Genomic DNA, 56834 nt, shown 5'->3' on the forward strand with positions numbered 1-56834 from the left:
CGTGGTCACCCTGAATGCCTCCGAACACCCATGCAATCCGAACGCTTTCGTCCTCTTCTCACCTCTCATGGACCGTATGGATCGGTCTACTTCGAAGACTCGCATGACACCGTGGACGCGGCGGCGCAGATCGAGCTTAAGTGGCGCGCCCTGCGAGAACAGCTCGCGCGGCAGGGCGCCGAACCGGCCCTCACCAAACAGCTGGAACATGCGGTCGTAGATGCGGGCCCGGCAGTCGGACGCAGCCGCGCGTCGAAGAAGCCGGGCCGAAAAGCGTGCGTGCCGTGGCCGATCGGCTCACGGCCGTGGTCGACGATTCATCACCCGAAGTGGTTTTCGTGGTCGGCGAAGTCCGGTCGCGTTCCGACCTGATCGCCGAACTTCCGGAGCGCGTCGCCGACCGGGTGGTGCAGTTGCATGTCGGGGCCCGCCACAGCGTCGACGAGGACCAGCTGCGGCACACGATCGATCAGGAGTTCGCCATGCGTCGCGTGGCCGCGATCGACGAAGCGGCGCAACGCTTCCGCGCCGAGATCTCCCGCGGTTCCGGGCTGGCCACCGAAGGCCTGCCCGGAGTGTGCGCGGCGCTACGGGCCGGTGCGGTGGAAACGCTGATCATCGGTGACATCGGTGATGCGACGGTGGTCGCCGGTGACGATCTGTCCTCCGTTGCGCCCAATGCCGACGTGCTGTCGGAGCTTGGCACGGCCCCGACGCAGGTGCTGCGGGCAGACGAAGCGCTGCCGATGGCTGCGGTCGCGATCGATGCGGCGTTGGTGCGGACCGACGAACGTATCTCCCCGGCTGACGGTGTCGCCGCGATCCTGCGCTACTCGCTGAGGTAGCCGGCGGGCTACTTGACGATCAGCGTGCCCTTCATATTCGGGTGGTAGATGCAGTGGTACGCGTACTCGCCCGGCTGCGTCGGCGCCGTCAGCGTCCCCTCTTCATTTCCGTCGACGTGGACGTCGAACTGCCCCTCGGTCTGCGACGTCACGGAATGCTCGGCCGAATCGTCGTTGACGATTTTGATCTGGGCGCCGGGGTCGACCGTGATCGGTTCACCGAAGCTCATATTCGCGATGGTGATGGTTGGACCCGAAGCCTGCGGTGTGTCCTCGGCCTCGGTGGTCTCGGTCGGACTGGCCGTCAACGTGGCCGTGCCCGTCTCGCGTTCTTCCGTGGTGGTGCTCGACTCTCCGCACGACGTGACAACGGCCGCGACCAGGCACAGTCCCGCTAGCGACAAGCAGATTCTCTTCATGGGTGACCCCTTCTTCGCGAGAACCCGATTATCGATCCGACGCGGTGCGGGTTTGTCGAACTTCGCAGGATCACTACAGGGATGCCGCGGTGGGGCCTTGCGTGTCGCAGAGCGATCGCGGCGGATTGCCGGTGTTGGCGCAGCCCTTGCCGGTCGCGACATAGGTGGCGCCAGGTCGGTATGGCACGTACACCTGCGCGGTGCTGGGCCCCTGGGTGCTCTCGCAGTTTGGCGCGGTCTGGCTGCCCTCGATTTGTAGACACGCGACGCTGAGGTGCGGGGTCGCCGCAACGTGACAGGCCGCCGGCCTGACGGTCGCGGTGACCATGTTGGTGCCCGACACCTGAACCACTTGCGGTGCCGACAGCGTGAAATCGCACGGCGGCGGGGCCGGCTGTGCGTGGGCCGTGGCAGCTGCGCCAGCGAGCGCCACCGCAATGCTCGCGGGGATTGCCAGGGCGTGCAGCTTCATCGCCTGATCGTAGATCACCGGTGACCCATCGCGTTGAGCATTCCGGCCGCGGCCCGCGGCCAGGTGAACTGCTCGGCGCGACGGCGGGCGCTGTTGCGCCGCAAAGATTCCGGTCTGCTGATGACCGACGTGACGGCCTCGGCGATGGCGTCGGGATCGTTGTCGGCGGTCGCGCCGCTGTCGGTGGTGAGAATTTCGGCCAGCGCCGACGTGCGCGATACCACCGCGGGGGTGCCGCACGCCAGCGCCTCGAGGGCGGCCAGCCCGAATGTCTCATGGGGACCGGGTGCAAGTGCCACATCCGCGGAGGCGAGGATGGCGGCGACGGTGTCGCGGCAGCCGATGAAGCCGGTGAAATCGACGGGCAGGCGGGCAGCTTGGCGCTCCAGCCGCGCTCGCAGGGGCCCCTCCCCGACCACCACCAGCCGGGCGTCGACACCCGAGTTACGCAGTGACGCAACGGTGTCGATGCTCCGGTGGGCATGTTTTTCGATCGAGAGCCGGCCGCAGTGAACGAGCAGGGTCTGCTCTGGACGCGCCCACCGTCGACGCAAGATTTCGGAGCGCCGGCTGGGGTGGAACTGGTTCAGATCGACTCCCAGCGGCACGGTCACCACATTCGGCGCATGGATCCGGTCGAACTCTTCGCGCGCAAATCCAGTCGTGCACACCACGGTGTCGTAGTTGGCCGCGGTTCGCCGGTTGGCGGCGTCGGCGATGCTGCGTGCGATGGGCGTCGGAAGTATCTGCCCGACAAGGCGATCGAGGCGTTCGTGAGAGATCATCACGGTAGCCACCTCGCGCTTGCGGCCCCAGCTGCCGAGACTTCGCAGTGTCAGACGATCCGAGACCTCCAGCGCGTCCGGCGCGAGCTTCTCGAGCAATGATGTGACCGGCCCCGGCAGCACTGCGCGATAACCCCCGGTGAAGGGAATCAGCCTGGCCGGCAGGGAGATTCGCACGACACCCGACGGCAGGCGGCGTTGTTCGGCGTAGCGACCCGGCACGACGAGGTACACCTCATGCCCTTCGGCGCAGTACTCCGCACCGAGGCGATCCACCGCGGTGCGCAGGCCCCCCGAGCGCGGGCCGTAGAAGTTCGCCACCTGGACAACCCGCATGTGGTGAATCAGAACGGCCATGCGTGTGCGGTCAACTACGTCCGATGAACCGGCGCCTTAACCGGCCGTGAACACGCTCACTCAAATCCCTTGTGTCACTGTGGCATCTGGCGTCACATTTCTGGCCGATTTGTCGGTGCTTCGAACTAGTGTTCGAAGCATGATGTCGCCGGAGCTGGTCGCCCACCTCGACATGCTGGCTGGCGCGTCGGCTCGGGTGGCCGCGCAGTCCTTCGACGAGCTCACGTCCGTGGACGTGTCGGAGGTGATGGATCGCCTGGAGCGGATCTATGGCACCCGGCCCGCGGTTTCTCACCACCTCACCCAGCAGCTGCCGCCGCGGCCAAACGCCGACTCCACGACGCCCAGCACCTCGGGCCGCGCACCGCCCTGACCGGCGAAACCTTGCCGCCGCGCTGGCCGCATCTGGCCGGCACCCCGACCGCCGAGCAAATTGCCAACGCCACCCGCACCCACCCGCCCTCGACAACGGCCAAACACGCATCAGCGACGAGGAAGGCGAGGGCGGTCAGCCGACGTGACGGGCCAACCAGTCCTGCACACGCGCCCAGGCGTCGGTAGCCGCGGTCGGGTTGTAGCGCGGGCCCGTGTCGTTGAAGAACGCGTGCTCGGCATCGGGCTCGGTAACCAATTCGTGGACCAGCCCGGCGCGCTCGAGCGCCGCCCGCGCAACTGCTTCCGTGGCGTTGACCCGGTCATCGCGAGCGGCGTAGATGCCGAGCACCGCGACGTTCTTCGAGCCGGAGAAGTCGGGATTCTCCGGAGTCGGTCCGTAGAACGGAACTGCCGCCGCAAGCTCGGGCGCACCGGCGTCCAGCAGGCGCCACACCATACCCCCGCCCATGCAGAATCCGACCGCGGCGAGCTTCTTGTCCGGCGCGCGTCGCTGCACTTCGCCGATGCCGGACTTCAGGTCGGCCAGCGATTCCTCCGGCGGAATCTTGCTCAGGGCCGCGGTGGCCTCGGCGGGGTCGGCGAAAGTGGCCGTCCCGCCGTGCCCGGACAACAGATCGATTGCCAAGGCGGAGTATCCGGTTCCGGCGAAGCGCCCGGCAACCGAGCGGATGTGATCGTTGAGACCCTTGTTCTCGTGGATGACCAGCACGCCGCCGCGGGGATTGGGTGCCTCCGCCCATGCGCCCTGCAGTTCGCCGCGCGGACCCGCCCATGTGACGGGCGTGGTGGGCTTCGCGTTCTCCGAACCCGGCGGCGGCGCACTGGCCGTCGCGGGTTCTCTCGACGTGACCGGTGAATCGGCGGCCGGCGTCCGGTCTTGCGCGCATGCTGTGATCAATGCTGAGGCGGCGGTGGTGCTTACCCCGATCAATGCCAGCCGACGCAGCGCCTCACGTCTGGAAAGCAGCCCGTCGACATGGTCGGTGGCGATCTCTTCGGCAATGTAGCGCTGTAGCGGAGTCACGTTGGCGAGTATGCGCCTTAAGCGTGAATTCGATTGGAAGATCGGCGATCGCGCGCATACTCAACTGATGGGGTGGACGCCGGACGGCGCGGCTTTGCGGGGCCGCGTCGCCGTCGTGGCCGGAGCCACTCGCGGCGCCGGACGCGGTATCGCGGCGGCGCTCGGCGAGGCGGGGGCAACGGTCGTGTGCACCGGCCGCAGCAGCGAGGCCGGCAACGAGCACTCCGATTACGACCGGCCCGAGACCATCGAAGAGACCGCCCGACTGGTCACCGAACTCGGTGGCGTCGGTAGCGCGGTTCAGGTCGACCACCTCGACATCGCCCAGGTCACCGCGCTGGCGCAGCGGCTGCGCCGTGACTACGGCGTCATCGACATCCTGGTCAACGACCTCTGGGGCGCCGAGACCCTCAAGGGGCCACCGTCGAGCTGGCACCGGCCGATGTGGGAACACAACCTGCGCGACGGACTGCGGATACTGCGGCTCGGCATCGAAACCCACCTGATCACCTCCCATTGTCTGCTGCCCCTGCTGGTCACCCGGCCCGGCGGTCTACTTGTCGAAATCACGGACGGCACAGCCGAATTCAATGCCATCCACTATCGCCTGTCGGTGTTCTACGACCTGGCCAAGACCGCGGTGAACCGGCTCGCGTTCAGTCAGGGCTACGAACTCGCCGACTTCGGCGGGACGGCGGTTGCCGTGACTCCGGGTTGGCTGCGTTCGGAGATGATGCTCGACAATTACGGCGTCACCGAGGCGAATTGGCATGACGCACTCAATCCCGCGCGCGTCGACGGTTACCCCATGGCACCGCCGGGGTTCGCCGTGTCGGAAACACCGCGTTTCGTCGGCCGAGGTGTCGCCGCGATTGCCGCGGACCCCGCCCGCGCCCGCTGGAATCAGCGGTCGGTCAGCTCCGTCCAGCTGGCCCGTGAGTATGGCTTCACCGACATCGACGGGAGTCAACCCGACGCGTGGGAGCCGGTATAACCCCAGCTCAAACGCGCGGCGTTGAACGCTGTAGACATTTTTCGAAATCTGTTCACGATTTTCGTTGACACTCCCGTCACGCGGGCTGTTCTATGACTTGGTGACCTATGACACGATCATTCGCAACGGCCGCTGGTTCGACGGCACCGGCGCCGCATCCGCGGTGCGCAACATCGGCATCCGCGACGGCCACGTCGTCGCGATCACGCCGGACGGTCTCGACGACACCGACTGCCCGCAGGTCATCGACGCGACCGGTCGGTGGGTGTTGCCCGGCATGGTGGACATCCACACCCACTACGACGTCGAAGTGCTCAACGGACCCGCGCTCGCGGAGTCGCTGCGCCACGGCGTGACAACGGTGATGCTCGGGTCGTGCTCGCTGTCGACCATCTATGTCGACGGGGTCGACGCCGGCGACTTGTTCGGGCGCGTCGAAGCGATCCCCCGCGAATATGTCATCGCCGCCGTGGACCAACACAAGACCTGGACCAACAGCGAGGAGTACGTCGCAGCGCTGGAATCGCTGCCGCTCGGTCCCAATATTGCCGCGTTCATCGGGCATTCCGATATGCGAACCGCCGTCATGGGTTTGGACCGCGCCACCCAGAAGCGCCAGCGGCCCACCAAGAGTGAACAGGCGCAGATGGAGCGGATGCTCTCCGAGGCGCTCGACGCCGGCTTCGTCGGAATGTCCTCTCAGCAGCTGCTTTTCGACAAGCTGGACGGTCAGACCTGCCGCTCGCGCACACTGCCGTCGACATACGCCAAGCCGCGCGAATTGCGCCGACTCAAGTCGCTGTTGCGGCGCACGGGTCGAATCCTGCAGTCGGGGCCCGACATTCAGAACCCGTTCAATCTCGGCTCGCAGGTGGTGCAGTCACTGGGCATCTTCCGCAATCCGCTCAAGACCAGCCTGCTGTCGGCCGCCGACGTCAAGTCCAATCCGTATGCCATTCGGATGATGGGTCCGGTCGCCCGGTTCATCAACAAGCTGGGCGGCAACTTCCGCTGGCAGCATCTCCCGGTGCCGTTCGAGGTCTACGCCGACGGAATCGACCTGGTCGTGTTCGAGGAGTTCGGCGCCGGCGCGGCCGCCCTGCACCTGCGCGACGAGGTGGAACGGAACAACCTGATGCGTGACCAGGCCTACCGCCGCCAGTTCCGCAAGGATTACGAGAGCAAGTTCGGCATGCGGGTATGGCATCGTGACTTCTTCGACGCCGAAATCGTTGACTGCCCAGACGCATCCGTCATCGGCAAGTCGTTCGGCCAGGTCGGTGTCGATCGCGGGCTACATCCGGTCGATGCGTTCCTCGACCTTGTCCTCGAACACGGCCGCGCGTTGCGGTGGCGCACCACGATCTCCAACCACCGACCCGGGGTTCTCAAGAAGCTGGCCCGCGAACCCGGTATCCAGATGGGCTTTTCAGATGCCGGCGCGCACCTGCGCAATATGGCGTTCTACAACATGGGCCTGCGGCTGCTGCGCCATGTCCACGACGCGGAGAAGGCCGGTCAGCCGTTCATGACCATCGAGCAGGCCGTGCACCGGCTGACCGGTGAACTCGCCGACTGGTACCGCCTCGATGCCGGTCATCTGCGCATCGGGGACCGTGCGGACGTGGTGATCGTCGACCCCGAGCGCTTGGATGAATCGCTGGACGCGTACGCCGAGGAGCCCGTCGACCAGTACGGCGGGCTGTCGCGGATGGTCAACCGCAACGACGACACCGTGAAGGCGGTGTTCGTGGGCGGCCGCGCGGTATTCCTGGACGGCCGGCCCACCGGGCTCGTCGGCACCCACCGCACCGGGCGGTTCCTGCGGGCCGCACACAAGGTGCCGGCGCTGGCCACGACGGAAGGCGAGTTGACAAATGTCAGTTGAGGATACGGTTCACGGCATGTGGAAGGCCCTGTCGGCTCGCGATTGGGATGCCGTCAAGCCCTTTCTGTCCGATGACTGCATCTACCTCGACATGCCGGTCGGTCCCACCGCGGCGGCCCGCGGCCCGGAGGACATCGTCAAGCGGCTCAAGATCGGCCTGGAGCCGTTGGCGTCCTACGAGAACTTCCCGGGGCTGATGCTCGACAACGGTTCCGACGTCATGTACGAGCATCACGAGGAATGGCACTGGCCCACAGGGGAATCAGCTGTTCTCAAGTTCGTCTCCGTGCATCGCGTCGAGAACGGCAAGATCACCCTGTGGAAGGATTACTGGGACATGGGCGCGCTCGCGAACAACGCGCCGCCCACGTGGATGGAGGACTTCGCCAACGCCGATATGTCGTGGGTGTTCGACGCCACGGGTCTGGTCTGAGTCACAGCCGGTAGACGCGGCGCGCGTTGCCGTGCGCGATCAGGTCCACTACTCGGATCGCATCGCCCTCGGCCCAGTGGCCGGCGTCGACAAACTCCTGGAGCACCCTGTGAATCCCGCTGCGCCACAGGTGTGCTCCGAGAAAATGTAGCTCCGGCGGGCCGAAGCCGTCCGAGGAATAGAGGATCTTGCGAAACGGCGCCATCTCCAGCAGCCGGCCGATGAACGAGGCGGATCGCGCACCTAGGTAGTTGATCGCCAGCCCGCCGTCGAGGTACACGTTGTTGAAGGCCTGCGCCAGATAACCGGCCTCGCGCTCGTACGGATAACAATGCAGCAGCATGATCGGGGTATCACCGGCGGCACGAAAAAAATCCAGCAGATACAGCGGATTGGCCAGACGTAAGTCGCAGTCGCGGTCACCGAAGCCAACGTGAAACTGCAGTGGCTTGTCCAGCCGCAACGCCTGATGCAGGCCGAACCTCAACAGCACCCGGTCGGTCAAGCGGGGTTCACCGCTGTCCCACCAGCGGGTGGCCGCCTCGGCGACCTCGCGCGCCGTCGGCTCGGAGAGGTCACCCGCGAAGCCGCCGCGGTAGGCCATTATCGACTTGGTAGCCACCGCATTCGCCGTTCGCTCGACGAGAATCCGCGAGAACGCCGCCGCGTAATCCCCGGCGGCGGGCATCGCCTCTTCCGCTACCGACTCCAGCCGCACCACCTCATGGGCCCGGCCACCCGTCACCGCTGCCATCTCGCCGAGATCCGCTACCCCGCTTGCAAATCCGGTGTCGATCAGCCAGTCCGACACATTGGCCGCGGTCAGGAACAGTCGGGCGAGCTCGGGTTCGGGGTATTGACAGCGGCGGCGCCAGTATTCGTCCGCATCGGCGTGGGCAGGCAGGCCCAGCAGCGGCGCACAGTGGGTGCGCACGGCGACTCCAAGTTGGGTGTCGAACGCCGTATCGAAGTCGGCGAGCGGCTCGGTGTTGGCTTCGTTGAGTCCGTTCTCGAACCGACGGCGATCACCGCTCTGCAGCCAGCAGCCGTGCACGTGGTGGTCGATCAGTGTCACCGCGGCAATGTGCTCGGCCAGCGCGGACACTGTCACACACTCCAGGCCATCCGGAACTTCTCCGCCAGTTCGCCGGGCTTCATCTCGGCGTAGTTCTCGAGTTCGTAACGCCGCACGGCCACCACGGCGTTCACGGGCTCATTCCCGAGAATCCCCCGCATCAACTCCGATTGGTCCAACGCGTCGATGGCCGCGGCCTGATCAGCGGGCAACAGAACGGTGCCGTCGGCGTCGCGCTGCTCGGAACTCAACGTGGCGGGGTCGACAGTGGTCTCCGGGGGGAGCGGTAACGAGTGTTCGATGCCGTGCAGGGCCAAGCCCAGGATCGCCGCCGATGCGAGATATGGATTGGCCGAGGGGTCGACGACCTTCACCTCGACATTGCCGCCGAATGGATTGCTCGGTCCGCCGATGAGGAATCGCACTGCGGCTTCCCGGTTTTCGGTGCCCCAACAAAGATATGCGCCCGACCAGTGCCCGGGCAGGGTGCGCAGCCCGGACAGAATCGATCCGCACAGCACACCCTGCGCTTCGGCCAGACCGGCCAGCAGTCCTGCCACCGCCGATTCACCCTCCGGCGTCATCCCGCGTGTGCCCTCGCCGTCGGAGAACAAGGGCGCCTCCGACCGCGTCAGCGAAAAGTGTTGATGCGCGCCGGATCCGACGCTGCCTGCGAACGGTACCGGCGAGAGGCTGACCCGCAGTCCGTACCGGCGGGCAACCCGGCCGACGATGATCCGCATCAACACGAGCTGATCGGCCGCGGCGACGGGAGACTGTGGAGTCAGCGAGATTTCGAACTGGTTGCGCCCGTATTCGGGGTGGAACTGCTCAATCGCAACATTTGAACTGGTCGCCGCATCGGTGACATCCCGCACGAAGCCTTCGAATTCCAGCACCCCGGCCAGGCCGTACTGCGCCCACAGCTTCGATGGCAGTTCGCTCCCGTCAGGCGCGACGAGGACGAACTCCACTTCGTGACCGACCACCGCTTCGATGCCGGCGTCGGCCAGCCGGTCCTCGATGCGCTGCAGTGCGCCGCGGCTGCAATACGGGTCCGGTGAGCCATCCTGGTTGAAGAAACCGCCGGGCGCCCAAGCGAATCCGTCGCCGAGGATGCGCAGCGCCCCGAGATCGATGCGGATGCGTTGGTCCCCCACCACCCCGATGGCATCGCCGAAGACGATGCCGGTCTGGTCAATGGCGAACGCGTGCCAGACTGGGCTGGCACCGAGCCCGGGATCGGCGAATGTGCCCATCCGGCGCAGCGGCACCGTTTTCGCGTGAATCAGCCCCGCCGGATTGACGACTGTGCCGATCAACGAGGCCACCCCGTCGGCCTCGAGTTGAGCGATCGCCGCTGCGGCGAGTGGTTTGGCTGCCCGAGTCACAGCAGCCATTCTGCAATGCGGCGCGGCGCGTTACAGGGTGATCTTGCAGGTCTGACCGATGTCGAGGGTGCGCAGTAGGCGGCCCATGCCGAGCCACATCGCGCATGACAGCGCAAGATCCGTCATCAGGTCGTGGTCGAAGTGCTCGCCTGCGCGGGCCCAGAAATCGTCGTCGTCGCGCAGCGCGGTGTGGTCGGTGGCGAACCGGAACGCGAACTCCGCCGCGATGCGCTCCGCGGGGCTGTAGCCCTCCCACGTGCGCCACTCGGCGGCGTGGTCGTAGAACTCCTCGTCGATGCCGGCGGCCGCACCTTCGGAGTCGCGGGTGTTCTGGCACACCATGCATTCGTTGGCGTCGGCGATGACGATGCGCGCCAGCTCCCGCACCCGCAGCGGCAACCGCCCTTTCGTGTAGACGGCGTGGCTGAAGTTCGCGAGTGCGGTGCCGAGGTCGGGCGATCTCACCGCGAACGCGGTGACGTCGTCGTCGGCGAAGGCTCCAATTCGGCTCATGGCGGCATCGTACGCCGCAACGACGGCGATCTGTAACACGTTCTAATTCTTCGCGGCCACCAGTTCACTGCGGTCGGCGGGACTCGTCATACCTGCCTTCCGGTGGGGCCCTGGAAAACTCTACAAGGGCATATCGTTTGGCAGGCTAGGAAAAGTTACACCGTCGAGATTTTTTGTCGACCTGGTAAATTCAGGGCAAGGGGAAGCGGTTGAGAGGCCTCGTTGCCTTCCTTTCGGGATGCCTACCTGGCAGTAAGCACCTGGGGCCGCTTCCCCGTCAGCGCTCGCAGCGCTGATCTATGACGGCGGGCGCGAGACACACTGGGCGGCGTAGAGCTCCTCACCCAGCTTGTCCATCAGCTCAAGCTGGGTCTCGAGGTAGTCGATGTGGAGCTCTTCGTCCGCCAGGATCTTCTCGAAAAGGTTGGCCGTGGTGGCGTCTTCCTTTTCCCGGCACATGATGATTCCCGGCTTCAGCCGCGCCATTACTTCGTATTCGAGTGCCAGGTCGGCTTCGAACTGTTCACGCAGAGTCTGACCGACGCGCAAGGAGAATAGCCGTTGGTAATTCGGCAGACCGTCCAGAATGAGAATCCGGTCGGTGATCTCCTCCGCGTGGTTCATTTCTTCGAAGGATTCTTTGCGGGTGTGTTCGGCCAGTTCGGTAAAGCCCCAATTGTCCTGCATTTTCGAATGCAGGAAGTACTGGTTGATGGCCGTGAGCTCGCTGGTCAATTGCTCATTCAGCAGTTTGAGAACGTCGGGATCGCCTTGCATGCTCGCTCCTAACACCTTGAGGGCTGGTCACGTGTTGCTGGTTGCCGCGCGCCTTCCAATCTAGTCCACCGCTGGCCCGTCGGCGACGCCTTATCGCTTGACAGCGGCGTGTTTTCGGCCTCATTCGGGATCGTCGGCCAGTCGCGGCGGCTTAACCGGGCGGGGACTCTGGACTGCCTGTCCTAACTAAGGTTAGACTGCGCTAACCATGTCGACCCCCGCACCCGAGAGGCGCAAAGAGATGAGTGAGTACAATTTACACTCGCTCATTTTGGCATGCGATTTTCGGGTCGACGACGTCGAGCGGATGTGGAAGTGGCTGGGCCGCCATAAGCCCGGGCTCGCCGCTATCGGTGCGCATCATGTCGTGCTCTACACATCGATCTGGGAGCCCGGTCGCGTTCTGGTGACAATTGGTATCAAGCAGCCGAAGTCGTTACGGGAATTGCTGCGGTCGCCGACCATTTTCGAATGGTTCGATATTTCTGGCGTGGAAGATATTCCACCGATATTCGGCGGGGAGGTCGTCGAAAAGATCGATCTGTATGAGCCGACGCCGGAAACGCACGTGGCCGGCGTGATCGTCGGAGCGATGACATCGGTCGACGACGTCGCTGCGCTGATGGTCAAGGTGCACGACGGGCTGGAGCGGTTTCGGGGGGCCGGGGTCCGCAAGATCTGGGTGTACCGCGCTCTGGACGACGGGCGGGAAGTGATGATCCTGCAGGAGATCGACAGCGAGGTGAGCGCCCGGCAGTGGATCGACCACCCCGACGCGGCCGCCGAATGGATGTCGAAGTCGGGCTTGGGCGCCTATCCGACGCTGTTCGTCGGCAAGTTGGCCCACATCATGAGCATCGACGAGCAGGACTAGCGGGGGCCTGAAGTGTTCGTCTGCCTATGCACCGGAGCAACCAGCCAGCTCGTCAACGAAGTAGTTGCCGCGGGTGCATGTACGTCGAAGGAAATCGCAGAGGCGTGTGGTGCGGGGGCCGACTGCGGGCGCTGCCGGCGCACCCTGCGCGCCATCATCGCCGCCCACCAGGTCAACGGCTGTCCCACCGCGGCGAAGAGCAGCTAATCCTTGTTGGCGAAGGCCGCAAGCGCTTCGGCATTGGCGGCGGCTCCGACCAGTTGCGCGAACTGCGACTTCTCGCGTTGCGTTGCAGCGTGGATTCCGTCGCGGATCGGTTCGACCATCGTGCGCTTCACCGCCATCAGGCTCGAAATCGGCCGTGAGGCAAGGACTTCAGCGTGCCGCGTGGCTTCGGGCAGCAGCTCGTCGGGCTCACAGACCTTCCACACCAAGCCCATTCGCAGCGCCTCATCGGCGCTGACCCACTCCGACGACATCAAGAGCCAGGCGGCGTTCTGACGGCCGACCAGCCGCGGCAACAGATATGACGACGCCGCCTCCGGTGCGACGCCCAGGCTGGTGAACGGACACTTCAGTCGCGCCGTCGACGCCATGAATGCAAGGTCTGCGTAGCCGAGAATCGTTGTGCCGATACCGACTCCGACGCCGTTGACCGCGCAGATCAACGGCTTCGGGAAGTCGGTCAGTGCGTCGATCATGCCGTAGAAGCCGTGCTCCCCCTCACCCTGGCCAGGGTTCGCGATGCGCTCCGCCATCTCTTTGAGGTCGTTGCCCGCGCTGAACGCGCGGCCCGCGCCGGTCATCAGCACCACCGCGACGTCGGGGTTCTCGGCAGCATCGCGCAGCGCGACGGTGGTCGCGTCGTAGAGCGCCTCGTTGAATGCGTTGAGCGCCTCGGGCCTGTCGAGGGTGAGCGTGCGTACCTTGTTGTGGTCGCTGATCTGCAGGGTCACCGCTGCAGCGTACTCAATGTGCCACAAAGGGAGTGCGCCAGGCGTAGCGGCTGGTGGGGACCGTGTCGATGTTCTGGTTGGCCCCGAACGCGGCAGTGCTGGCCACCATTCGCGTCATCCGGTCGTTGAGGTCGTCGTCGTCGGCGGCGCCGAAGAACGCGTGCAGATCCGAGACCGCCTCGATTGGGAACAGCTCCTCCACGATCCCCGCAATCGGCGGTGCATCCGGCGTGAGGGCCCGCACCACGGTGTTCTGGGTATACCCGAACGTCGCCTGGGTGTCGATGGCCACCGGCGTGTGGTCGATGTGCCAGCGCGCCAACCAGGTTGCCTCGTCGAGCCCCTCGGGACGCCGCAGCAGCGCGATGTTGGCCAGCCCGGCGGTGCGCTCGCCCGGCGACGTGTCGGGCGGCGGCAGCGGCGTGGACTCGGTGACCAGATACGCCGCGACGCGGTCGCATACCTTGTCCAGCAGCGCCATTGCGGCACGCACCTGTTCGCCGTAGTACTGCTGGGTCCACAGGCTTACCACCCCGACCACCGGCGGGTCCAACGTCGTCAACGTCATCACCGAGTCGCGCACGGCCTCGTCGCGCACATTGACCGTCAGCCCCGGCACCCCCGTCGCGAGCAGATCCGCCGCAACCTCCGATCGCAACCGGGCACACCAAGCGTCGTCGGCGGTGACCGCACGCAGCGTCAGGATGACCTTTTCCACGCCGTCGAATCTAAAGCGGCGCCACGCCGAAGACGAACTGGGCCAGACGCAACGGTTGAATCGACCCCAAGGCGCGACAATAGCCACGTGGACACCGGCGCGCGGATACTCGCTCCACTACGGATGACGACGCCGGACATCGGCGCCGTGATGCGCAGCCTGCTCGGGGTCCTCGCGGTGACGGCGCTCGCGCTGGTGTGGGGTTCGGATGTGTCGGCGATGTGGGCACTCGGCGCCGGTGCCGTGGCGGGCGCGATCGCGTTGCAGGACAGTCCGGGTGGCCGAGTCCCGATCGTGGTGACCGCGTCGCTGCAGATGGGCGCGGCCGTACTTCTGGGCGTGCTGACCGCCGCGTACAGCGGGTTGTTCATCGCGGTGGTGGCGCTGTGGTGTTTCGGCGCGGGCATGCAATGGTCGCTGGGCGCCAACGCGGGACGGGTTGCGGCCGCCGCCAGTGCTCTGCTCGTCGTCGCGCCGCCGGTGTCGCCGACGCCGTCGAGCGTGTTGACCGCGACCGCGTTCACGTTGGCTGCAGGCTTCGTACAGGCGGCGCTGATCGCGGTGTGGCCGCCGCGGCGGTGGCGGGTGCAACGTGACGCGTTGACCCGCGCGTACCGGTCGCTGGCCGCCGATGCGCGAAAAGTGGCGACCGACCGCGACGCACGCGTCGACGCGGCGCCGCTGACCTGGCTGCGAGAGGCGTTCGTCGACAGCCAGGCCACCCAGCGGCCGAGGGCCTACCACGGCGGGTATCGGCTGCCGGAGCGGATCACCGCGACGTTGAGCGCATTACGGTCCACCTCCGGGGCCGAGCGCGACGACGGCACCTCGCAGATGCTGACGGCCGCTGCGGTGTTTCTCGACGCCATGGCGGATCACAGCCACACCGCGCGCCGCGACGCCGGACACGCCCTGGTCCGCGTGGACGCCGCGGTGGCGGCGATTACCGGGCCGGAAGCCGCTACCGCACAGCGGTTTTCCCAACAATTGCACGAGGCCTCGGTGTTGCGGTTCGGACAGCTCCGCCGACCGGACCTCATCGGCTCGCTGCTGTCGGCGCCCGGGGTCGTTCGCAATCAGCTCACCAGGACGTCACCGATCCTGCGGCACGCGGCCCGGTTGGCAACGGCCGTCGCCGTCGCGATGGTGCTGGCCCGCTTCGGCGGGGTGGCACACGGCTACTGGGTCGCCCTCACCGTGCTGGTGGTGCTACGGCCGGAGACGGCGCACACCTACACCCGGTGCTTCGGGCGGGTCGGCGGAATCGGGGTTGGTATCGCGTTGACGTCCGGGGTGATGCTGCTGTGGCACCCCGGCGGTCTCGCGGCGGCCGTGTTGGCGGTCGTGTGCCTGGGTCTGACGTACATGGTGATCGGCTGGGGATACGTCGCGGTGAGCGTGACGGTGGCCGCCGCGCTGGTGTTCATCCTCGACGTCGGCGGGGTGGGCACCTCGGCCACCATGGAGAATCGCCTGTTCGCGGCTGTCGTCGGCGGAGCGCTGGCGGTGTTGGCCCACGTGTTGCTCCCCGACCACGCGCTGGTCCGGTTGCGGCAGCGGGCCGGTGAACTGCTGAAGACGGAAACCGACTATGCCGCAACGGTTGTCAAGGCGTTCGTCCATGAGCTGGACAGGCCGGCTGAGCTGTTGTCGGCGGCCTGGCAGCGGGCGTCGAGGGCGCGATCGGCATTCGAGGCCGCGTCCGGGGCCACCCGGGTGGATTCGCGAGAGCTGCGCCGGTGGCTGCGGTCCTATCGGGCGTCGCTGAACGCCATCACCAGCGCCTGCGCGTCGCTGGAGAACAATCTGTCGTCCGGGCCGTCGACCGCGTTGAGTCAGGAATTCGTTGCCGCCGTTGATGATTACGTCGAAGTGTTGCGCGGCGCCCCGGCGAGTCCGGCCGCGCCCTGGACGGTCGACATCACCCAGTTGACCGCGGCGAATCAGCAGCTGCGTGACGCCGCCGCGCTGTCCGAACATGACGACGCCGCGCCGCGGGTGCTGGTCGCGGAGATCAACACCATCACTCGCCAGCTGACACAGATCTCCGCGGCCGATCCGGTGTCGGCGACCGGCTAACCGCGTGCCCACTTCGGTGTGATGAACACGCCCTCGGCCTTTACCGTGACACCCTCTTCATCGGCGAGGTGACCGACGGCGAACGTCTTGACGCCTTCCGTCCGGTCGATGCGCGCCTGCGCGTGCAGCCGGCCGAGCCGGGTGGTGCGCAGGTAGCGCAGCGTGATGGTTCCGGTGAAGCGGGGATTTTCGGCGCCGCTGGCCGCCTCGCCGAGCACGTGGTCGAGCACCAGCGCCGCGACTCCCCCATGGACGTGACCGGGTGGGCCTTCGTATGCGGCGCCCAGGTGAAAGTCGGTGTAGACACCGCCTGCGGCGTCATGCTGGATCACCAGCGGTGGTGCGATCGGGTTACGAATGCCGATGACCGGGTTTCCCCACGGCATCCGGTCGCCCTCGGAGGTGTACCGCACGCCGAAGGCGCCGTCGATCTGCTTGGACCGCAGCCTGGCTGTTGCCGCGTCGATCTCGGCCTTGACCGCGGCCACCACATCGGCGTCGACCTCGGTGCGGATGGTGGCGTCGACCAACTCGCGGACGGACTCGGCGAGCGGCGCATAGACCTCGCGCATCCGCTGCACCTCGGCCGAGGTGACGTTCTCGATGTGGGTGAACTCCAGCACCACTGAACTAGAACACGTTCCTACTCTGGTTGTCGAGTTGCCGCAGAGGCGAACCCGAGCCAGGTGTGCCGGTTGCCGGCCCAGCACCAGCCGACCTTGGGGGCGTTGCGGTTGGCCGTGCCGTCACGTCCGGTGCCGTTGCTGATCCACAGCGCAGGCGTGCGCGCGTCCAGCGACCCGTCGGCTTTGCGGCGGCGCGAGCCGATCGTCATGAAGCAACGGCCCCGCTCCAGCGTCGCCGGCGCCTGCAGCACCCAGTGCATGCCCTCGGTCAGCGTCAGCGGCGTGCGGCCGGCCTCGGTGATGGCGGGCAGCGCCTCGTCGGGGCTCCAGTTGGCCATCTCGTCGCCGCGGTCGAGGTCGTGCACGACGTACACGGGTGGGTCGGGCAGCGGTGAGATCGGCGTGAACTCGTCGACGTCGGCCATGTCGGCGACCACGAAGCCGTGTTTGCCGTTGACCGTGAGCAGCGTTGCCAACCTCGATGCCGGGAGCAGATCGGGATGCACCACGAGCAGTCCGTCGGCCGACTGCGCGTGGCAGCGCAGTGAGTCAGGGGTCAGTCCCGCGATCTGGTGGATCCCGAGTTCGATGAGGCGCTCGGCCTGCTCACGTGGGGTGGGAAGAGTGGGCACTGGCGGACAACGAATCTCGCGCGTCGCAGAGTTCCGCATCAGTTCCCTATCAAATCCCTCGGCCCGGTGGGTAGTCGCCAATGGAAGGCCAGCGCCGCCAGGCGCAGGAGCGTGGCCAGTGCGCTTCCGGCCGCGACGGCTATCCATTGCGGCCCGTCGATCAGGACGTATGTCGCCGCACCCATCATGGCCGGGATCGCATAGAGGTCATCGGGGCCCATCACATAGGGCACCTCGCGGGCGATGACGTCGCGCAGTATCCCGCCGGCGATCGCGGTGAGCATCCCGATGAGCCCTGCCGCGAACCAGCTGGCGCCCGCGTCGACCGCGATCGCTGCGCCGGAGGTGGCGAAGAATCCCATGCCGATGGCATCGAGGAGCAGCACCGCTCGATTCATCCTGATGACGAGCCGGGCGAACGGGACGGTGACGGCGACCGCGACCAGCGCCACCGTGATGTTCGGCCAGTGCTGGATCGAATGCGGAGGTGTGATGTCGAGCAGCACATCGCGCAGCACGCCACCCCCCACCCCCGTGAGGACGCCGAGCGTCGCGATACCGAACAGGTCGAAGCCTTTGCGGATTCCGACGGTCGCGCCCGACGAGGCGAACACCGCGATGCCGGCGTAGTTGAGGATGATCTGCAACACGCCGCAACGGTAGGTGACCGGCGTCGCAGCGGTCGCGATTACGTGCCTTAGATAACCTATCTTTTCGTAGGCATCTGTCTACGAAGTGGCTTACGCTGATCGTCGTGGCAGCACGGACCCATAGCGTCGATCCCCGAGCCGAGCGGGTGCGCACCCGGCTGCGGGACGCCGCGTTCGCGCTGGCGCATGAACGGCCGGTGGACCAGTTGACCGTCGGTGACCTCGTCGCCCGCGCCGGTGTCAGCCGGCAGGTCTTCTATCAACACTTCCGCGATCGCGACGACGCCGTCGCGACGGCCTTCTCGGTAGCCTTCGCCGCCGCGACGGCCGAGAACCAGAGCGATCCGAGTGCCCGCATCCTGCGACTGTTCGATTTCGCCGCCGAGCACCGGGCGATGTACCGCAACATCGTGCCGAGTGCGGTGACGCAGCGTGTCGTCGAAGCGTTCCGGACCGAACTGGCACCGGCCTGCGAGGAGATCGCCGCCCAGGCCATGCCGGTGGTGAGCCCCATCGCGGCCCTGTCCCCCGAATCCGTCAGCCGTTTTTTGGTCGGCGGATTCATGGAGGTACTGCGGTCCTGGATGGAAGATCCGGCAGCGACCGACCTGGCCGGTCGGGTGCGCGGCGCGCTCGACACCGTCAATGCCCTGCTGGGGCTGACAGCCACATCCTGATTGCACTACACCCGAAAGGTTTTCGACGTGGGCAAGCACAATGTCCGCCAAACCGGCCTGCTGTCTGAAGGTCGGGGAACGCGCGCCGAGGTGCGCAACATGGCACTGGCGATGGTGGCGCTGACGATCTTTGTCGTCGCGATGATCGCCAGCTACTCCGGTGCGTTCGCCAAACCGACGCTGCACCATCTGACCGTCGCGGTCGCCGCTCCTGAGCGGATGGCCGGTGCCATCCGCGGTCAGGATGCGTTGGCGGTCACCGAGGTTGGTGACGACGCCGCCGCCCGCCGGCAGGTGTACGAGCGCAAGGCCGACGCCGCATTCGTCGTTGGGCCCGGCGGGGAGGTGACGATCTACGTAGCCGGCGGCGGCGGCCGCAGCGTGGCCAACGCCGCCGAAACGGTAGGCCGCGGCATCGCCGCCACCGCGGGTCTCACCCCGACCGTCGAAGACATCGCACCGACGTCGGCGGCCGACCCGTCGGGCACCGTCGAGTTCTACGCCGTCATCTTCCTCTCCATCGGGGCGTCGGTGGGGGCCACGGTGTTCGGCCGCATCATGGGCACCGTGCGCAGCCCGCGCAAGCTGCTGCTGCGCACACTCACCCTGACCGGCTACTCGGCGCTGCTCGCCGCTGCCGTCGCCTACTACGTCGACGGTGTGCTCGGCGCGCTCACCGGACATCCCTGGCAGCTGTTCGGGGTGCTGTGGCTGTACGCGATGGCGGTGGGCGGTGCGGTCACCGGTGTGGCCGCCGCGTTGGGCACGGTCGCCTCGCTGGTCCTCACGCTGTTTTTGGTCATCGTCGGCAATGCGGCGGCGGCCGGTCCGGTGGGACGGCCCCTGCTGTCGGGCTTCTACTCGACGTTCAACACGATCGTGCCGCAGGGATCCGGCGTCGCGCTGCTGCGCAGCGTGCAGTACTTCGGCGGCAACGGCGCGCAAGGCCCGCTAGTGACACTGGGGATTTGGGCCGCCGCCGGGTGCCTGCTGGCGGCGGTGGCGACGGTGGTGCGAATGAACTTCGGCCATCGCGCGCCGTGGCGACCGCGGCTGAATTATCGTGCGGGTCATGAGCGTTACCTCCCCGGTGTTGCCGGGCGAGACGGAACCGTACTACGACCTGGGGTCCTATCACCGGCCGATTGACACGCCGTCGCCGCAGGCGCAGGTGTGGTTCGACCGCGGGTTGGTCTGGTCGTACGCCTTCAACCACGAAGAGGCCATCCGGTGCTTCGAGCGGGCGCTAGATCTGGACCCCGACCTCGCGATCGCGCGGTGGGGCATCGCCTATGCGATCGGACCCAACTACAACAAGGCGTGGGACGCGTTCGACCCGGCGGATCTGGCGGCCTCGTTGGCGCGGGCCCGCATGGAACTCGGCCTGGCCGAGCGCGGCCGGGCGTCCGCAGTCGAGCGCGGGCTGATCGAGGCGTTGGCGGCCCGCTTCCCCACCGACGACCCGCAGGACACGTCGGCGCTGCGCGCCGGGCACACCGGCTACGCCGATGCCATGGCGCGGTTGGCCCCGGTCTATCCCGACGACGTCGACGTGCAGGCGCTGGCGGCCGACGCGTTGCTCAACGTCACCGCGTGGGCGCTGTGGGACACCAGCACCGGTGAACCTGCGCCGGGGTCGCGCGTGATCGAGGCCAAACGCATCCTCGACGATGCGCTGGCCACCCCGGCCGGACGCGAGCACCCCGGCATCCTGCATCTGTACCTGCACACCATGGAGATGTCGGCCACGCCCCAGGATGCCCTGCCCGCCGCGGACCTGTTGCGCGGCTTGGTGCCCGACGCCGGACACCTGGAGCACATGCCCAGTCACATCGACGTGCTCTGTGGCCACTACCGCAACTCGGTGGTGGCGAATCTGTCTGCGGTGCAAGCAGATCGGCGTTTCGTCGAACGGGAAGGCCCGCTGAACTTCTACTCGCTGTACCGCGCGCACGATCTGCACTTCGTGGTGTATTCCGCGATGTTCGAAGGCAATTCACAGATCGCGCTGCAAGCCGCCGACGAACTCGCCGGACAGCTCACCCCGGAGCTTTTGGCCATCGAGTCGCCGCCGATGGCCGACTGGCTGGAAGCGTTCGTGCCGTTGCGGATCCACGTGCTGGTCCGGTTCGGACGGTGGGACGACCTGATCGCCGAACAGCCGCCGGCCGATACCGAGCTGTACTGCGCGACGGCGGCGACGATCCATTACGGCCGCGGGGTGGCCCACGCGTCGAAAGGTCAACTGGCCCAGGCGCGTGCCGAACGTGACGCGTTCGCCGCGGCTTACGAGCGCATCCCGGACACCAGGTATCTGTTCAACAACACCTGCCGCGACATCCTGGCCATCGCAGCACAGATGCTCGACGGTGAAATCGCTTATCGGGAGGGCCGATTCGACGAGGCGTTCGGCCATCTACGCCGGGCGATCGAACTCGACGACGCCCTGCCCTACGACGAGCCGTGGGGCTGGATGCAGCCGACCCGGCACGCCTACGGCGCTCTGCTGCTCGAACAGGGCCACGTCGAGGACGCCGCCGCGGTGTATGCGGCCGACCTTGGTTTGGATCCGACGCTGAGCCGATGCTGTCAGCATCCGGGCAATGTGTGGAGCCTGCACGGCTACCACGAATGCCTGCAGCGGCTGGGCCGCACGGCCGAGGCGGCGATCATCGGTCAGCAGCTCGAATTGGCGCTGGCGCGTGCCGACGTTCCGGTTCTCGCGTCGTGCGCGTGCCGGCTGGAAGTCACCGATCCCTGCTGCTGACGCTGCGTAGACTCCGGGCCATGCCCGTCAGCGACGACGACATCGAGCGGCTGCAGAGGTGTGTCGAATTGGCCCGTTCGGCGCTGGACGCCGGTGACGAGCCGTTCGGCTCGATACTGGTCGACGCCAGCGGCACCACCCGCTACGAGGACCGCAACCGGGTCGCCGGCGGCGATGCCACCCAGCATCCGGAATTCGCCATCGCCCGGTGGGCCGCCGCGCATCTGGATCCAGACGAGCGGGCGCGCGCCACGGTCTACACCTCCGGTGAACACTGCCCGATGTGTGCGGCGGCGCACGCGTGGGTCGGGTTGGGCCGCATCGTCTACGCGACGTCGTCCGAGCAGTTCAGCCGGTGGCGCGCCGAGTGGGGTGTCCCGCCGCCGCCGGTGGCCACGCTGCCGATCAACACCGTCGCGCCGAACGTGGTGGTCGACGGTCCGGTGCCGGCCCTCGCGGAGCAGGTGAAGGCACTTTACGAGGCCAAGTTCGGGTCATGACGGAACCCGGTTGGGTCGAGCATGCGATCTGGTGGCAGATCTATCCGCTGGGCTTCGTCGGCGCGTATCCCGCAGACCCGCCGCCGACCCCCGACCAACATCGGCTGCGCCGGATCGTCGAGTGGTTCGATCACGCCATCGATCTCGGCGCATCCGGGCTGGCGCTCGGCCCCGTATTCGCCTCCCGCAGCCATGGTTACGACACCACCGACCACTACCGGATCGACCCGCGGTTGGGCGACGACACCGATTTCGAGTACCTCATCGCAGAGGCGCACCGCCGCGGTCTGCGGATCTTGTTAGACGGCGTCTTCAATCATGTCGGCACCGACTTTGTGCACGACACGTGGTTTCGACGCGGCGGTTCTGGGGGGTTTGACACGTTCGAAGGGCACGGCGATCTCATCGCGCTCGATCACGACAACCCCGAGGTGGCCGCATACGCCGTCGATGTGATGCGACACTGGCTGGACCGCGGCGCCGACGGCTGGCGCCTCGATGCCGCCTACGCCGTACCCGATGCGTTCTGGGCGCAGGTGCTGCCTCAGGTTCGGCATACCCACCCGGACGCGTGGTTCGTCGGCGAGGTCATCCACGGCGACTATGCGGCACGGGTTCGGGCGGCGTCGTTCGACTCGGTCACCCAGTACGAGCTGTGGAAGGCGATCTGGAGCAGTCTGAACGACGGCAACTTCTTCGAACTTGACTGGGCGATGCAGCGGCACAACGAGTTTCTCGATGAGTTTGTCCCGATGACCTTCGTCGGCAATCACGATGTGACGCGCATCGCCAGCCAGCTGGAGAATCCACAGCACCTCGAACACGCCTTGGTCCTGCTGTTCACCGTCGGCGGCACGCCCAGCATCTACGCCGGCGACGAGTCGGCCTACCGCGGAGTCAAGGAGGAGCGCTTCGGCGGCGATGATGCGGTTCGCCCCGAATTCGCCTCTCCCCCAAGCTCTCCCGGCGATGTATTCCGACTGCATCAGTACCTGGTCGGGTTACGTCGCCGCCACCCGTGGCTGCACACCGCCAAGACGTCGGCACTGAGGCTCAGTAACAGCCAGTACGTCTATGAGACCAGGATGGGTTCCGACGCTTTTGTGGTCGCGCTCAACATCGACGATGCGCCGCTCGGCTTGTCGCTACCCGAGTTGGGCTTGGGCTCCGGGCGGCTCGTCGCCGGATCGGGCGCGCCCCCGCAGGCCGACATCGTGTCCACCGATGTTTCGCCGCACGGTTGGGTCATCGTCGCACCGTCGTGAGCGCGCGCCGGGATGGCAACGATTTGCCCACAGTCCTGCGGTCGGCAAGTTGGGCGGGCTAGTCTTCGGGATTCGAATGACCTCAACGATGCAGCCAGACGCCGCGGTCGAGCCGCAGCCCGCAGCCAAACGTCTGCGGCGCCGCGTGCTGTCCCGTATCAGCATTCAGTCGAAACTGCTGGTGATGTTGCTGCTCACCAGCGTCCTCTCGGCCGCGGTGGTGGGTTTCATCGGCTACCAGTCGGGGCGCAGTTCGCTGCGGGCAGCCGTATTCGACGGCTTGACCGAGATCCGCGCGTCGCAAGCCCGTCAGTTGGAAGCAGAGTTCTCCGACCTGAAGAACTCGCTTGTGCTCTATTCGCATGGCACCACGACAACCGAAGCCATCCAGGCCTTCACCGCCGGATTCGACCAACTCAACGGCGCGACCATCAGTCCGCAGCAATGGCAGTCCGTCGTCGACTACTACCGCAACCACCTCACCAGCAGCGAGCTGAAACAGACCGGCGAACAGGTCGACATCCGCGGCCTGCTGCCGACTTCGGCCGCCCAGCGGTACCTACAGGCCCACTACACGGCACCGTTCTCCGACTGGAACAAGGCGATCCGCTTCGACGACGCCCGCGACGGCAGTGCCTGGTCGGCGGCCAACGCGCGCTTCAACGAATTCTTCCGCGAACTCGTCACCCGGTTCGAGTTCGAGGACGCCCTGCTGCTCGACACCCGCGGCAACGTCGTCTACACCGCGTACAAGGGTGTGGATCTGGGCACCAATATTCTCAACGGTCCGTATCGCGAGAACGAGCTGAGTGAGGCCTACCAGAAGGCGCTGGCCTCCAACGTCGTCGACTATGTCGGCATCACCGATTTCGGCGATTACCTCCCCGCCGACGAACCCACCGCGTGGATGGTGTCGCCCGTCGGACCGCCGGGCCGGGTGGAAGGTGTTCTGGCGCTACAGTTCCCCATCTTCAAGATCAACCGCACGATGACGGCAGACAAGCAGTGGGAAGCCGCCGGCATGGGTAGGACGGGTGAGACGTTCCTGGTCGGTCCGGATGATTTGATGCGGTCGGATTCACGGCTGTTTCTGGAAGATCCGCAGCGTTTCAAACAGGATGTCGTGGACGCAGGCACGCCACCTGACGTCGCCGAGGATTCCATCCGACAGGGTGGCACGACGCTGGTGCAGCCGGTCGCGTCGGAAGCGACCCGACAGGCACAGCGCGGGCAGACCGGCACCATCGTCGAAAAGGATTATCTGGGACAGGAAACGCTGCAGGCATACGCTCCGGTTGATCTGGAGGGGCTGCACTGGTCGATCATCGCCAAGATCGACACTGCGGAGGCGTTCGCTCCGGTGGCGCGCTTCACCCGCACCTTGGTGCTGTCCACGGCGGTGATCATCTTCGTGGTGTGCGTGGCTGCCATGCTGTTGGCCCGAATGTTCGTGAGGCCGATCCGACGGCTGGAGGCCGGCGCCCAGCAGATCAGCTCGGGCGACTACAAGGTCAACCTGCCGGTGCTGTCCCGCGACGAATTCGGGGATCTGACAGTCGCTTTCAACGAGATGAGCCGCAATCTGGCGATCAAGGAGGAACTGCTCGCCGAGCAGCGCCGCGAGAACGACCGCCTGTTGCTGTCGCTGATGCCCGAACCTGTGGTTCAGCGCTATCGCGAAGGCGAAGAGACCATCGCGCAGGACCACCAGAACGTGACGGTGATCTTCGCCGACACCGTCGGCCTCGATGAGATCACCCACGATATGTCAAGCGACGACGCGCTGTCGATCGTCAACAAGCTGGTCCGCCAATTCGACGCAGCGGCAGAGAATCTCGGCATCGAGCGGGTGCGCACGCTGCGTAACGGGTACCTGGCCAGCTGCGGGTTGAGCGTGCCACGGCTGGACAACGTGCGTCGCACCGTCGACTTCGCCGTCGAAATGCAGCGCATCATCGACCGGTTCAACGCCGAGACGGGCCACTCGCTGAAACTGCGGGCCGGCATCGACACCGGCACCGTCTCCAGCGGTTTGGTGGACCGGTCCAATCTGGCCTACGACATGTGGGGCGCCGCAGTCAATCTCGCGTACCGGGTGCAAAGCGGCTCTCCACAGCCGGGCATCTACGTCACGTCACGGGTATATGACGCGATGCGCGACACGCGCGATTTCACCCCCGCCGGCGATGTGGGTGGTGACGACGGCGCAGAACCGATCTGGCGGTTGACGTGAGCAGCGCGCTGGACGCCCCGTGGTTCTACTGGGCGGTCGCGGTGGCGATCGGGTTGCCCGTCGGGCTGGTCCTTCTCACCGAGCTGCACAACGCACTGATCCGGCGCAACAGCGTGCTGGCGCGTCCGGTCAGCCTGGTGCGCAATTACATCCTGCCGCTCGGCGCACTGCTTGTCCTGTTGGTGCCGGCCCTGCAGATCTCCGGCGAGGCCACGCCGGTGCGGATCGTCGCGACCGTGTTCGGCTTCGTCGTGCTGGTGCTGTTGCTGTCGGGTCTCAACGCCACCCTGTTCCAGGCGGCACCCGAAGGCAGCTGGCGCAAGCGAATCCCGTCGATATTCCTCGACGTGGCACGCTTCGCACTGATCGCCGTGGGCGTCGGCATCATCTTCGCCTACATCTGGGGCGCCAACGTGGGCGGCCTGTTCGCCGCACTGGGTATCGGGTCGATCGTGTTGGGTCTTGCGTTGCAGAACTCCGTCGGCCAGATCATCTCGGGCCTGCTGCTGCTGTTCGAGCAGCCGTTCGCGCTGGGTGACTGGATCGACGCGCCGTCCGCACGCGGCCGCGTCGTCGAGGTGAACTGGCGCGCAACGCATATCGACACCGGGGCTGGATTGCTTATCATGCCGAACTCGGCTCTGGCGGCGGCGTCGTTCACCAATCTCAGCCGACCGCCGGGCACACATTCGCTGACTGTCACGACGGTGTTCTCGCTCGACGACCCGCCGGATGACGTCTGCGCCATGTTGACGCGCGCGGCCAGTGCCCTGCCGCAGCTGCGGCCCGGGGCGACGCCGTCGAGCGTGTCGGCGGGCGGCCTGCAATATCACACGTCGATCCCGTTGCGCAGCCCCGCGGACGACTTCACCGCCAAATCAACTTTCCTGCGCTGGGTTTGGTACGCGTCGCGTCGCGCCGGGCTGCATCTCGACGAGGCCGAAGACGAGTTCGCCACACCCGAGCGACTGGAAACCTCGCTGCGGATCATCGCCCCGACGTTGCGGCTGAATCAGACCGAACAGCAGAAACTGCAGCCCTGCGTGCGCCTCACCCGCTACGGGACCGGCGAAACCATCCAGTTCGCGGGCCAGGTACCGAAGCGGATGACGTTCGTGGTGAACGGCCGCGTCCAAGTGATCGCCACCGGTGAGGATGGCTCGATTGTCCCGGTGCGAACGCTGGAGGAGGGCGACTTCCTGGGACAGACGACGCTCACGCGTGAACCGGTGTCCGCGACGGCATCTGCCCTCGACGAGGTCACCGTGCTAGAGATAGAACGTGAGCACATCGAAGAACTCGTTGCGCGAAAGCCGGTGCTGCTGCAGGAGATCGGCCGTGCGATCGAAGAACGCAAGGCCCATGTCAAGCGTGTGCTGGCGGCGGCCATCAAATAGGTGATCGGTGTGACTCGACGTCGTCTGCCGCGGCCGCGTGAACTGGCCCCGCTGCTGGGATTTCGCAGACCGCAATTCGACCGCACCGCGCGGCGCCTGGCCAACGCCCTCACCATCGAGGATCTGAGGCGGATTGCCAAGCGGCGCACACCGAAAGCGGCGTTCGACTACACCGACGGCGCCGCCGAGGACGAAATCTCGCTACTCCGGGCCCGACAGGCCTTCCGCGACATCGAGTTTCACCCGAGCGTCCTGCGCAACGTCACAAACGTGGATACCGGGTGGCATGTGCTCGGCGCGCAAGTGGCGCTGCCGTTCGGGATCGCGCCCACCGGCTTCACCCGGTTGATGCACACCGACGGCGAGGTAGCCGGCGCACACGTCGCGGCCCGGGTGGGTATCCCGTTCGCGTTGTCCACCTTGGGCACCAGTTCGATCGAAGACGTGAAGGCTGCAAACCCCCACGGCCGCAACTGGTTCCAGTTGTACATGTGGAAGGACCGGGACCGTTCGATGGCGTTGGTGGACCGCGCGGTGGCAGCCGGTTACGACGTGCTGCTGGTGACGGTGGACGTGCCCGTCGCCGGTGCGCGGCTGCGTGACACCCGCAACGGCATGTCGATTCCGCCCACGCTGACGCTGCGGACGGTGCTCGACGCCATTCCGCGTCCACGCTGGTGGTTCGACCTGCTGACCACCGAACCGCTGTCCTTCGCCTCGCTCGACCGATGGCCCGGCACCGTCGCCGAGTACCTGGACACCATGTTCGATCCGACCGTCACATTCGAGGATCTCGCGTGGATCAAACAGCAATGGCCAAACAAGCTGGTGGTCAAGGGCATTCAAACGCTCGACGACGCCAAGGCCGTCGTCGACCTCGGCGTGGACGGCATCGTGTTGTCCAACCACGGCGGTCGCCAGCTGGACCGGGCGCCGGTGCCGTTCCACCTATTACCGCGCGTGGCGCGCGAACTCGGCCGCGACACCGAGATTCTGCTGGACACCGGCATCATGTCCGGTGCGGACATCGTGGCCGCGATCGCGCTTGGAGCCCGCTTCACGATGGTCGGCCGGGCCTATCTCTACGGCCTGATGGCCGGCGGTGAGGCGGGCGTGGACCGGGCGATCGAAATCCTGTCCGGGCAGATCGTGCGCACGATGCGATTGTTGGGCGTCACCCGGCTCGAGGACCTCTCGCCGCGGCATGTGACACAACTGCACCGGCTCGTGCGCTGAGGCGTTCCCGCAGGTAACCCCGCGTCGATTTCGGGCTGAGTCGTAATCGTTAGCCAACCGCGACATGGCATGTGAGTGTTGATGCTGATGTGGCTGATGTGGCTCGTGTTGTATTACCCACGCACAGCGACGGCAATTGCTTGTGGCATGCAGAGATAGTCCGAGAAAGGTGGGTTGGTTGCCGTTATGAAGTTCTTCAGAAAGAGGCACGGCGCCTCCGGCGCAGCGTTGCTGCGCCGGCTGATGGTGGGTGTCCTGGCAGCGGTGACACTGCCCGGGCTGATCGGCTTCGCGGGGGGTTCGGCAACCGCGGGCGCGTTCTCCCGGCCAGGGCTGCCCGTGGAATACCTCGATGTCTTCTCCCAGTCGATGAACCGCAACATCCGGATTCAGTTCCAGGGCGGCGGACCGCACGCCGTCTATCTGCTCGACGGCCTGCGCGCGCAGGACGACTACAACGGGTGGGACATCAACACCCCTGCGTTCGAGTGGTACTACCAGTCGGGTCTGTCGGTGGTCATGCCGGTCGGCGGTATGTCGAGCTTCTACACCGATTGGTACCGGCCGTCGCAGGGCAATGGGCAGGACTACACCTACAAGTGGGAGACCTTCCTGACCCAGGAACTGCCGGCATGGCTGGAGGCCAACAAGGGTGTGTCGCAGAACGGCAATGCCGTCGTCGGCATTTCGATGGCCGGCAGCACCGCGCTGACCTACTCGATCTACTACCCGCAGAAATTCATCTACGCCGCGACGCTGTCGGGCTTCCTGAACCCCTCCGAGGGCTGGTGGCCGATGCTGATCGGGCTGGCGATGAACGATGCCGGCGGTTACAACGCGGAGAGCATGTGGGGCCCGTCGTCTGACCCGGCGTGGAAGCGCAACGACCCGATGGTCAACATCGGACAGTTGGTGGCCAACAACACCCGCATTTGGGTGTACTGCGGCACCGGCACTCCGTCGGAGCTCGACGCCGGCACCTCGGGCGGCAATCTGATGGCCGCGCAGTTCCTCGAAGGGTTCACGTTGCGCACCAACATCACCTTCCGCGACAACTACGTCGCTGCGGGTGGCACCAATGGGGTGTTCAACTTCCCGCCGAACGGAACGCACAGCTGGGGCTACTGGGGTCAGCAGCTGCAGCAGATGAAGCCCGACATCCAGCGGGTGCTGGGGGCGCAAGCGTCCGCCTAGAGATCCACCCACAACCAGGGAGCCTGCCGTTATCCCCCCGACGGCAGGCTCCCTGCATTTGTGCGATTTCGGCGCATCTGGTCGCGGTGAGCGCAACCAAATGCGCCGAAATCGCTGGCGGCGAACAAGCCCGGGAACAAACCGGCCACCGCCAAGGTTGAGCGCATCGGACTCAAACTTTGGAGGATTGATGGCGCAAGCCTTATCAGTGCCGGTGCTGTTTCTGTCGGATCCGATCGTGTTGCCCGGCATGGTGGTGCCGATCGAACTGGACGACGCCGCACGTGCCGCGGTCGATGCGGCGCGGGCCAGCGCGTCAGGAAAGCTGCTGATCGCCCCGCGCCTGGATGACCGCTACCCGTCGTATGGCGTGCTGGCCTCGATCGTGCAGGTCGGGCGGATCGCCGGAGCCCCTGGGCCGGCGACATTAGGCGCGGGTGGCAACGGAACCGCCGCGGTGGTACGCGGTGAAACTCGCGCGCACATCGGCGCCGGAGCCAGCGGTCCGGGCGCGGCGTTGTGGGTCTCGGTGGAGGAAGTGACGGAATCCGAGATCACCGACGAGACTCGCGCACTGGCCGCCGAGTACAAGAAGCTGCTGTTGGCCATGCTGCAGCGGCGCGAAGCCTGGCAGATCGTCGACGTCGTCAACAGGCTGACCGATCCGTCGACGTTGGCCGATACGGCGGGTTACGCGTCGTATCTGACCGACGTGCAGAAGCGCCAGCTGCTGGAGACACCCGACGTCGCCGAGCGGCTGCGCGTGCTGATCGACTGGACCAGCGACTACCTCGCCGAGGTGGAGGTCAACGACAAGATCGCCGAAGACGTCCGCGAGGGTATGGAGAAGCAGCAGAAGGAATTCTTGCTGCGCCAACAGCTCAACGCCATCCGCAAGGAACTCGGCGAGGGCGAAATTGACGGGTCCGATGACTACCGCGCCCGCATCGAGGCCGCCGACCTGCCCGAGAAGGTCCGCGAGGCGGCCCTGCGCGAGGTCGGCAAGCTGGAACGCGCCAGCGAGCAGAGCCCGGAGGGCGGCTGGATCCGCACCTGGCTCGACACCGTGCTGGACCTGCCGTGGAATGTCACCACCGAGGACTCGACGGATCTGACGGCCGCACGGGAGATCCTCGACGCCGACCACCACGGGCTGGAGGACGTCAAGGACCGCATCGTCGAGTATCTGGCGGTGCGGGCGCGCCGCGCCGAGCGCGGGCTGCAGGTGGTCGGCGGCCGCGGCTCCGGCGCGGTGATGGTGCTGGCCGGTCCGCCCGGCGTCGGTAAGACGTCGCTGGGCGAATCCGTCGCGCGGGCGCTGGGCCGCAAGTTCGTCCGCGTCGCACTGGGCGGCGTGCGTGACGAGGCCGAAATCCGTGGCCACCGCCGCACTTACGTCGGTGCGCTGCCCGGCCGCATCGTGCGGGCGATCGGCGAGGCGGGCTCGATGAACCCCGTCGTACTGCTCGACGAGATCGACAAGGTCGGCGCCGACTACCGCGGCGACCCCGCGGCGGCGCTGCTGGAGGTGCTCGACCCCGCGCAGAACCACACCTTCCGCGACCACTACCTGGACCTGGATCTGGACCTGTCCGATGTGGTGTTCCTGGCCACGGCCAACGTGATCGAGAACATCCCGTCGGCGCTGCTGGACCGGATGGAACTGGTGACCATCGACGGCTACACCGAAGACGACAAGGTGGCCATCGCCCGCGACTTCCTGCTGCCACGGCAGCGGGAGCGGGCCGCGCTGACCGCCGCCGACGTCACCGTCACCGAGGCCGCGCTGCGCAAGATCGCCGCGGACTACACCCGCGAGCCGGGGGTGCGGCAGTTCGAGCGGCTGCTGGCCAAGGCGCTGCGCAAGGTGACGACGAAACTGGCTGGGCAAGCCGGGCCGATCGTCATCGACGAGCCCGATCTCGTTGAATACCTTGGCCGTCCGCGGTTCCTGCCGGAATCGGCCGAACGCACGGCGGTGCCCGGTGTGGCGACCGGTTTGGCCGTCACGGGATTGGGCGGCGACGTGCTCTACATCGAGGCCAACGCCACCGATGGTGAGCCGGGTCTGCAGCTGACCGGTCAGCTGGGCGACGTGATGAAGGAGTCGGCGCAGATTGCGCTGTCCTACGTCCGCTCACACGCAGACGATCTCGGCATCGACCCGTCGGCCCTCGAGCGCCGGATCCATGTGCACGTGCCGGCCGGCGCGGTGCCCAAGGACGGGCCGTCGGCGGGCGTGACGATGGTGACCGCGCTGGTGTCGATGGCCACCGGGCGTCAGGTCCGCTCGGACGTCGGCATGACCGGCGAGGTGACGCTGAACGGTCGCGTGCTGCCGATCGGCGGGGTCAAGCAGAAGCTGCTGGCCGCCCAACGTGCCGGGCTGTCAACGGTTTTCATTCCGCAGCGCAACGAGCCGGACTTGGACGACGTGCCGGATGATGTGCTCGAATCGCTCGAGGTGAAGCCGATGACCGATGTCGCCGAGATCGTCGCGCAGGCGTTGGTGCCGGCCGAGCAGGCGGCGGCGGTCGCGGCCTAATTCGCGTTGATATTGCATTGAGGGTCGTTGATCCACCAGGATCACGACCCTCAGTGCAATCTCGAGCGGGTGAGCGATGGCATACGACGAGGACCTGGCCGACAGGATCCGTGAACTGGTCGCGTCCGAGCGCGGCGTCGACGAAAAGCGGATGTTCGGCGGGCTGGCCTTCCTGATCAACGGCAATATGGCGGTCGCGGCCAGCGGCCGGGGAGGTCTTCTGGTGCGTGTCCCCCGCGCCGATACCGCGAAGCTCACGCGCAGCGAGCACGTCGAGCCGATGGTGATGTCCGGTCGCGAGATGCGCGGCTGGCTGCACGTCGCACCTGACGGCGTCGCGACGAAACGCCAACTGCAGACCTGGGTGCGCCGCGGCGTGGACTACGCGAAGAGTTTGCCTCCCAAGTGAGTCGGGTACGCACAATCGCGTGGGCGGCGCGCCACAACGTGGTGATCTGATGATCCGGATCGGCACGTCGGGCTGGTCCTACGACCATTGGACCGACGTGCTGTATCCGCCGGGCACCGCGGTGTCGCGCCGGCTGGACCACTACGTCGCGGAGTTCGACACCGTCGAACTGAATGCCAGCTTCTATCGCTGGCCGCGCGACACCACCTTCACCGGATGGCGCCAACGCCTGCCGGACGGATTCACCATGTCGGTCAAGGCGCATCGGGGCCTGACGCATTACCGGCGGTTGCGCTCCCCGGAGCCGTGGGTGGAGCGGTTCAAGCGGTGCTGGACGGCGCTCGGGGACCGCCGCGAAGCGCTGCTGGTGCAGCTGCATCCCGACATGGAGCGCGACGACGAGCGGCTCGAATACTTCCTCGAATGCATGCCGGACTGGATTCCCGTCGCGATGGAACTGCGGCACCGGTCCTGGGACAACGACGCCGTTTACGCCATCCTCGAGCGCCACCACACCGCCTACGTGGTGATGAGCGGCCTCGGCCTGCCGTGCGTGCCGCGCGCCACCAGCGGGCTGGTGTACATCCGGATGCATGGGCCGGAACCGGCATCCAAATACACCGGCAACTATTCCGATGACGACTTGCGATGGTGGGCCGACCGGATTCTGCAGTGGCACGCAGAGAACCGGACGGTCGACGTGTACTTCAACAACGACCTCGGCGGCCATGCTGTGCGGAATGCCCGAAAGCTCAAGGAGCTTGTCGCGGCCGGAGTACCCTAAACGGGTATGACAACGTCGACCACATTCGTCATAGTCGGCGGTGGGCTGGCCGGCGCGAAGGCCGCCGAAGCATTGCGGGACAATGATTTTGACGGCCACGTCGTGTTGTTCGCCGCCGAAGACCATCTTCCGTATGAGCGACCGCCACTGTCCAAGGAATACCTGGCCGGCAAGAAGACGCTCGACGACTTCACCGTCGACCCGTCGGCCTGGTACCGCGATCACCATGTCGAACTTCAGCTCGGTACCGAGGTCTCGGCGATCGATCCCAAGGCGCACACGGTGTCGTTGCCCGACGACACCACCGTCGCCTACGACAAGCTGCTGCTGGCCACCGGCTCCGATCCGCGCCGCCTGCCGGTACCTGGCGCCGACGCGGCAGGTGTGCACTACCTGCGCACCATCGACGATGCCGCGGCATTGAATTCGGCCCTGACAGAAGGCTCTTCGCTGGCGATCGTCGGCGCAGGCTGGATCGGTCTCGAAGTCGCGGCGGGGGGCCGCGAGCGCGGCGTGAACGTCACCGTCGTCGAGATGGCCGAGGTGCCGCTGATGGGTGCACTGGGCCGGGAGGTCGGCGAGGTGTTCGCCAAACTCCATCGCGACCACGGCGTCGACCTGCGGCTCGGGGCATCTGTGCAGGAGATCACCACAGCGAACGGCTGGGCCACCGGGTTGAGGCTCGGCGACGGCTCCACCGTCGACGCCGACGCGGTCCTGGTGGCCGTCGGCGCCGCGCCCAACACGGCGCTCGCCGAGCGGGCCGGCCTGGCGATGGGCGACGGCGGGGTGCTTGTCGATCCGTCGCTGCGCACCAGCGATCCCGACATCTTCGCCGTCGGCGACATCGCGGCCGCCGAGCATCCGCTGTTCGGTACCCGTATCCGCACCGAGCACTGGGCCAATGCGCTCAAGCAGCCGGCGGTCGCGGCGGCGACGATGCTCGGTAAGAAGGCCGAATACGCCGAGCTGCCTTACTTTTTCACCGACCAATATGACCTGGGCATGGAGTACGCCGGGTACGCACCCAAGTATTCGCGGGTGGTGTTCCGCGGCGACGTCGACGGCCGCGAGTTCGTCACGTTCTGGCTCGACGACGACAACCGGGTGCTGGCCGGAATGAATGTCAACGTCTGGGATGTGCTCGACGACGTCAAGGCGATCATCCGGTCTCGCACACCGGTGGACCCCGACCGACTTGCAGACCCGCAACAGGCGCTGGGTGAGCTGACCCCGAGTTGATCGGCGCTGTCGCGTTCCGGCAGTCTGGGCCCGATGGACGGGTTACGTCGCACCTTGATACTCGCCGCGGTGATATCGGTCGCGGCGGGTTGCACGTCCGGACACATCGTCAACACCGGCGAGAAGCCGCCGCCGGCCAAAGGGGACGCGCCGGCGCCGGTGACCACGCCGGCCAGCAACGTTCACCTGGTCGACGCCTTTGACTACGCGGCGCACGTCGACGGACAGACGGCGTACTACTTCACCACGCCCAGTGGTCGGTGGCGCTGCGCGATCGTGCCGCGGGTGAAGGCCGGCTGCCAGTCCGCGAGCGGTTCGATGCTGGGTATCGCAGGCGCACCCGACTCGGTCACCGGCGCGTCAGGTGAGACCACAACGCCGAACGCCATTCTGGTCGACCGTGACGGCGACCCGCGCTTCGCCGCATTGGAGGAACCAGAGTTCTGGCTGGATTCCGGCCCGGCGAATGCCCTGCCGTTCAACAAGGTGCTGGCCGCAGCCGGGTTCCGCTGCAACGTGCAGGAGGCCACGGGTGTGTCGTGCACCAGTGAGTCGACACGCAAGGGCTTCACCTTCTCCGCCGAGGGAGTCACCTGGGCCTACACCGACGTGCCCGCATAGTCGGCTATTGCAGGCTGGCGGTTCCATCGGCATGCACGGCCACCTTGGCCCCGGCAATGTCCTCGGCGACGGTGGCGGCGGCGTCGGCCTGCGACGTGATGACGGCGAGGGTGCGGGAGTCCTCTGGGGTCCGCACCGCCAGAAAGGCCTTCTCGGGCACGCCGTCGCGGGTGAACGGCGTGGTCCACGCTTCGACGGTGCCGACGCCAGACCATTCCACCGCCGCGGCGCGGGTGGGTTCGCGGTCAACCTCGGATTGGACGTCTTCCCAACGGAATTCGTGCGTCGGCGGCTCGGTGCCGTACACCCCGAAGCTGTGCTTGGTGAGATAGCCGCCGTTGGCGGTGATCAAGCCGAGTCGACCCGGGTTCGCGGTCAGCTGCTCGGCCATCGTCGCGAGCGAATGAGTCACGTAGTTGTTCCACGGGCCGCCCGCGAACGTCAGACCGCCGGTGACGGTCAGCGGCCGGCGCGAGTCGCCGATCGGCAAACCCAATTCGCGGGCGGCCACCTGCACAGCGGACGGGAAGCAGGAGTAGATGTCGATCAGGGCGATGTCGTCGAGGCTCGCGTTCGCCAGCTCCAGCACCCGCCGCCCACCGATGCGGATCGCCGGCGAGGTGTAGAACTCCGCGCGCTCGCCGATCGCATAGGTATCATGCGCATCCGTACCTGCATATGGGAAAACCCAACGCTCCGAAGGGATTTGGAGATACATCGCCTTCTCCGCGGACGCCAGGATCAGGGCCGCACCCTGATTCACCATGTTGTTGGAGTTCATCAGCTTGGTGTACGGCCAGCTGATCATCCGGTTGTCGGGGCCGGGTTGCCATATCTCGTCGGCGGACACCGCGTCGCGGCTCCAGGCGTGCGGGTTGTCCGCTGCCACTGCGCTGAACCCCGACCACAGGTTGCCGATGCGGCGGCGGTGCTCCTGCGTCGACTCCCCCGCCGCGGTACGCAGCGCCTGCTCGAACATCGGGTACACGTAGGCGGGCCGGTCCAGTTTGATCCGGATTTCGGCGTCGCCGGCCATCGGTACCGGGTCCTCGGCGCTCTCGGCGAACGCAACCGAGTCGTCCTGACTCGTCCAGTCGGGTTTGGTGCCGCGTGCCCGCAGCCGGGTTCGGGTGCGCCAGGCTTCCGCCCCGGCGATCAGCACGACATCGACGCGGCCCGCCTGGATGTCCAGACACGCTTGGTTGACCAACGTCTGCGGCACGTTGCCGCCGATGCCGCTGTAGCGGGTGTCCGCAGCGTCGGCGCGGATCCGCTGCGCAAGCAGCAGGCCGGGGTCGCGGTAGCGCCACGACAACAGATTGACGATGCGTACCGACTCGACGGCTTCGAGCACCCGCGGGTCGGCCGCGGCGCGAGCCGCCGCCTCCATCAGATCGACGGGTTCTACGCCGGGGTCGTCGTCGTACTGGTTCACCTGGCCGTGGCCGATCAGCACCGGCGTTCTGGGGTCGACGGGCATTGCGCGCACCTTCCTCGTTCGCGCGTCATGAGGGTCCTTGGTGAGTAAACAGCACGCCGTCGGCGATGAGGCCATCGATGTCCTCGGTGGACAGCCCCAGCACCTTGTCGCAGATCTCGCGGGTGTGTTCGCCGGGCATCGGCGCCGGTCTCAACTCGGCACGCGGGATGTGGCGGTACGGCACCGGGGCGGTCTCGGTGGGCATCGGCGCGTCGAACAGCGGATGCTCCATGTCCGTGTACACCTTCCGGAACACCACCTGCGGGTCGGCCAGTACATCGACCGCGCGATTCATTGGGGCGGCGGGCACACCTGCGCGCTGCAGGGTTTCGGCGACCTCGGTCTTGTCACGGGCCGCCGTCCACTCGGCCGGCGCCGCCGACCCGATCACTTCGGCCAGCGCACGACGGTCGGCCTCGGATCGCACTGACACGACGCACCATTCGTCCTCACCGGCGCACGGGTACACACCGTGCGCGCTGCTGTTGTCGGTCACCGGAAGAGGGACGCCGCGCGCGGCCTCGGTGACATAGGCGACGGCGAGCTGGTTGACCGCGGCTTCGGCCTGCGAGATGTGCACCTGCGCACCGGATCCGGTGTAATGGCGGTGGATCAGTGCGGCCAACGCCGCGATCGCGGTGAGCCTGGCCGAGACGTGGTCGGGGAAGACGGTGGTGGCGTCGTAAAAGTTGCCGTCGTCCGCCCATAGCCGGGTGACTCCGGTGGCGGCACGGACCAGCGGGCCATAACCCATCCGCCCGCTCCACGGTCCGGTGGCGCCGTAGGCGCTGCTTTCGGCGAGCACGATGTGCGGATTGAGCGTGCGCAGCTTCTCATACGAAAAGCCCAGTGATGCAAGGGTTCCCGGTTTGAAGTTGGCGAAGACGGCGTCGGCTCCCGACACCAGTCGGGCGAACAGATCGGCACCGGCCCGCGGGCGCAAATCCAGCCCGAGCGCGTATTCATTGCGGTGTGTCAGGGCCCAGGACCGGCTCATCACCGCCCCCGGAGGCGTCTGGCGCAGTCCGTCGGGATAGGCGGCGCTTTCCACCTTGATGACCTCAGCGCCGAGGTCGGCGAAGAGCCGGCCCAATTCACCCCCGGCCACGATCACGCCGAGATCGATGATTCGCAGGCCCTCGAACGGGCGCCGCGGGCCCGTCACGTCGGCGGCCAGGTGTTCGGATCGCGGTGTGAGCCAGACCGGTTCGTCCGCGCCGACACCAGGGGCGGGCCGTACGATGCCGGCATGGCGTCCGTCCACGACGAACGGGCCCGTCGGCGCCACGGCGCGGGTCCCCGGCGCAAGGTCGATGTCGGTCAATGCGCCGACGGCGCGAAAGTGCCCGGTGGTCAACGCTTCTGCGGGACTGAGTACCGGGGCGATGGGAACGCCGCGGGCCTGCCCCTCGGCGACCAGTTCGTCCCGGCTTCTCGATGCGCACAGCTCGGCCAGGAGTTCGTTGAGTTCGTGTGACGCGGCGTAACGCGCGGCGATGGTGTCGTATTTGGGGTCGCGGAACTGTTCCGGATCGCCGAGCCACACCCGCATTCCGCGCCATTGCCGAGCCGAGAGCAGACAGATCCGGACGAATCCGTCTCGACAGGCGAAGATCGGATAGATCTGCTGATTGCGGGGCCGCCCGCGCCACAGTTCGTTGGCCCGCTTGAAGCCCACCGCGGCCTGGCCCTCCGAGCCGAACGGCGGATCGAGTCCAAGCAGGACCGCTTCGAGGCGGGAGAAGTCGAGGTAATCGCCTTGGCCGCAGCGCAATCGGTGATAGTACGCCACCAGGGTGGCCCATGCCGCCTGCACCGCCGCGGTGCCCGACGCGAGGCCCTCCGGTGGCAGCACCGGCCGGCCGGTGGTCGGACCCGACCGGGACAAGGCGGTCGACAGCGCATAGAGCACGGCGTCGGTGGCCTGCCACGCCGCGCGGGGACCCGTGCTGCCGAAATCGGTGACCGACAACACCACCAGTTGGCCGAACCGCTGCGACAGTTCCGCACACGACACCCCGAACGCGACGGCGTGGCCGGGAATACCGCTGTCGACGACGACGTCGGCGGTACCGGCAAGATCGACAAACCGTTGCCGGTCAGCAGATTTCGCCGGATCCAGCACTGCGGCACGCTTGTTGGCGTTGTGCACGGCAAAGGAGACGCTCACACCGGCGACGGCGGGCAACGCATCCCGCGCCGCGCTGCCGCCGGGCGGTTCGATCTTGAGCACGTCAGCGCCCAGATCGGCGAACAGCCGTGTCACCCCGTCGGATTCGGCGCCGCCCACATCCAGCACCCGCATCGAGGCGAGCGGCCCCTGCGTCTGATTCACTGCGCCAGCAGCCTTTCCACCCATTCCAGATGGGCGTCGGTTCCGGACACCACGAACATCAAATCCACGAAGACAGCGGGAAAGCCGTGGTCGGCGAGCGTCTCAATGGTGGCGGCAACCTGCTCGATTCCGATGCCTGCCGCGACATTGACACGGACGTAGGTGTGGATGGCCTGCGGGTCCCGCCCCGCCGCCCGGGCGGGCTCGTCGATGACGATGCGTTGCCACTTTAATGCGTCGACGTGGTGCACGACGGGGTTGGTGGTCCACAGCACCTCCAGCACGTCCAGCGCCTCATCGAGCTGGGCACCGCGCCGGCGGAACGGCGCGCCTGCCGTCTGATACTCCTCGGGCGACCAGCAGATGCCGAAGCCGGGCAGCAGCCGCCCGCCGCTGATCCCGGCGATGCTGGTCAGCTGGCGGGCCAGCTGCACGGGCGGATACCACGCGGCGACGAGCACATTGCTGCCCAGCTTGACCCGGGTGGTCGCGGTCGCGGCCACTGTCAGCGCGACGAACGGATCGAGGCTGGCGCGGAACTCCTCGCCGAACTGCGGCAGCGCGAATCCCGGCACGCCCGCCAGGCTAATGCTTAACCCCCCGGCATTCGGGTATAGACCTCACGCATTGTTCACCCATCAGGACCATGATGATCGAGATGACGACCGAGGCCCTATCCCCGACTCTGTCCGACGATGAACTCACTTTGATCGACAGGTACTGGCGCGCCGCCAACTATCTGTCCGTCGGACAGATCTATCTGCTGGACAACCCGTTGCTGCAGGAGCCGCTGGCGCCGGAGCACGTCAAGCCGCGACTGCTCGGACACTGGGGCACCACGCCGGGACTGAACCTGATCTACGCGCACCTCAATCGCATCATCTGCGACCGCGACGTCGACGTCATCTACATCACCGGACCCGGCCACGGCGGCCCGGGGCTGGTGGCCAACGCCTATCTGGAGGGCACCTACAGCGAGATCTATTCGGCCATTCCGCAGAACACCGAGGGCCTGCGAAAGCTGTTCCGCCAGTTCTCCTTTCCCGGCGGCATCCCCAGCCATGTGGCGTCTGAGACACCGGGTTCGATCCATGAGGGCGGTGAGCTCGGCTACGCGCTGGTGCACGCGTACGGCGCCGCGTTCGACAACCCGGAACTCGTGGTGGCCTGTGTGGTGGGCGACGGCGAGGCCGAGACCGGACCGTTGGCCGCGAGTTGGCACTCCAACAAGTTCCTCGACCCGGTCACCGACGGTGCGGTGCTGCCGATCCTGCATCTGAACGGTTACAAAATCGCCAATCCGACTGTGCTGTCGCGGATTCCGCAAGAAGAACTCGAATCGTTGATGTACGGCTACGGATACCGGCCGATCACCGTCGCCGGTGATGACGCGGCCAATGTGCATCAGCAGCTGGCGACCGCGCTGGACGAAGCCTTCGATCAGATTGCCGCGATCCAACGCGCCGCGCGGCTTGACCGCGAGGCCGGCCGACCGTTGTGGCCGATGATCATTGTGCGCACACCGAAGGGATGGACGGGCCCCAAGGAGGTCGACGGCAAGAAGGTGGAAGGCACCTGGCGCTCGCATCAGGTGCCACTGGCCGAAACGCGTACCAACCCCGAACACCTTGCCCAGCTTGAGGAGTGGCTGCGCAGCTACCGACCCGATGAACTGTTCGACGAGGCCGGCGCGGTGCGGCCCGAACTGCGACGACTTGCGCCCACCGGTGAGCGCCGGATGAGTGCCAACCCGCACGCCAACGGCGGACTGCTACTGCGGGAACTCGACCTGCCCGACTTCGCCGATTACGCCGTCGCCGTGGACAAACCGGCGACCGCGACCGCCGAGGCGACCAAGGTGCTGGGCACCTTCTTGCGAGATGTCATCGCCCGCAATCCCGATCGATTCCGTCTGATGGGTCCCGACGAGACGGCGTCGAACCGGCTATCGGCGGTGTATGACACGACCGACAAGGCCTGGCTGGCCGAGATCGAGGCCGACGACGAACACCTCGCCGCCGACGGCCGCGTCATGGAGGTGCTGTCCGAGCACCTCTGCCAGGGCTGGCTCGAAGGTTATCTGCTGACCGGCCGGCATGGGCTGTTCAACTGCTACGAGGCGTTCGTGCACATCGTCGACTCGATGCTCAACCAGCACGCCAAGTGGCTGTCCAGTAGCGCCCGGCTCGATTGGCGGCGGCCTATCGCGTCGTTGAACTACCTCCTCACATCGCATGTCTGGCGCCAGGACCACAATGGCGCATCGCATCAGGATCCGGGCTTCATCGATCACGTGGCCAACAAGCGGCCCGAGGTGGTGCGGGTGTACCTGCCGCCGGACGCCAACACGCTGCTGTCGGTGGCCGATCACTGCCTGCGCAGCCGCCACTACATCAATGTGATCGTCGCCGGCAAGCAGCCCGCACTGACCTACCTCGACGTGGAGCAGGCGATCGCGCACTGCACGAGGGGCCTGGGCATCTGGGACTGGGCGAGCACCACAACCGGCGAGCCTGATGTCGTGCTGGGCTGTGCCGGCGACATCCCGACGCTGGAAACCCTTGCCGCGGCCGACATTCTGCGCCGCGAACTGCCCGAGTTGGGGGTGCGGGTGGTCAACGTCGTCGACATCATGCGGCTACAACCCGACACCGAACACCCGCACGGGCTGTCCGACCGCGAGTTCGACGCGCTGTTCACCACCGACAAGCCGGTGATCTTCGCCTATCACGGCTACCCGTGGCTGATCCATCGACTCGCCTACCGCCGTACCAACCATGCGCACATGCATGTTCGTGGATTCAAAGAACGAGGCACGACGACCACACCGTTCGACATGGTGATGCTCAACGACCTCGACCGGTTCCACCTCGTCATAGATGTCATCGACCGGGTCGACGGCCTGGCCGGACAGGCCGCGTCGCTACGCCAGCGGATGACCGACGCCCGGCTGGCGGCGCGGCGCTACACCCGCGAGCACGGCGAGGACGACCCGGTCATCGCCGACTGGACGTGGGACCACGACTACCGGCCGGCCAGCAAACTGTGACCAACTCCTCCGACCATGACGGCCAGCTCACCGGTATCATTACCGCAAATGTCTGATGTCGCCGCGGTGGTGGAGCCGCATCCCCATCCGCTTGTCGGCCAGTTGTCCGCGTTGCATCATTTCCGCACCTACGTCGATATCGCGGTGGTCATCGTGGTGCTGGCGCTGACGAATCTCATCGCGCATTTCACCACGCCGTGGGCCAGCATCGCCACGGTTCCGGCGGCGGCCGTCGGGCTGCTTCTGCTCGTACGTGCACGCGGTCTGGGCTGGGCCGAACTGGGCCTGAGCCGCGAACACTGGAAGGCCGGTGCGGGCTATGCGCTGGCCGCGGTCGGCGTGGTCGGTGCGGTGATCGCGATCGGCGCGCTGCTGCCCTGGACGCGGCCGATGTTCATGAACAACAACTACGCGACCATCTCGGGCGCGTTGATCGCGTCGATGATCATCATTCCGCTGCAGACCGTGATCCCCGAGGAGTTGGCGTTTCGCGGCGTCCTTCAGGGCGCGCTGAACCGCGCCTGGGGGTTCCGCGGTGTCGCGGCCGCCGGTTCGTTGCTCTTCGGTCTCTGGCACATCGCCACCTCCCTGGGGCTGACCACCAGCAACGTCGGGTTCACCCGGGTGTTCGGCGGCGGGGTCGTGGGCACGATCGCCGGTGTGCTGCTCGCGGTGGTGGCCACCGCGGTCGCCGGTTTCATCTTTTCCTGGTTGCGGCGTCGCAGCGGCAGCCTGCTGGCGCCAATCGCGCTGCACTGGTCGCTCAACGGGCTCGGCGCGCTGGCGGCCGCCATGGTCTGGCACCTGTCGACCTGAGGCACGCGCCTACATCAACAAGACCGCCGCACCCGCGATGCGGCCCTCGCTGAGGTCGGTCAGCGCATCGTCGGCGCGTGCGAGCGGATACTGCGGTGTCGTCACCTCGATACGATGCTCTGCGGCGAAGGACAGGAACGCGCGGGCGTCCGCCCGGGTATTCGACGTCACCGAACGCAGTTGGCGTTCTTGGAACAGATGGCGCTGATAGTTCAATGCGGGGATGTCGCTGAGATGGATGCCCGCGATCGCAAGAGTGCCGCCGCGATCCAGCGCCTCGAGTGCTGGTAACACCAGATCACCCACGGGCGCGAAGAGGATCGCCGCGTCGAGCGGCGCCGGCGGCCGGTCGGTGGCGCCCTGCGCCGAGGCTGCGCCGAGGGCCAACGCGAGCTCGCGTGCCTGCTCCCCGCGGGTCATGACGTGGACCTCCGCCCCTTGTGCGATGGCCACCTGAGCGGTGATGTGTGCGCTGCCGCCAAATCCGTAGATGCCCAGTCGCCCGCCGGCGGGCAATTCGGCGCGCAACAGCGACCGGTAGCCGATGATGCCCGCGCACAACAGCGGCGCAAGCTCGGTATCGGAATAGCCGGACGGCAGCGGATGCGCGTAATCGGCGGGCACCGTGGCGAATTCGGCGTATCCACCGTCGGCGTCCCATCCGGTGTAGCGGGACTGCGGGCAGAGATTCTCGTGGCCACGCAGGCAGAACGCGCACTCGCCGCAGGTGTGGCGCAGCCAGGCGATGCCGACGCGGTTGCCGACGGAGAACTCTGCGCCGGCGTCTGGACCGGTCGCCACCACTTCCCCGACCACCTCGTGGCCGGGCGTGACGCCGGGCCGATGCACGGGTAAGTCGCCCTCGGCCACATGCAGATCGGTGCGGCAGACACCGCAGGCCAGCACTCTGACGAGCAGTTCGCCCGAATCCGGCTGCGGCACGGGGGTGTTGACGCGTTCCAGTGGGCGGGTGCGCATCGGACCGGGACGGCGCACCCGCCAAGCGGTCATCGTGCCGGCGTTCATCCTCTGCGGTGACTCCTGCCCGTCGCTGGCCACTCTGCAACGTCGTCGAGCGTAATCATTGCCCCTGCGGACCGTGACCGGCTAATCCGCGGTCACACAATCTGTGCCCAGCGGGTGTGCTTTCCGGGGCGATGCCAGGTGCGCTGATCAGCAGGTTTCGCTGACGGCAAAGTCAATTGCACACGCCGAGTGCTTGATTCGGCAAAGGTGGCGATCGAGCAAACGAAATCGTCTTTGTCGGCGCGTCGAAATACGGCTAGGCTTGCTAACAAGTGGCAACTCGCCGTGGGCGTGGCAGCTGCTTCGTCAGGGCGGCGCCGTCAGCCGTGGAGGTCGTGATGAGGAGCGCGGAATCACTGCTATACCAGTGTGAACCGTCGCCCCCCGACAGGGCGTGGCGCCTCGGTGGCCGTACGCGCGTGCGACCGAGATGCGACGGCTGGCAATCACCCGGAACCACAGATTCCACATCTGTCACTTCTGTAACAGGGCTTCGCCAGCAAACGATCGTCATGGCCGTCGCCCGCAAGGCGCGAGCGGCGGACCGAGCTTGCCGTGCCGGTGTAAGCCCCCGGCGCATCCACGGAGGAGAGAGAAGATGAAAACCCTTGCAGCACTTGCTATTAGCGCACTCGCCGCGGGCGGAATAGCTGTCGCTGCGGCCGCGCCGGCGAGCGCCGGGTGCCAAGGCGGCTGGACACCATGGGGCGGGGGCACCACCTGCGACGGGCCGATCGCCGGCGACGGCACCTTCCAGCGATGCGTCACCGCAGGCGCCATGGGCTTCGGCGGCACCAACTGTTACCTGCTCAACGTGAACAACCTCGCCGGCCAGGTGCCGTACGTCGGTCCGTAAGGCCTACGCCGGCGGGGGCATCATCTCCGGCGGCGCATCGGTCACCGGGACCGGAACACCGACCCCGGGCCGCGGCGGTGGCGCATTGGGATCTGCCGGCGGAGGCGGCGGCGCGTTCGGGTCCGGCGGCGGCGCAGCGGGCGGAGTCCATGGCCGGATCGAATTGGCCAGCGTGACGGCCGCGTCCTTGTCGACCGGGTTGTTGGCCGACCCCAACCACACGACGAACCACCGTTCCGGCGTGCGCTGGCCGCGCGGCGTACCGGGTGCGGTCGGCTCACCGACCACGCCCGCCCAGATCTGGCCATTGGGCTTGTTGGTGTCGGTGAACTTCACCTCGTAGTAGGAGGCGACGCCGGGCGCGCCGTTCGCGTTCAGTTCAACCGTCTCCTGGTTGATCCGGGTGCCCGGGAACGGCATGAAGAATTCACCCATATCGGACGCCAGGCGCGCGGCGGCCTTGCTGTTGTCGGCCTCGGCACCCGCGAACAACTTCAGGTCCAGGCGCCCGAGCAGGATGCTGGTGTCGCTGGGCGGCTCCGGAGTGCCCTGCGGCGGAATCTTGGTCAACAGCGCCTGCCCGTACGACAGCTGAGTGGCGTCGGAGACCTTCCAGCCCGCCGGCACCACGTAACTGAAGCCGCCGGCCGCGTTGTTCTCTCGGCCCGGCTCGGGCGCGGGCGGCGCCGCGTTCGGGTCGGCGGGCGGTGGTGCGGCGCCAGGCGGAGGTGGCGGTGCGTTCGGGTCCGCGGGTGGCGGCACAGCACCCGGCGGCGGGGGTGGCGGCGCGTTCGGGTCCGCCGGCGGCGGCGCGGGCAGGAAGGTGTTGCCCGGCGGGGGCGGCGGAGGCGGCTCGGGGTCGGCATGTGCCACCGTCGGCAAGGCCAGCGCCACTGCGGTGGCACCGGCCATCGCCGCGATAGCCAGCCTGTTCGAGATACCCCTGCGGTGTTCCGAATTCGCGTCCGGCTGCTCCATGGGGATGAAACTACCGTGTTACCGCCGTGACGCAAGTGTGAGTTGCTCTTAGAGTGTTCAATCGTGATGTTGCTGGGGCGCGAAAACCCGCTCCTCGCAAATGCATCCACCGATTGCTGGCACGACGGGGCCACCGCGCGCGTGCCGCGTGGGTCTACCGGTAAATCGTGACGTGGATCATTGCCGTTACGGCGCCGGATGCACCGCTACTTCCTGCGCTTTCACGGTGAAGAAGATTCGCTCGCCGGGTGCCAGCGCCAGCTCGGCGACGGAGCCCGCGGTGACATCCGCCGCCAGGCCGGGCGCGCCGTCGGGTTGTTCGTCGGTGCGGATCCGCACCGAGCGGCCTCGCGCGTCGAGCTCGGCGACGGTGACCTGAACAGTGTTTCGCGGGCTGCCGTGCGCAGGCTCGCGATACACCGCGACCGCGGCGGGCGGAAATATCGCCACCGCCGGCGCACCGACCGTCAGATCCTCGGCCGCGCGGCCGTGCCACGACGTACCCCAGTCGGTGGTGAGCACTCCGTCGGCGCCCGCCGTGCCGCTGACCAGGTTCACCCCCGCGAACCGCGCCCCGAAATGGCTGCGCGGTGCGGCCAATACCGTTGCTGTCGAACCAGTTTCGACGATGCGCCCAGAATCCAGGATCAGCACCCGGTCGGCGAGGGTGAGGACGTCGAGCAGGTCGTGGGTGACGATCACCGCCGAGCGGTGATCGCGGGTCAGCACCCGGCGCAGCACCTTGCGCATCGCGGTGGCGACGCCGACGTCCAACCCGGCCAGCGGCTCGTCGAGCAGCAAGACATCAGGTTCGGCGGCCAGCGCGCGGGCCAGCGCCACCCGTTGAGCCTGTCCCCCGGACAGCGCGCGCGGCATCCGGTCGGCGAGATCCCCGGCGTCGACCTCGGCCAGCCAACGTTGCGCCGACGCCCGCGAACTACGGGGCGAGAACGCGACATTGGCCGCGGCGCTCAGATGCGGGAACAGCAGCGAATCTTGCAGCAGCAGGCCGACGCGGCGGTCATGTGTCGGCACGTGCACCCCGGCGGAGGTGTCGGTCAACACTCGGTCGCCGGCCCGCACCACGCCCCGGTCGGGCTGGATCAGGCCCGCGATCACATGCAGCGCCGTGGACTTTCCTGCCCCGTTCGGCCCCAGCACGGCCAGCACCTCACCGGCCGCCAGCTCGAATTCCAGCTCTACTCCCCGACTTTCGACGACGGCGCTGAGCTGAACTGACGTCACGTTTGCCAGCCGTTCGCTTGCAGCCGACGGCTGCCCAACCCGAGCACCACCACGGCGGCCACCACGACGAGCACCAGTGATAGCGCCACCGCGGCGTCGGCGTCACTTTCGCGCTGCAGGTAGATCTCCAGTGGCAAGGTGCGGGTGACGCCCTCGCGAGAACCCGCGAACGTCAGCGTGGCGCCGAATTCGCCGAGCGCACGGGCGAACGCCAGCACCGCGCCGGAGAGCAGCCCGGGCGCCAACAGCGGCAGCGACACCCGCCACCACACCGTGGACGGCCGGGCGCCCAGCGTGGCCGCCACCACTTCGTAGTCGGTACCCGCGGTGCGTGCCGCCCCCTCCAACGCGATGACCAGAAACGGCAGCGACACGAACGTCTGCGCCAGCACCACCGCCGCCGTCGTGAACGCGATATTGATGCCTGCTGCGTCGAGGTACTGCCCCACCAGGCCGAGCCGGCCGAATGCGTACAGCAGCGCGATCCCGCCCACCACCGGCGGCAGCACCAGCGGCAACAGAATCAGCGGCCGAATAACCCGCACAATCCGCGACCGGCTGCGGGCCAGTACCAGCGCCATCGGCACGCCCAGCAGGACACACAGCACCGTGCTGGCCGCCGCTGTCTTCAGGCTCAGCGCCAACGCCGTGCGCGACGACGGGCTGGAGATCAAGGACCAGAACTGGGGCCAGTCGACCTTGGCGGCCACCGCGATCAGGGGAAGCACGACAAACACGGCGCCGACGGTCGCCGGCATGTAGATCCAGCGCGGTAACGGCGGTGCAGTGGTCAAGGTTTCCCGAAACCCGCGTCGGAGAGGATCCGCTGGTCGGATTCGCCGGTGACCGCGTCGACGAACTTCGCGGCCAACTCTGGATGTGCAGAATCCTTCAGGGCCGCGATCGGGTAGGTATTCACGGCACCGGCGGATTCGGGGAAGTTCACTGTCGCGACCTTGTCGCCGGCGCTGCGGGCGTCCGTGACGTACACCAGGCCCGCGTCGGCCTGCCCGCTCGTCACCTTGTTGAGCACATCGGTGACCGACGATTCCTCGCTGACCGGGTCGAGCCGGATACCGCTGCGCTCTTCGATGCGCTCCGCCGCCGATCCGCAGGGCACCGGCGCCGCGCACACCACGACCGTCACGCCCGGCTTGGTCAGGTCAGCGAAGGAGACGATCTCTTTCGGGTTGTCCGGCGCGGTCACGATCGTCAGGGTGTTGGTCGCGAAGCTCACTGGATCTGTGGCCAGCAGCCCCGCGTCGGCGGCTATGTTCATGTTCTTGGTGTCGGCGGATGCGAAGACGTCTGCGGTGGCGCCCTGCGTCAGCTGCGTGACCAAATCGGAGGAGCCGGCGAAGTTTAACTCAACCGATGTTCCGGGGTTGTCGTTCTCGAACTGTTCACCGATCTGGGTGAAGGTGTCCCGCAGCGACGCCGCGGCATAGACGGTGATCGATTCGCCGGACTCGTCATCGCGGGAACCGCACGCCGCCAGGCCCGCTACCAGCGTCGACAAGGCAACTGCAAGGGTCAGCATCCGAGGCACGGATCAAACCCTAGGTCACAAGTCTGTCGCCGTCGGGGAACGTCTGCGCGTCGGGTTTCGCGCTCTAGCTACCGTCCAGTAACATCGGTGTTTGATTCACGCCCGTTCAGCGTTGAACACGAGGGAGGTCACCGATGGAGGTGCTGGTCACCGGCGGCGACACCGACTTGGGCCGCACTGTCGCAGAAGGCTTTCGCGACGCCGGCCACAAGGTGGTGATCGCCGGCGCCCGCCGCGACGACCTCGAAGTCGCCGCCAAGGAACTCGACGTCGATTCGATCGTGTTCGACAACACCGACCCCGAAAGCCTCGAAGCGGCCCGCGGGCAGTTGCCATATCACCTCGACACCATCGTCAATGTCCCCGCCCCGCTGTGGGACGCCGGCGATCCGCGCACCTACACGCTGGCCGATCTGGCGTCGGCGTGGCGCCATGCGCTGGATGCCACGGTGCTCTCGGCGGTGCTGACGGTGGCGATCGCGGGCGATCATCTGCGCTCGGGCGGCACCATCATCAACGTCATTCCCGAGAGCCCGCGCGACGGCAGCGCCGAGGCCGCCATCAAAGCGGCGCTCTCGGATTGGACCGCCGGGCAGGCCGAGTACTTCGGCACCCGCGGCATCACCGTCAACGCGGTCGCGTCCGGCAAGAGCGCCGAGCCCGGCTACGACGGGCTCTCCAGCACTCCTCCGTCGGTGGCGGCCGAAATCGCCCGGCTCGCACTGTTTTTGAGCACACCGGCCGCGCGCCACATCACCGGCCAGACCATGCACGTCAGCCGCGGGGCATTGGCCAACTTCGGGTAGGGCTCGCGTTTGGGGCCTTGAAGGGAATGAATCCCCTCACCGGTTGTTACTAATTGATTGTGACAATCCGACTCGGACTCCAGATTCCCAACTTCTCCTACGGCACCGGCGTCGCGGAACTCTTTCCTACGGTGATCGCCCAGGCCCAAGAGGCCGACCAGGCGGGCTTCGACGCGGTCTTTTTGATGGACCACTTCTACCAACTGCCCATGCTGGGCAGCCCCGACCAGCCGATGCTCGAGGCCTACACCGCGCTGGGTGGGCTGGCCACCGCGACCGAACGCGTGCAACTCGGCACGCTGGTCACCGGCAACACGTACCGCAACCCGACGCTGCTGGCCAAGATCATCACCACCCTCGACGTGATGAGCCAGGGCCGCGCGATCCTGGGCATCGGCACCGGGTGGTTCGAGCTCGAGCATGATCAGCTCGGATTCGAGTTCGGCACCTTCACCGACCGGTTCAACAAGCTCTACGAAGCCCTCGACATCATCCTGCCGATGATCAAGGGCGAGCGGCCGACGGTGGACGGCAAGTACTATCGCACCAGGGAGGCGATGGCCGAACCGCGCTTGCGCGACCACATCCCGCTGATGATCGGCGGCAGCGGCGAGAAGAAGACCATCCCGCTGGCCGCCAAGCACTTCGACCACCTCAATGTGATCGCCGGCTTCGACGAGCTGCCCGGCAAGGTACGCGTGGTCAAACAGCGCTGCGAGGAAATCGATCGCGACCCCGCCACGCTGGAGACCAGCATGCTGGTCACCGCCATGGTCGACGAGAACGTCACCGAGGACGTCATCCCCGATGAGATGAAGCAGCGCATGGTCGTGGGCAGCGCCGGGCAGATCGCAGAGCAGATCAAGACGAAAGTTCTCGACGCGGGCATCGACGGCGTCATCGTCAATCTGCCGACCAGCGTCCAGGGCTACCAGCCGGGTCACATCACCGCGCTCGGCGAGGCGCTGCGGCCACTCGTGCGCGGTTAATCCCGTTTTCGGCGTGGCAAATGCCACAGCCGCCCCTGCCCCGACGGAAATACCGGGCGACTACCGTAGTGGGCGAGAACTGCACGTGTAGCCCCTCGAGGAGCCCAGATGAGCCACCCCGGAGCCACTGCATCGGATCGGCACAAAGTCGTCATCATCGGCTCTGGCTTCGGCGGTCTCAACGCCGCGAAGAAGCTCAAACGAGCCGATGTCGACATCAAGCTGATCGCTCGCACCACCCACCACCTGTTTCAGCCGCTGCTGTACCAGGTGGCCACCGGCATCATCTCCGAGGGCGAGATCGCGCCGCCCACCCGGGTGATCCTGCGCAAGCAGAAAAACGTGCAGGTCCTGCTCGGCGACGTCACCCGCATCGACCTGACCGACCAGACCGTCACCTCGGAGTTGCTCGGTCACACCTACCGGACTCCGTACGACACACTGATCGTCGCCGCCGGCGCCGGGCAGTCCTATTTCGGCAACGACCACTTCGCCGAATGGGCGCCGGGCATGAAGACCATCGACGATGCGCTGGAGTTGCGCGGCCGGATCCTCGGCGCGTTCGAACAGGCCGAGCGTTCCAGTGACCCGGTACGCCGGCAAAAGCTGCTGACGTTCACCGTGATCGGTGCCGGCCCCACCGGTGTCGAGATGGCAGGCCAGATTGCCGAACTCGCCGACCACACGCTCAAAGGCGCGTTCCGCCACATCGATTCGACCAAAGCGCGGGTGATCCTGCTCGACGCCGCGCCCGCGGTGCTGCCGCCGATGGGCGAAAAGCTCGGCAAGAAGGCCCAGGCGCGGCTGGAGAAGATGGGGGTGGAAATCCAGCTCGGGGCGATGGTCACCGATGTGGACCGAAATGGCTTGACCGTCAAGGACTCCGACGGAACCATTCGCCGCATCGAGTCAGCGTGCAAGGTGTGGTCGGCGGGTGTTTCCGCCAGCCCGCTGGGCAAGGACCTCGCCGAACAATCGGGTGTGGAACTCGACCGCGCCGGACGGGTCAAGGTGCTGCCGGACCTGTCCATCCCGGGCCACCCCAACGTGTTCGTGGTCGGCGACATGGCCGCCGTCGAAGGCGTGCCGGGCATGGCGCAGGGCGCGATCCAAGGCGGCAAGTATGTCGCCAACCTGATCAAGGCCGAACTCAAGGGCGCCGATCCCGGCGCGCGGGAACCGTTCCAGTACTTCGACAAAGGGTCGATGGCCACGGTGTCGCGGTTCTCCGCGGTGGCCAAGATCGGCGCGCTGGAATTCGGCGGCTTTATCGCATGGTTGGCCTGGCTGGTATTGCACCTGGTCTATTTGATCGGGTTCAAGACCAAGATCACCACGCTGCTGTCGTGGACGGTGACGTTCCTGTCCACCCATCGCGGCCAGCTGACCATCACCGAGCAACAGGCCTACGCGCGCACCAGGATCGAAGAGCTCGAGGAGATCGCGGCGGCGGTGCAGGACGAGAAGGCGGCGAGCTAGAGCCGGCTAGAGCCTGTGCCCTTGCCACGTGGCCAGGCAGCCGCCCGCCGCCAGTTGCAGCAATGTGCCTTCGGTGTCGAAAGTTGTTGCTGGGTAGCGTAATTCGCTGACGCACGCCAGCGGGGTGTCGAGTTGGTCGTCGGCCACCGCACCGGCACCCAGTTCGATCCGGTGCCGCAGCAGCGGCCGGCCGTCGACGTCGGCGTGCAGACAACTGGACCAAAAGCCTTGCCGCTCACCGGTTCTGCCGATCTGGATGCGCTCCCGCACCCGTACGCTGCCGGTTTCGGTCAGGCGAAGCGATGTCGACGTGAGATGCCGGGAGTGACTAGCCACGATGGTGGGTTGCGGGTCGACATCGAGATCTCCCGCCACCTCGAGGTCCCAGCGTGCGTGTGATTCGGCCGTTGCCGCGCCGGGCAGCACGACGGTGCCCGCGGCACTTCGCACCCGAAGCCGCGCCCCAGGTTCCACGACGATGCGCACCGCGACGCTGTCCCCGCCGAGTGGGGTTGCCGCCGCCGAAACCAGGTGCACGGTATCGGGTTCGGTGCGGCGCGCGGCGAGCGCTCCCCCGCACTCAATGCGTGGCGGCCGGTTGGGGCACGCGACGATCAGGATGTCGGAACGCACAGTTGCTCTCGCACCCAGGTCAGCACCGGCCCGGCCGTCGGATCCTGTGTCAGCGAGATCAGCACCGTCGGGCGGTCCTGCCGCACGGCCGCGGCGTCGCGGCGCATCACGTCGAGGTCGGCTCCGACCAGTTGAGCCAGGTCGGTTTTGTTGACCACCAAAAGATCTGAATACGTCACGCCGGGACCGCCCTTGCGCGGCACCTTGTCGCCGCCTGCGACGTCGATGACAAAGATCTGCACATCGACAAGACCCGACGAAAAGGTGGCGGTCAAGTTGTCTCCGCCGGATTCCACCAGGATGAGATCGAGCGGGGACTCCGGTCGGTGATGCGCTTCGATCAGGTCGTCGATGGCGTCCAGGTTGGCGGTGATGTCGTCGCGGATCGCGGTGTGCGGGCAACCGCCGGTCTGCACGGCGGCGATCCGCTCGTCGGGCAGCACCGCGTGTCGACGCAGGAAGTCGGCGTCCTCGGTGGTGTAGATATCGTTGGTGAGCACGGCCAGCGAGAGCTCGTCGCGCAATTGACGGCACAGCGCGGCCACCAACGCGGTCTTACCCGAACCCACCGGGCCGCCGATGCCGATGCGCAGCGGCTCCCCCGGCCGTCGACTGCGTTTCGGTCGTTCGATGTGCGAGTGGGGCTCGCCGTCCAGGAAATGTGGTGGCACCGGAAGACCTCCTTTACGAGAAAAACAGGGGTCGCTCGCGCTCGGTGTGGCGCTGGGCCAGCACGTCGAGCAGCGGATCGGACAGATCGGCCAGACCCTTGCCGGCCTCTGTCGCAGTGTGGTCGCACAGCGCGGACAGTTCGAATGTCAGCGCCGCCACATCACCGGGGTCGAGAGCCAGCAGTCGCTGTGCGGCGGTCGCCGACCCCGTCATCGTGGTGTACACCACCGACAGGGCGGTGTGTTCGGGCGACAGGCCGCTGGCCGCTCCGACGGCGCCCGCCGCGACCGCGAGGTGCGGCGTGGCTCCGAACTGCGCCCAGTCGTGTTCTGGCCACACCCGCCGCGCAAGCCGAATCAACCCACGACCTTGGGTGCGGGAGGCCTGGCGCGCGGCGGGAGCCGGTGTGCGCGCGTCGGTTTCGCGGTCGGCGGTGTCGGCGGTCAGTCCGCCGCCGTGCACGGCGGCCGCGATCGAGCCGGCCACCAGACCATGAGTGCGGATGCGGCGGCGCAAAAACGCCCGCAACGTCGCTAGATCCGTCACCAAGCCGCTGGTGACAGCCTCCTCGATACCGCCGGAGTGCACATGTCCACCCGTCGGTAGCCGAGAGTCCGACAGCATGAGCAACGTCGCGAGACTGGTCATCAGAACAGGAAATACCGTTGTGCCATCGGCAGTTCCGCGGCGGGCTGCTCCTGCCACACGTCGCCATCGATACGGACTGTGAAGGTGTCGGGTTCAACATCGATACGCGGCAGAGCATCGTTGAGAGGCATCTGAGCCTTACCGAGGTGCCGGACGTCCTTGACCGCTATCAGCGGGCGGTCGACGGCGATCCGGTCGGCGAGCCCATCGTCGATTGCCTGCGGCGCAACGAAATGCACCGACGTGGTGGCCGCAGCCGTCGCGCCGAACATCGGCCGCGGTAGCACCGGCTGCGGCGTCGGGATCGACGCGTTGGCGTCACCCATTGCGGCCCAAGCGATCATGCCGCCCTTGAGCACGGCGTGCGGCCGCACTCCGAAGAACGCCGGCTCCCACAACACCAGATCGGCCAGCTTGCCTACCTCCACCGAGCCGACTTCGCCGTCGAGCCCGTGCGCAATCGCCGGGCAGATGGTGTATTTCGCGACATAGCGGCGGGCCCGGTTGTTGTCCGCCGGGCCGTCACCAGGGAGCGCCCCGCGACGGCGCTTCATGACGTGGGCGGTCTGCCAGGTGCGGATCACCACTTCGCCGATGCGGCCCATCGCCTGTGAGTCGCTTCCGATCATCGATATGGCGCCGATGTCGTGCAGCAGGTCCTCGGCGGCGATGGTCGACGGCCTGATCCGGCTTTCGGCGAACGCCAGATCCTCGGGGATCGCGGGGTTGAGGTGGTGGCACACCATCAGCATGTCGAGGTGCTCGTCGAGCGTATTGACGGTGTGGGGGCGAGTCGGATTGGTCGAACTGGGCAGCACATTGGGTTCGGCCGCGATGGTGATGATGTCGGGTGCGTGGCCCCCGCCGGCGCCCTCGGTGTGGTAGGCGTGGATCGTTCGCCCGGCGATTGCCCCGACCGTGCTCTCGACGAACCCGGCTTCGTTGAGGGTGTCGGAGTGCAACGCCACCTGTACCCCGGATTCGTCGGCGACCCTCAGGCACGCGTCGATAGCCGCCGGGGTGGAGCCCCAATCCTCGTGCAGCTTGAAACCCGAAGCGCCGCCCCGCAATTGCTCCCACATCGCTTCGGCGCTGACGGTATTTCCTTTACCCAGCAGTGCGACGTTCAGTGGCCACGAATCCAGGGATTCCAGCATGCGGGCGAGGTGCCAGGCACCCGGGGTCACGGTGGTGGCCTTGCTCCCTTCGGCCGGTCCCGTGCCGCCGCCGACGATCGTGGTGATGCCGCCACCCAGCGCTTCGGCCAGGATCTGCGGGCAGATCAGGTGCACGTGGGAGTCGATGCCCCCTGCGGTGAGGATGCGTCCGTTGCCGCCGATCACCTCCGTCGACGGCCCGACCACCAGGTCCGGATGCACGCCGCTCATGATGTCGGGGTTGCCCGCCTTACCGATCGCGGCGATGCGCCCGTCACGGATCCCGATGTCGGCCTTGATGATTCCCCAGTAATCGAGGATGACGGCCCCGGTGATGACCGTGTCGGGTGCGCCCTCGGCACGGGTGGCCCGACCCTGGCCCATCGACTCGCGCAGCACCTTGCCCCCGCCGAACACCGCCTCGTCACCGGCCAATCCCGGGCCTCCGCTGCGGTCCTCGGTGATCTCGATGAACAGGTCGGTGTCAGCCAATCGGATCCGGTCGCCGGTGGTCGGCCCGAACAGCGCGGCGTAGTGCTCCCGTGACAGTTCGGTCATGAGACATCCAGCCGACCGGGCGGATTCAGGCTTAGGCCGTGCACTTCCCGCTTGCCGCCCAGTGGAACCAGCGAAATACGTTGGGTCACACCGGGCTCGAATCGCACGGCGGTGCCCGCCGGGATGTCCAGCCGGTAGCCGTGTGCGGCGTCGCGGTCAAAGTCCAACGCGGCGTTGGCCTGTGGCAGATGCACGTGGCTGCCCACCTGCACCGGCCGGTCGCCGGTGTTGACGATGTCGAGCGTCAGTCGCGGCGCACCGGCGTTGATCACCACGACGCCGGCGCCGTAGAGGATTTCGCCGGGTGTCATGGGATCGGGTGGTGGACGGTGACCAGTTTGGTGCCGTCCGGGAACGTCGCCTCCACCTGGACGTCGTCGAGCATCTCGGGCACTCCCTCCATCACGTCTTCGCGGCGCAGCACCTCGCGCCCGCTGACCATCAGCTCGGCGACGGTGCGGCCGTCGCGGGCGCCTTCGAGGAGATGGTCGGTGATTATCGCGACGGCTTCGGGGTGGTTCAGCTTGAGACCACGGGCCTGTCGACGGCGAGCCAGTTCGGCGGCATAGGAGATCAGCAGCCGGTCCTGTTCATGCGGGGTCAGACGCATAGTCGGCGATATTGCCATGCACCACGGCGGTCGGCAGCGCTACTGGTGCGGCAGGTTCTGCAGCCGCACCTGGCCGCGCGCCACCGCGCGGTCGTTCTCGTCGGTGATGGTGATCAACCACAGCTGCTGGCGGCGGCCCCGGTGGATCGGGGTGGACACCGCGGTCAGTGTGCCGCCGCTGATCGCGCGCAGAAAGTCGGTGTTGTTGTTGACACCGACGACGGTGCCGCCGCCGTTCTCGGTCAGCCAGACATGGCCGGACACGCTGGCGAGGCTCTCGATGATGGAGCAGTACACGCCGCCGTGCACGATTCCCCACGGTTGCAGCAGTTTGTCGTGGATCGTCAGTTGCGCGCGCCCACCATCCGGGGTGACCTCCAGATAGGTCAGACCGAGTTCCGTGTCGAATCCATCGCCGAGGCCGGCGGGCAGTTCCGTCGTCACGATCTCGTGTCTACACGGTGGGGATCCGGCGCTATCGTCGGGCATGGCCAAAACTGTGAAGGACCTCGTCGAAGCCGCCAATGCCGTCGTTCCCCGGATTTCGCCGGCGCAGGCGCAGGAGCTGATGGCCAAGCCCAACACCTTGGTCGTCGATGTGCGCGACGCACCGGAAGTGCAACAGACCGGCAAGGTCGCGGGCGCGGTGCACGTACCGCGCGGAATGCTGGAGTTTCGGGCCGACCCCGAATCTCCTTACTACGACCAGCATTTCACCAAAGACAAGACCGTGATCCTGTACTGCGGGTCGGGCGGGCGCTCAGCGCTGTCGGGTCAGGCGCTCAAGGAACTGGGGTACGCCGAGGTGTACAACATGGGCGCCTTCAAAGACTGGGCGGAAAGCGGCGGCGCCGTCGATAGAGCCTGAAAAGGCTTGAACCGCAGGGTCATCCGTGAAATGCGGTCGGGCCCCGCACACATGGCGCGGGGCCCGACCTTCGAGTGGACCGGGGGTCTCTGCAGCCCTCAGGACTCCGGCGCGGTCCGGTGGTCTCGTGCCTAGAGGATAGGCAAGGCTTGCCTAATTAAGCAACCCCTTCCCTGCCATCGCCCGGCTCGTGCCGCGAACGGGCAGCCCGAAGCCGACCAGCGCGTCGAGCACGGCCTGGCCGCGGCGCATGCTGGTCAACTCGCTCGAGCCGGCCAGCAGCGGCACCTGGGTGGCGGCGCTGAC

At 66.9% G+C, this 56834-nt stretch carries 57 protein-coding genes and 1 pseudogene (1 of these 58 running past the window's edge); 29 read left to right on the forward strand and 29 right to left on the reverse strand.

Annotation, left to right across the window (positions count from 1 at the left end):
- The first annotated feature begins 30 nt into the window (after positions 1-30).
- A pseudogene (locus tag CWS39_RS15150) lies at positions 31-845 on the forward strand (baeRF2 domain-containing protein).
- Positions 846-853: 8 nt separating this feature from the next.
- On the opposite strand, the gene CWS39_RS15155 reads toward CWS39_RS15150, so the two are convergent.
- The 3 genes from CWS39_RS15155 to CWS39_RS15165 form a co-directional block, all read right to left on the reverse strand.
- Positions 854-1264 (reverse strand): cupredoxin domain-containing protein, encoded by a 411-nt coding sequence (locus tag CWS39_RS15155; protein ID WP_102143757.1) that lies wholly within the window; start codon positions 1262-1264, stop codon positions 854-856.
- Between the two features lie 73 nt (positions 1265-1337).
- Complete coding sequence (locus tag CWS39_RS15160; RefSeq protein ID WP_102143833.1) at positions 1338-1736, reverse strand: hypothetical protein; 399 nt, start codon at positions 1734-1736, stop codon at positions 1338-1340.
- 14 nt (positions 1737-1750) lie between these two features.
- On the reverse strand, positions 1751-2857 hold the full coding sequence (locus tag CWS39_RS15165; protein WP_102143834.1) for a glycosyltransferase: 1107 nt from the start codon (positions 2855-2857) through the stop codon (positions 1751-1753).
- Positions 2858-3017: 160 nt separating this feature from the next.
- Between CWS39_RS15165 and CWS39_RS15170 the strand changes: the two genes are divergently transcribed.
- Positions 3018-3251, forward strand: a complete 234-nt coding sequence (locus CWS39_RS15170; RefSeq protein ID WP_102143758.1) for a hypothetical protein — start codon at positions 3018-3020, stop codon at positions 3249-3251.
- Positions 3252-3386: 135 nt separating this feature from the next.
- Here the strand turns inward: CWS39_RS15170 and CWS39_RS15175 are convergent, their stop codons facing one another.
- Positions 3387-4298, reverse strand: coding sequence for a dienelactone hydrolase family protein (locus CWS39_RS15175; protein ID WP_102143759.1), 912 nt, complete (start codon positions 4296-4298; stop codon positions 3387-3389).
- Between the two features lie 67 nt (positions 4299-4365).
- Between CWS39_RS15175 and CWS39_RS15180 the strand changes: the two genes are divergently transcribed.
- From CWS39_RS15180 to CWS39_RS15190, 3 genes are all read left to right on the forward strand, one after another.
- Complete coding sequence (locus CWS39_RS15180; RefSeq protein WP_102143835.1) at positions 4366-5292, forward strand: SDR family oxidoreductase; 927 nt, start codon at positions 4366-4368, stop codon at positions 5290-5292.
- A gap of 100 nt (positions 5293-5392) precedes the next feature.
- Positions 5393-7180 (forward strand): N-acyl-D-amino-acid deacylase family protein, encoded by a 1788-nt coding sequence (locus tag CWS39_RS15185; protein WP_102143760.1) that lies wholly within the window; start codon positions 5393-5395, stop codon positions 7178-7180.
- Positions 7170-7613, forward strand: a complete 444-nt coding sequence (locus CWS39_RS15190; RefSeq protein WP_102143761.1) for a nuclear transport factor 2 family protein — start codon at positions 7170-7172, stop codon at positions 7611-7613. Before CWS39_RS15185 ends, CWS39_RS15190 begins: the two co-directional genes overlap by 11 nt.
- Position 7614: 1 nt before the next feature.
- On the opposite strand, the gene CWS39_RS15195 is transcribed toward CWS39_RS15190, so the two are convergent.
- The 4 genes from CWS39_RS15195 to bfr all read right to left on the reverse strand — a co-directional run bounded on the left by CWS39_RS15195 (position 7615) and on the right by bfr (position 11369).
- A complete protein-coding gene (locus tag CWS39_RS15195) occupies positions 7615-8724 on the reverse strand; it encodes an amidohydrolase family protein (RefSeq protein ID WP_102143762.1) in 1110 nt (369 codons plus the stop codon).
- Positions 8721-10088 carry a type I glutamate--ammonia ligase gene (locus tag CWS39_RS15200; protein ID WP_102143763.1) on the reverse strand — a complete coding sequence of 456 codons (1368 nt, stop codon included), beginning with the start codon at positions 10086-10088 and terminating at the stop codon, positions 8721-8723. Before CWS39_RS15200 ends, CWS39_RS15195 begins: the two co-directional genes overlap by 4 nt.
- Before the next feature lie 21 nt (positions 10089-10109).
- Positions 10110-10592 (reverse strand): carboxymuconolactone decarboxylase family protein, encoded by a 483-nt coding sequence (locus CWS39_RS15205; RefSeq protein WP_102143836.1) that lies wholly within the window; start codon positions 10590-10592, stop codon positions 10110-10112.
- Positions 10593-10889: 297 nt separating this feature from the next.
- Entirely contained in the window at positions 10890-11369 is a 480-nt protein-coding gene (gene bfr / locus CWS39_RS15210; protein WP_102143764.1) for a bacterioferritin, read from the reverse strand.
- Between the two features lie 241 nt (positions 11370-11610).
- Between bfr and CWS39_RS15215 the strand changes: the two genes are divergently transcribed.
- Both CWS39_RS15215 and CWS39_RS15220 read left to right on the forward strand, forming a co-directional pair.
- Positions 11611-12243 (forward strand): fatty-acid--CoA ligase, encoded by a 633-nt coding sequence (locus tag CWS39_RS15215; protein ID WP_102143765.1) that lies wholly within the window; start codon positions 11611-11613, stop codon positions 12241-12243.
- Between the two features lie 12 nt (positions 12244-12255).
- A complete protein-coding gene (locus tag CWS39_RS15220; RefSeq protein ID WP_102143766.1) occupies positions 12256-12450 on the forward strand; it encodes a (2Fe-2S)-binding protein in 195 nt (64 codons plus the stop codon).
- Here CWS39_RS15220 and CWS39_RS15225 read toward each other — a convergent pair.
- Together CWS39_RS15225 and CWS39_RS15230 are read right to left on the reverse strand one after the other, a co-directional pair.
- Positions 12447-13199 (reverse strand): enoyl-CoA hydratase/isomerase family protein, encoded by a 753-nt coding sequence (locus CWS39_RS15225; protein WP_102143767.1) that lies wholly within the window; start codon positions 13197-13199, stop codon positions 12447-12449. The two genes, CWS39_RS15220 and CWS39_RS15225, sit on opposite strands and share 4 nt — an antisense overlap.
- Positions 13200-13212: 13 nt before the next feature.
- Positions 13213-13917 (reverse strand): EthD domain-containing protein, encoded by a 705-nt coding sequence (locus tag CWS39_RS15230; protein ID WP_102143768.1) that lies wholly within the window; start codon positions 13915-13917, stop codon positions 13213-13215.
- A gap of 87 nt (positions 13918-14004) precedes the next feature.
- On the opposite strand from CWS39_RS15230, the gene CWS39_RS15235 reads away from it, so the two are divergent.
- A complete protein-coding gene (locus tag CWS39_RS15235) occupies positions 14005-15996 on the forward strand; it encodes an FUSC family protein (protein ID WP_431306131.1) in 1992 nt (663 codons plus the stop codon).
- Here CWS39_RS15235 and CWS39_RS15240 read toward each other — a convergent pair.
- The 3 genes from CWS39_RS15240 to CWS39_RS15250 are packed head-to-tail and all read right to left on the reverse strand — an operon-like array spanning position 15993 to position 17904.
- Positions 15993-16619, reverse strand: coding sequence for a PaaI family thioesterase (locus tag CWS39_RS15240; protein WP_102143838.1), 627 nt, complete (start codon positions 16617-16619; stop codon positions 15993-15995). The two genes, CWS39_RS15235 and CWS39_RS15240, sit on opposite strands and share 4 nt — an antisense overlap.
- Positions 16620-16639: 20 nt before the next feature.
- A complete protein-coding gene (locus tag CWS39_RS15245) occupies positions 16640-17254 on the reverse strand; it encodes a DUF5701 family protein (protein WP_199178136.1) in 615 nt (204 codons plus the stop codon).
- A 38-nt stretch (positions 17255-17292) separates the two neighbouring features.
- A complete protein-coding gene (locus CWS39_RS15250; protein ID WP_102143770.1) occupies positions 17293-17904 on the reverse strand; it encodes a trimeric intracellular cation channel family protein in 612 nt (203 codons plus the stop codon).
- A 104-nt stretch (positions 17905-18008) separates the two neighbouring features.
- Between CWS39_RS15250 and CWS39_RS15255 the strand changes: the two genes are divergently transcribed.
- The 14 genes from CWS39_RS15255 to CWS39_RS15320 all read left to right on the forward strand — a co-directional run bounded on the left by CWS39_RS15255 (position 18009) and on the right by CWS39_RS15320 (position 34774).
- The gene (locus CWS39_RS15255) at positions 18009-18581 is read left to right on the forward strand and encodes a TetR/AcrR family transcriptional regulator (RefSeq protein ID WP_102143771.1); all 573 of its coding nucleotides are present in this window, start codon (positions 18009-18011) and stop codon (positions 18579-18581) included.
- Between the two features lie 27 nt (positions 18582-18608).
- Positions 18609-19730 (forward strand): ABC-2 transporter permease, encoded by a 1122-nt coding sequence (locus CWS39_RS15260; RefSeq protein WP_431306132.1) that lies wholly within the window; start codon positions 18609-18611, stop codon positions 19728-19730.
- Positions 19654-21348 carry a tetratricopeptide repeat protein gene (locus CWS39_RS15265; RefSeq protein WP_102143772.1) on the forward strand — a complete coding sequence of 565 codons (1695 nt, stop codon included), beginning with the start codon at positions 19654-19656 and terminating at the stop codon, positions 21346-21348. Before CWS39_RS15260 ends, CWS39_RS15265 begins: the two co-directional genes overlap by 77 nt.
- A 20-nt stretch (positions 21349-21368) precedes the next feature.
- Positions 21369-21848 (forward strand): nucleoside deaminase, encoded by a 480-nt coding sequence (locus CWS39_RS15270; protein ID WP_102143773.1) that lies wholly within the window; start codon positions 21369-21371, stop codon positions 21846-21848.
- Positions 21845-23113: an alpha-amylase family protein gene (locus tag CWS39_RS15275; protein ID WP_102143774.1), complete on the forward strand. Its 1269-nt coding sequence runs from the start codon at positions 21845-21847 to the stop codon at positions 23111-23113. The genes CWS39_RS15270 and CWS39_RS15275 overlap by 4 nt, the downstream gene beginning before the upstream one ends.
- Positions 23114-23189: 76 nt before the next feature.
- Positions 23190-25346, forward strand: coding sequence for an adenylate/guanylate cyclase domain-containing protein (locus CWS39_RS15280; protein ID WP_102143775.1), 2157 nt, complete (start codon positions 23190-23192; stop codon positions 25344-25346).
- Positions 25343-26743, forward strand: a complete 1401-nt coding sequence (locus CWS39_RS15285) for a mechanosensitive ion channel domain-containing protein (RefSeq protein ID WP_102143776.1) — start codon at positions 25343-25345, stop codon at positions 26741-26743. The genes CWS39_RS15280 and CWS39_RS15285 overlap by 4 nt, the downstream gene beginning before the upstream one ends.
- 9 nt (positions 26744-26752) lie before the next feature.
- Positions 26753-27979, forward strand: a complete 1227-nt coding sequence (locus tag CWS39_RS15290) for an alpha-hydroxy acid oxidase (protein WP_102143840.1) — start codon at positions 26753-26755, stop codon at positions 27977-27979.
- 186 nt (positions 27980-28165) lie between these two features.
- On the forward strand, positions 28166-29173 hold the full coding sequence (locus CWS39_RS15295) for an esterase family protein (protein ID WP_102143777.1): 1008 nt from the start codon (positions 28166-28168) through the stop codon (positions 29171-29173).
- A 190-nt stretch (positions 29174-29363) separates the two neighbouring features.
- Positions 29364-31718: an endopeptidase La gene (gene lon / locus CWS39_RS15300; RefSeq protein WP_102143778.1), complete on the forward strand. Its 2355-nt coding sequence runs from the start codon at positions 29364-29366 to the stop codon at positions 31716-31718.
- A gap of 76 nt (positions 31719-31794) precedes the next feature.
- A complete protein-coding gene (locus CWS39_RS15305; RefSeq protein ID WP_102143779.1) occupies positions 31795-32127 on the forward strand; it encodes a TfoX/Sxy family protein in 333 nt (110 codons plus the stop codon).
- A 46-nt stretch (positions 32128-32173) separates the two neighbouring features.
- Entirely contained in the window at positions 32174-32911 is a 738-nt protein-coding gene (locus tag CWS39_RS15310) for a DUF72 domain-containing protein (protein WP_199178138.1), read from the forward strand.
- Positions 32912-32917: 6 nt separating this feature from the next.
- Complete coding sequence (locus tag CWS39_RS15315) at positions 32918-34153, forward strand: NAD(P)/FAD-dependent oxidoreductase (RefSeq protein ID WP_102143780.1); 1236 nt, start codon at positions 32918-32920, stop codon at positions 34151-34153.
- A 33-nt stretch (positions 34154-34186) separates the two neighbouring features.
- On the forward strand, positions 34187-34774 hold the full coding sequence (locus CWS39_RS15320) for a hypothetical protein (protein WP_102143781.1): 588 nt from the start codon (positions 34187-34189) through the stop codon (positions 34772-34774).
- Positions 34775-34778: 4 nt separating this feature from the next.
- Here the strand turns inward: CWS39_RS15320 and CWS39_RS15325 are convergent, their stop codons facing one another.
- The 3 genes from CWS39_RS15325 to CWS39_RS15335 are packed head-to-tail and all read right to left on the reverse strand — an operon-like array spanning position 34779 to position 39164.
- Positions 34779-36254: an acetyl-CoA acetyltransferase gene (locus CWS39_RS15325; protein ID WP_102143782.1), complete on the reverse strand. Its 1476-nt coding sequence runs from the start codon at positions 36252-36254 to the stop codon at positions 34779-34781.
- Positions 36255-36279: 25 nt separating this feature from the next.
- On the reverse strand, positions 36280-38589 hold the full coding sequence (locus CWS39_RS15330) for a CaiB/BaiF CoA transferase family protein (RefSeq protein WP_431306133.1): 2310 nt from the start codon (positions 38587-38589) through the stop codon (positions 36280-36282).
- On the reverse strand, positions 38586-39164 hold the full coding sequence (locus CWS39_RS15335; RefSeq protein WP_233213525.1) for an LLM class flavin-dependent oxidoreductase: 579 nt from the start codon (positions 39162-39164) through the stop codon (positions 38586-38588). Before CWS39_RS15335 ends, CWS39_RS15330 begins: the two co-directional genes overlap by 4 nt.
- 83 nt (positions 39165-39247) lie before the next feature.
- Between CWS39_RS15335 and CWS39_RS15340 the strand changes: the two genes are divergently transcribed.
- Together CWS39_RS15340 and CWS39_RS15345 are read left to right on the forward strand one after the other, a co-directional pair.
- Positions 39248-41638: a phosphoketolase family protein gene (locus CWS39_RS15340; RefSeq protein ID WP_102143842.1), complete on the forward strand. Its 2391-nt coding sequence runs from the start codon at positions 39248-39250 to the stop codon at positions 41636-41638.
- A 48-nt stretch (positions 41639-41686) separates the two neighbouring features.
- A complete protein-coding gene (locus CWS39_RS15345) occupies positions 41687-42454 on the forward strand; it encodes a CPBP family glutamic-type intramembrane protease (protein WP_199178137.1) in 768 nt (255 codons plus the stop codon).
- A 9-nt stretch (positions 42455-42463) separates the two neighbouring features.
- Here CWS39_RS15345 and CWS39_RS15350 read toward each other — a convergent pair whose 3' ends face one another.
- Complete coding sequence (locus tag CWS39_RS15350) at positions 42464-43480, reverse strand: zinc-binding alcohol dehydrogenase family protein (protein WP_102143785.1); 1017 nt, start codon at positions 43478-43480, stop codon at positions 42464-42466.
- Between the two features lie 598 nt (positions 43481-44078).
- Here CWS39_RS15350 and CWS39_RS15355 point away from each other — a divergent pair.
- A complete protein-coding gene (locus CWS39_RS15355; protein WP_102143786.1) occupies positions 44079-44336 on the forward strand; it encodes a CDGP domain-containing protein in 258 nt (85 codons plus the stop codon).
- Between the two features lie 3 nt (positions 44337-44339).
- On the opposite strand, the gene CWS39_RS15360 is transcribed toward CWS39_RS15355, so the two are convergent.
- From CWS39_RS15360 to modA, 4 genes are all read right to left on the reverse strand, one after another.
- Entirely contained in the window at positions 44340-45314 is a 975-nt protein-coding gene (locus CWS39_RS15360; protein ID WP_102143787.1) for an alanine and proline-rich secreted protein Apa, read from the reverse strand.
- Positions 45315-45500: 186 nt separating this feature from the next.
- Positions 45501-46559 (reverse strand): sulfate/molybdate ABC transporter ATP-binding protein, encoded by a 1059-nt coding sequence (locus tag CWS39_RS15365; protein ID WP_102143788.1) that lies wholly within the window; start codon positions 46557-46559, stop codon positions 45501-45503.
- Positions 46556-47317 carry an ABC transporter permease gene (locus CWS39_RS15370; RefSeq protein ID WP_102143789.1) on the reverse strand — a complete coding sequence of 254 codons (762 nt, stop codon included), beginning with the start codon at positions 47315-47317 and terminating at the stop codon, positions 46556-46558. The genes CWS39_RS15365 and CWS39_RS15370 overlap by 4 nt, the downstream gene beginning before the upstream one ends.
- A gap of 32 nt (positions 47318-47349) precedes the next feature.
- The gene (modA, locus tag CWS39_RS15375) at positions 47350-48108 is read right to left on the reverse strand and encodes a molybdate ABC transporter substrate-binding protein (protein ID WP_431306134.1); all 759 of its coding nucleotides are present in this window, start codon (positions 48106-48108) and stop codon (positions 47350-47352) included.
- Positions 48109-48242: 134 nt separating this feature from the next.
- On the opposite strand from modA, the gene CWS39_RS15380 reads away from it, so the two are divergent.
- The 3 genes from CWS39_RS15380 (at position 48243) to CWS39_RS15390 (ending at position 51382) form a co-directional block, all read left to right on the forward strand.
- Complete coding sequence (locus tag CWS39_RS15380) at positions 48243-48914, forward strand: SDR family oxidoreductase (protein ID WP_102143791.1); 672 nt, start codon at positions 48243-48245, stop codon at positions 48912-48914.
- A gap of 59 nt (positions 48915-48973) precedes the next feature.
- Positions 48974-49903, forward strand: coding sequence for an LLM class F420-dependent oxidoreductase (locus tag CWS39_RS15385; protein WP_102143792.1), 930 nt, complete (start codon positions 48974-48976; stop codon positions 49901-49903).
- A gap of 108 nt (positions 49904-50011) precedes the next feature.
- Positions 50012-51382, forward strand: coding sequence for an NAD(P)/FAD-dependent oxidoreductase (locus CWS39_RS15390; protein ID WP_102143793.1), 1371 nt, complete (start codon positions 50012-50014; stop codon positions 51380-51382).
- 6 nt (positions 51383-51388) lie between these two features.
- On the opposite strand, the gene CWS39_RS15395 is transcribed toward CWS39_RS15390, so the two are convergent.
- The 7 genes from CWS39_RS15395 to CWS39_RS15425 are packed head-to-tail and all read right to left on the reverse strand — an operon-like array spanning position 51389 to position 56104.
- Positions 51389-52015, reverse strand: a complete 627-nt coding sequence (locus CWS39_RS15395) for an urease accessory protein UreD (protein ID WP_102143794.1) — start codon at positions 52013-52015, stop codon at positions 51389-51391.
- The gene (gene ureG, locus CWS39_RS15400; RefSeq protein ID WP_102143795.1) at positions 51997-52686 is read right to left on the reverse strand and encodes an urease accessory protein UreG; all 690 of its coding nucleotides are present in this window, start codon (positions 52684-52686) and stop codon (positions 51997-51999) included. The genes CWS39_RS15395 and ureG overlap by 19 nt, the downstream gene beginning before the upstream one ends.
- A gap of 13 nt (positions 52687-52699) precedes the next feature.
- Positions 52700-53335, reverse strand: coding sequence for an urease accessory protein UreF (locus CWS39_RS15405; RefSeq protein WP_102143796.1), 636 nt, complete (start codon positions 53333-53335; stop codon positions 52700-52702).
- Positions 53335-55050 carry an urease subunit alpha gene (locus CWS39_RS15410; RefSeq protein WP_102143797.1) on the reverse strand — a complete coding sequence of 572 codons (1716 nt, stop codon included), beginning with the start codon at positions 55048-55050 and terminating at the stop codon, positions 53335-53337. Before CWS39_RS15410 ends, CWS39_RS15405 begins: the two co-directional genes overlap by 1 nt.
- Complete coding sequence (locus CWS39_RS15415; protein WP_102143798.1) at positions 55047-55361, reverse strand: urease subunit beta; 315 nt, start codon at positions 55359-55361, stop codon at positions 55047-55049. The genes CWS39_RS15410 and CWS39_RS15415 overlap by 4 nt, the downstream gene beginning before the upstream one ends.
- Positions 55358-55660 (reverse strand): urease subunit gamma, encoded by a 303-nt coding sequence (locus tag CWS39_RS15420; protein ID WP_102143799.1) that lies wholly within the window; start codon positions 55658-55660, stop codon positions 55358-55360. Before CWS39_RS15420 ends, CWS39_RS15415 begins: the two co-directional genes overlap by 4 nt.
- Positions 55661-55699: 39 nt before the next feature.
- The gene (locus CWS39_RS15425; protein ID WP_102143844.1) at positions 55700-56104 is read right to left on the reverse strand and encodes a PaaI family thioesterase; all 405 of its coding nucleotides are present in this window, start codon (positions 56102-56104) and stop codon (positions 55700-55702) included.
- A gap of 43 nt (positions 56105-56147) precedes the next feature.
- On the opposite strand from CWS39_RS15425, the gene CWS39_RS15430 reads away from it, so the two are divergent.
- Positions 56148-56528 (forward strand): rhodanese-like domain-containing protein, encoded by a 381-nt coding sequence (locus CWS39_RS15430; protein WP_102143800.1) that lies wholly within the window; start codon positions 56148-56150, stop codon positions 56526-56528.
- A gap of 153 nt (positions 56529-56681) precedes the next feature.
- Here the strand turns inward: CWS39_RS15430 and CWS39_RS15435 are convergent, their stop codons facing one another.
- Positions 56682-56834, reverse strand: the 3' end of a protein-coding gene (locus CWS39_RS15435; RefSeq protein WP_102143801.1) for an iron reductase. It continues 624 nt past the right edge of the window; 153 of the gene's 777 nt are visible here — the last part of the coding sequence; its start codon lies beyond the right edge, outside the window — the gene reads right to left on this strand; its stop codon occupies positions 56682-56684.

The sequence above is a fragment of the Mycobacterium hubeiense genome (assembly GCF_002838065.1).
GTDB lineage: Bacteria > Actinomycetota > Actinomycetes > Mycobacteriales > Mycobacteriaceae > Mycobacterium > Mycobacterium hubeiense.

Excerpts from the sequence above, each read along its gene's own strand:
- CWS39_RS15155 (WP_102143757.1), bottom strand. The coding sequence starts at position 1,264 with ATGAAGAGAATCTGCTTGTCGCTAGCGGGACTGTGCCTGGTCGCGGCC.
- CWS39_RS15160 (WP_102143833.1), bottom strand. The coding sequence starts at position 1,736 with ATGAAGCTGCACGCCCTGGCAATCCCCGCGAGCATTGCGGTGGCGCTC.
- CWS39_RS15165 (WP_102143834.1), bottom strand. The coding sequence starts at position 2,857 with ATGCGGGTTGTCCAGGTGGCGAACTTCTACGGCCCGCGCTCGGGGGGC.
- CWS39_RS15170 (WP_102143758.1), top strand. The coding sequence starts at position 3,018 with ATGATGTCGCCGGAGCTGGTCGCCCACCTCGACATGCTGGCTGGCGCG.
- CWS39_RS15180 (WP_102143835.1), top strand. The coding sequence starts at position 4,366 with ATGGGGTGGACGCCGGACGGCGCGGCTTTGCGGGGCCGCGTCGCCGTC.
- CWS39_RS15190 (WP_102143761.1), top strand. The coding sequence starts at position 7,170 with ATGTCAGTTGAGGATACGGTTCACGGCATGTGGAAGGCCCTGTCGGCT.
- CWS39_RS15200 (WP_102143763.1), bottom strand. The coding sequence starts at position 10,088 with ATGGCTGCTGTGACTCGGGCAGCCAAACCACTCGCCGCAGCGGCGATC.
- CWS39_RS15205 (WP_102143836.1), bottom strand. The coding sequence starts at position 10,592 with ATGAGCCGAATTGGAGCCTTCGCCGACGACGACGTCACCGCGTTCGCG.
- bfr (WP_102143764.1), bottom strand. The coding sequence starts at position 11,369 with ATGCAAGGCGATCCCGACGTTCTCAAACTGCTGAATGAGCAATTGACC.
- CWS39_RS15215 (WP_102143765.1), top strand. The coding sequence starts at position 11,611 with ATGAGTGAGTACAATTTACACTCGCTCATTTTGGCATGCGATTTTCGG.
- CWS39_RS15265 (WP_102143772.1), top strand. The coding sequence starts at position 19,654 with ATGAGCGTTACCTCCCCGGTGTTGCCGGGCGAGACGGAACCGTACTAC.
- CWS39_RS15270 (WP_102143773.1), top strand. The coding sequence starts at position 21,369 with ATGCCCGTCAGCGACGACGACATCGAGCGGCTGCAGAGGTGTGTCGAA.
- CWS39_RS15275 (WP_102143774.1), top strand. The coding sequence starts at position 21,845 with ATGACGGAACCCGGTTGGGTCGAGCATGCGATCTGGTGGCAGATCTAT.
- CWS39_RS15280 (WP_102143775.1), top strand. The coding sequence starts at position 23,190 with ATGACCTCAACGATGCAGCCAGACGCCGCGGTCGAGCCGCAGCCCGCA.
- CWS39_RS15295 (WP_102143777.1), top strand. The coding sequence starts at position 28,166 with ATGAAGTTCTTCAGAAAGAGGCACGGCGCCTCCGGCGCAGCGTTGCTG.
- lon (WP_102143778.1), top strand. The coding sequence starts at position 29,364 with ATGGCGCAAGCCTTATCAGTGCCGGTGCTGTTTCTGTCGGATCCGATC.
- CWS39_RS15305 (WP_102143779.1), top strand. The coding sequence starts at position 31,795 with ATGGCATACGACGAGGACCTGGCCGACAGGATCCGTGAACTGGTCGCG.
- CWS39_RS15315 (WP_102143780.1), top strand. The coding sequence starts at position 32,918 with ATGACAACGTCGACCACATTCGTCATAGTCGGCGGTGGGCTGGCCGGC.
- CWS39_RS15320 (WP_102143781.1), top strand. The coding sequence starts at position 34,187 with ATGGACGGGTTACGTCGCACCTTGATACTCGCCGCGGTGATATCGGTC.
- CWS39_RS15325 (WP_102143782.1), bottom strand. The coding sequence starts at position 36,254 with ATGCCCGTCGACCCCAGAACGCCGGTGCTGATCGGCCACGGCCAGGTG.
- CWS39_RS15340 (WP_102143842.1), top strand. The coding sequence starts at position 39,248 with ATGACGACCGAGGCCCTATCCCCGACTCTGTCCGACGATGAACTCACT.
- CWS39_RS15345 (WP_199178137.1), top strand. The coding sequence starts at position 41,687 with ATGTCTGATGTCGCCGCGGTGGTGGAGCCGCATCCCCATCCGCTTGTC.
- CWS39_RS15350 (WP_102143785.1), bottom strand. The coding sequence starts at position 43,480 with ATGAACGCCGGCACGATGACCGCTTGGCGGGTGCGCCGTCCCGGTCCG.
- CWS39_RS15355 (WP_102143786.1), top strand. The coding sequence starts at position 44,079 with ATGAAAACCCTTGCAGCACTTGCTATTAGCGCACTCGCCGCGGGCGGA.
- CWS39_RS15360 (WP_102143787.1), bottom strand. The coding sequence starts at position 45,314 with ATGGAGCAGCCGGACGCGAATTCGGAACACCGCAGGGGTATCTCGAAC.
- CWS39_RS15370 (WP_102143789.1), bottom strand. The coding sequence starts at position 47,317 with ATGCCGGCGACCGTCGGCGCCGTGTTTGTCGTGCTTCCCCTGATCGCG.
- CWS39_RS15380 (WP_102143791.1), top strand. The coding sequence starts at position 48,243 with ATGGAGGTGCTGGTCACCGGCGGCGACACCGACTTGGGCCGCACTGTC.
- CWS39_RS15390 (WP_102143793.1), top strand. The coding sequence starts at position 50,012 with ATGAGCCACCCCGGAGCCACTGCATCGGATCGGCACAAAGTCGTCATC.
- CWS39_RS15405 (WP_102143796.1), bottom strand. The coding sequence starts at position 53,335 with ATGACCAGTCTCGCGACGTTGCTCATGCTGTCGGACTCTCGGCTACCG.
- CWS39_RS15410 (WP_102143797.1), bottom strand. The coding sequence starts at position 55,050 with ATGACCGAACTGTCACGGGAGCACTACGCCGCGCTGTTCGGGCCGACC.
- CWS39_RS15415 (WP_102143798.1), bottom strand. The coding sequence starts at position 55,361 with ATGACACCCGGCGAAATCCTCTACGGCGCCGGCGTCGTGGTGATCAAC.
- CWS39_RS15420 (WP_102143799.1), bottom strand. The coding sequence starts at position 55,660 with ATGCGTCTGACCCCGCATGAACAGGACCGGCTGCTGATCTCCTATGCC.
- CWS39_RS15430 (WP_102143800.1), top strand. The coding sequence starts at position 56,148 with ATGGCCAAAACTGTGAAGGACCTCGTCGAAGCCGCCAATGCCGTCGTT.